Here is a 57,671-nt window from a genome sequence, read left to right as displayed (position 1 = left end):
TCATGGGCTATCCGGGTGAAGGCGGTAACTTTGATACTGAACAAACCATACTTCAAGCGCTGTACAAATTGCTGGCGTCTGACCTGAACGATGCCGTCATCGTGCCACGCGTGCCCAGCGTCGTCCCGCAACTGCTGAACAGTCTGCGCAACAAGACCATTTCTGCCGGTGAACTGTCACGTCAGATTGTGAAAGACGTGGTGCTGGTTGGTGAAGTTATCAATACCGTCAACAGTGCCCTGTACAACCCGGCAGACCGTATCAACAGCCTGGAAAAAGCCGTCATGATCCTGGGCGAAGAAGGCTTGCGACTGGTGATTGCCAAGGTCGCCTTCCGCCCCATCATCAACCTGAACGCCGGGCAATTTACCCGCCGTGCAGCACCGCATATCTGGAACCAGTCGGAAAAATGCGCGGTTGCCTGCCACACCCTGGCCCGCAATATTGACCCCTTCCATGCCTTCTTGACGGGGCTGATGAAAAACGTCGGCCTGATTATCGCCTTCCGTCTGCTGGACCAGACTTGCGAACAGGGTAAATTCAAATATTCAGCCAGCTTCCAGGCCATCTTCTCATCCGTGGCAGCCACGCTGTCTTACCGCATTGCCCAACGCTGGGAATTCCCCGACCATGTGATCCTGGCCCTGCAACAGCAAGCCGGCGGCAGCAAGCCCATAGACTGGAGCCCACTCGGCCATTTGCTGCACACCGCCGACCTCATCAGCAAAATGCGCCTGCTGGTCAACCATGCGCAATTGAACAGCAATGATAAAAAACTCCGGATAGGTCTGAACCCGGACCAGGCCAGCTGCTTTGATATGCTGAATGAAATCCAGCTGTATGACACTACCGGTGTCCAGCAGCAGCCGGCACAATAAAGGAAATTAGCATCAACTTCCAGAGCAATGCGCCTGCTGCCAGACTTGTATGGGACAATACAGCCCCTTGCCGTAACATGTGAGCCTCCGGCCACAATCGACCACAATTGGCCACAGACGGCGACACATCAACAAACGGCATCAGCAAACTGGAAGACAGACCATGCAAATTCCCGGCCTCGGAACACTGGAAAAAGATGAAGAAAATGGCTGGCATATCAGCCAGGCTGTTGTGGTGCCTGCACTGAATCAACAGGCCTATACCTTCCTGCTGGAAGGCTATGACGAGGCCGATGAAGCGAGCAAAACAGCATATCAAAGCGCCATCACGCACTTCATTGCGCTTGACCCATCCATCCTGCACAAGGCCGAAGCCGAGATTTTTGCTTATTACCAGGACACGGCCAATTACCGCAAATCCGAAAAACTGGATGTAGTACACATTGCCACCGCAGCCGATGTCTGGAAGCACATACAGTTTGGCGATGAAGCCCTGGTATGCCAGCGCCCGAATGGTGACAAGACTGTGTATGTGTCTATCGAATGCGATTGCGACTGGGAAGCAGAACAGGGCCTGCAAATCGTCTTCCTCCAGGGGCAGACTATCAGCAAGGTCGGGCCTTTCGATGACTACATGAGCAATGCAGATGCGTATGGCGAACCCGGCCTCGATAAAGTTATTTATCAAAGCCGTGGCTAGCACGTCAGGAACTGGGAGAATCAACGCATGGCAAAGCTTTTTCCACAAGCAATTGCCACCCGGTTCCAGGCATTCATGAGACCAATGGTAAAGGCCAGATCAACCAGTTCTTTTTCCGTGAAATGTTTCGGCAATTCTTGCTGAAGATCTTCATCAACATGCTTGCCGGCGATGCCGGTGAGCGCTTCACTCCAGGCCAGTGCGGCCCTTTCGCGTTCGCTGAAGCAGGGTGCTTCGCGCCAGCACACCAGGCTGTTCAGGCGCTGGAAATTATCGCCATGTTCGAGCAGGTCATGCGCATGTTTATCGACGCAAAATGCGCAGCCATTGATTTGTGAAACACGTAAAAAAACCAGGTCGATAAGGGACTTGCCAAGGCTGCTGTTCTCGAGGACAGTATTGACGCCAGCCAGGGCTTGATAGGCTGCCGGTGCAAGGCCAGGGAAATTCAGTTTGAGTGTCATGATAATTCTCCAGTTTTAAGATGAGTCAGCGAAATTGCTTTCTTCATCCATAAGACGCTGGGGAGAATCGGTTTGTGACAGATTACTTGAATAATTTCTTAAATAGTTTCTTAAATAGTTGTGGCAGGCAAAGTCATCCCCTGATACGCCTGCAATTTATCCGGATTACGGATGGTATACAGGTCAAGGATTTTTTCGCCATCGCTGACAATGGAAATGGTGGCATCGAGCTTGCCGTCAATAAAACGCAGCAAGCCAGGTTCACCATTGATGCTGACTTCGACAAACTGCATGCGCTGGGGATAAGTTCTGGAAATGACATGGAATAAACGGGATATGCGTGCAGCCCCATGCAGGATGCGGTTGACCGAAGCCACCTTGCCGCCACCGTCACCGATCATTTGTGCGTCATCAGCAAACAGGGTATTCAAAGCCTTTAAGTCACCGCTCTGGGCGGCCAGGGTAAAGCGTTGCAGCAATTGCCGGTGGTGATCGCGGCTGATCTGGAAGCGCGGCTTCTCCTGCAATACCCTCTCCTTTGCCCTGTGTACCAGTTGACGACAGGCGGCTGCTGTCTTGTTGAGCATACCGGCCACTTCCGGGTAATCGACATCAAAGACCTGATGCAAAAGAAATGCAGCCCGCTCTTCTGCCGATAAACGTTCCAGCATGGTCAAAAAGGCCAGTGATACATCGCTGCTGAACTCAGCCAGCAATTCTGGCGTCTGGCTATCGACTTCTATCATGGGTTCTGGCAACCAGGGGCCGGTATAGTTTTCACGCTCGCGCTTGAGCACGCGCAGTCTATCCACGCAAAGACGGCTGATGACGGTCACCAGCCAGGCTTGCGGTTCACGAATTTGCAGTACCTCATCCTCACTGAGTGCATGCCAGCGCAGATAGGTATTCTGCACCAGGTCTTCGGCCTCGGCGCGTGAAGCCAGCATGCGATAGGCAATGCCGAACAGGCGGGGTTTATGATCAGTAAAGCTTTGCAGGCGGTTCGTCATGGTTGTATTCCACTATATACATGATGATAAGACGAAACAGCCCAGCCGTTTGTGACAGGTAAAAAAAAAAACCGTCATTTTTTACGATGACGGCTTTTTCTTTCATGCTGAAAACAATCAGAACCTGTGGCGTATGCCCGCAATCACGCTGGTGGCGCGGTCTGCCGTACTGATCTTGTCACTCATCAGTACACCATAGATATCGGTGCGCTTGGACAGGTTATAGTCATAGCCGGCAGACATGGTATCGCGCTTAAGCTCGGTATTGGCAGTCAGCGACCCGTTGCGCCTGGTATTAGCATAGGCCAGCAAGATGTCACCACCACCCGCCGGTATCTTGGCACCAAGACTGTAAATCTTGTCATCCATTTGTTTGCCTGCTGCCGTGTCATTCTTGCTGGATATATAAGTTGCATACAGCTTGGCCGCCGTCAGGTCATAACTGGCACCCACAAAATACGCGGTCTGGTTATTGATGGAAGCAAAGTTCACCGGTGCAGCGGTTGCATCGACAATCGCAGACCCGCCCGTGGGATTGGATACCTGCACTTTTTGATAGAAAGCACCAAGGGCAAACGGGCCATTGAAGTACAGGGCATTCAAACCGATATTGCGGGTACCGGTATCACCGGCTTTCTCACCAAACTGGTAATGCATATTCGAACTGAAACCATCGAAATTAGGCGTGCTGTAAATGACTTCATTGCTCCAGCCCGAATCGCCCGCTGCCGAATTGGCCCAGGTACGTGCCGCAAAGCCGCCCGACGGCACATACCAGTGCAGGACCAGGGGTGAGACATCAAAAGAATCGCCATAGGGATTAAAAATCACTACCGGTAAAAAACTGGGTGCCAGATCACGGCCCAGCGAAACACGGCCAAAACTGCCAGCCAAAGCGATATTCGCGTCACGCGAAAACATCGTATCACCGCCAAAGCGGCCAGATTCACCGGTATCCGGACGCAGGAAGGCGGTCAGCGCAAATTCTGCTTTCAGGCCGCCACCCAGGTCTTCCACACCCTTGAAGCCCACCCATGATGTGGTCATGCCACCAGGTGTGATGGCAGCCGTGCTGGCCTTGTCGCCACTCATTTTGACCGAACCTACGGACAGATCGACCAAACCCTGCACAGTGACACTGGATTGTGCCAGCGCGCTACCGGTCAGCAGGCAAGATGCAACAGCCAGAGCCATGTGTTTCATTTGCATTTTCATCTTTCTTCCTTTCCATCAGGTTAAATAAATAATCCCATCCATATCGAAGCTTGATTGCAGATTCAACTGAACTCCCACTCTTCCCATCGCTCAGGGTCTTGTAGCGTTGAACGGGTGTACCTGCATCCAGTGTTGGGCAATGTCGATGCGACGGCAGATCCAGACCTTGTCATGGGCCTGCAGGTAATCCAGGAAACGCTGCAAGGCACGGAAGCGCCCGGGCCGCCCCAACAAGCGACAATGCATGCCTATGGACAGCATCTTTGGTGCATTGTCGCCATCCGGGTCACCTTCGGCATACAGCACATCAAAACTGTCTTTCAGGTAATCATAGAAATGATCGCCGGTATTAAAGCCTTGCGGGGTGGCAAAACGCATGTCGTTGCTGTCGAGCGTATACGGCACCACCAGGTGCGGCTTGCTTTCACCGCTGCTGGTGGTCACCTCGGTCCAGAATGGCAGGTCATCGCCATAATAATCAGCGTCATAGGCAAAGCCGCCATGTTCAACCACCAGGCGGCGGGTATTCGGTGAATCGCGCCCGGTATACCAACCCAGCGGTGCCTGGCCAGTCAGTTCGCGCAGAATCTGCACTGCCTGTTGCATATGCTCACGCTCGGTCGCTTCATCCATGCCCTGGTAATGTATCCAGCGCAGGCCATGACAGGCAATTTCGTGACCAAGCTCGCCAAAGGCTGTGGTCAGTTCCGGATGACGTTGCAAAGCCATCGCCACACCAAAGACGGTCAGAGGCAATTGACGCTTTTCAAATTCACGCAAAATGCGCCAGACCCCGGCGCGGGACCCATATTCGTAAATGGATTCCATCGACATGTGGCGCGCTTCATAAGCGGCTGCACCAACGATTTCGGACAAGAACTGTTCGGATGCACGATCACCGTGCAAAACACAGTTCTCACCACCTTCTTCATAATTCAGTACAAACTGCACCGCTATCCTGGCCTGTTGCGGCCATTGCGCATGGGGCAGATGACGGCCATAGCCTATCAGGTCGCGTGGATAATCATTGGGTGTGGACATGCTGGTGTTCTCCGGGAAATACCGGGCCGGCCTTGGCTGGCCCGTGTTTATTCATGTTTACATGATTAGTGAATGCAAGTGACGTGCCATCTTGCCAAGCTGCTACGATAGCCTGCCAAAACTGATCAAAAAGCTTGTCACTCTTTTGCATTCATGTGGCCAGATTGTCAGCAATTTTATGACAATGTTTATACTGTTTTTAGTATAAGTTCTATTCGCAACTTATTAGCCTCGAATACAGTTTTTATCATTAAAGCCACAATACGCTGTGGCTCTTGTTAAAATATTGGCTATGCGCCTGCAATCCATAGACCAGTTCCTGATTCAACCTCCACAACCAGAAAATCTGCGGGGCTTTCTCCGTTTTTTAATGGAATTCTGGTATTTCGGCATCAAGGAAGTGCGTGCCTGCCTGTTCGTTGGCTTGTTTTTCGCTTCCATACTCATCGTGCCCAGGGCTGGTCTGTTTGGCTTGCCGCGCTATGACGTGCTGTTCCTGATTGCCGTCCTGATACAGGGTGGCATGGTCTGGAGCAAGCTGGAAACCATGGACGAGCTCAAGGCCGTGACTTTGTTCCATCTGGTCGGTTTTGCGCTGGAAGTGTTCAAGGTGTCGGGCCAGATACAAAGCTGGGCCTATCCGGAATCTGGCTACACCAAACTGTGGGGCGTGCCATTATTCAGCGGTTTCATGTATGCCAGCGTGGGCAGTTATATCATCCAGGCCTGGCGCCTGTTTGACTTGCGCATACGACACCACCCGCCATACTGGATGGCAGCCCTGATAGGCATACTGATCTACCTGAACTTCTTCACTCACCACTACATCGGTGACTATCGCTGGTATCTGGCGGCTTGTGCGCTGGGGCTATATGCACGCTCATCGGTGGTATTTCGGCCGCTGGACCGCGACCGCAGCATGCCGCTGCTGCTGTCTTTCGTACTGATAGGATTTTTTATCTGGCTGGCAGAAAACATGGGAACGTTCTTTGGTATCTGGCGTTATCCGAATCAACTGGGTGCCTGGTCTACCGTCCACCTGGGGAAATGGAGTTCATGGTCTTTGTTGGTGATCATGACCTTTACCATCGTTGCCCATCTCAAGCATATCAAGCGACATATTCATGTCGCTGAATGAGCCGCAAAAGCGTGAGTTGCAAAAGCGACGGGCAAAAAAATAGCCCGCAAAGTTTGCGGGCTTAAATCCAAACCTTAGGAGGTGTTGGAGGAGACAGGTACTACTTTAATGCGCCGCAACATATTTGTATGCTTTATTCTTAATATATCCGGTATACGCAAAACGAATATCTCTATCAAGATACATACCACTAGCCCAATCTCTTCTCAAAGAAATTCTGAAATTTTGCAATACCACTTAATTTACAACAGGCAATAAATTCTTTGCCGCAAACACTGTTTTCTCGTAAATCTGCTTTGCGCTGCATCAAATAAAAGCTTAATACAGGAATTTTGCCATGATGAAATCATCAATATAGTCAGCATCATCACTGCGTTTGTAGAATTGACGCAGCCTGCCTTCAGTCTCAAACCCCAGACCTTGATAAAAAGCCAGCCCGCGCAGATTATCGGATTCGACGATCAGTTCCAGCCGGCGTACGCCTTCATTTTTCATGGCTGACATGGCCTCTGCCAGCATGGACTGGGCAATCCCCTTGCCCTGAAACGAAGGCGCAACGGCTAGCGTACCCAATTGCGCGACATGCGCTGCACGTCCGGCAAAGCGGCTGACTTTATAAAAACCTGCGATTACTCCATCCACCGGATAAACATAAAAACTGCCGCTGGCAAGCAGACCAGCAAACATGGCCGCAAATTCTTCCATGGGCATGGGGTCATAACCCAGGTAAGGGATGACATCTGCATGCATATAAATGGCATGCACAGCAGCCAGGTCTTGTGGTTCAGCCAGTCTTCGCATAAGGATTCCGGATTGATTGCCAATCATGCGCGTTTTGTCGCACGCATGCTGTGATGTTGTGGTGTTTTGCTGGTACAGACAAATATCATTACAGATCGCCGCAGGCCAGATGATAGCGCAGCCTCTGAAAAGACGAAAAAAGAAAAAGGCAAAAAAAAACCTGCAAGTGATTGCAGGTTTAAATCCAAACCTTAGGAGGTGTTGGAGGAGACAGGAGCAACTATATCGCAGCGCAACAAATTCACCAACATCTATTTTTGCATATCAATCATTCATAAATCGCATATGAAGATATATCGCATACCAAACAAGGGGTTTTGTATATCGCTCAAGTATTTGAGCGTACGCCTGCCATTTTGTTAAATTTCTTACTCAAATGTGAAAAGGCAAAAAAAAACCCGCGACCTTGCGGTTGCGGGTTAAATCCAAACCTTAGGAGGTGTTGGAGGAGACAGGTACTACTTTATCGCAGTGCAGCAAATAAATCTCCTTTATTTTTTGTATACCCATCATCACTGATGCAAATATCAGACAAAATCCATCAGCTAACGCTTCTTAGCCATGCAGAATATGCTGCCGCCCCATGGACATGCCTGGGGTTCATCCCCATTCTTCAGACAAAACAGGCAATTCAGGTATTCAGATGGCAGGCGGAGAAATGCAGCGGTGCAATCTCTTTCAGTTGCGGTTTTTCAACGCCACACCTGGGCATGGCATGCGGACAACGCGGATGAAAATGGCAACCGGCTGGTGGATGCAGGGGTGACGGGATTTCGCCCTTGATGGCGACAAAATCTATCTTGCGCACTTCCAGTTTCGGGGCGGACGCCAGTAAAGCCTGGGTATAAGGGTGATTGGCATGCCCAAATATTTCTGATGTCGGTGCCGATTCCACGATACGCCCCAGATACATGATGGCGACCCGGTCAGACACATGCCTGACCACACCCAGATCATGACTGATGAACAGATAAGTCAGCCTGAGCTCATCACGCAGACGTATGAACAGATTCAGCACTTGTGCCTGTATTGATACATCAAGTGCGGCCACGGCTTCATCGCAGACCAGTAGCTCCGGCTTCACGGCCAATGCACGGGCAATGCCGACACGGGCACGCTGACCACCCGAAAACTGATGCGGGAAACGTCGTAGCACCGCCGGGTCCAGCCCCACTCCTTGCAATAGCTGTTCTACATAGTCCGTTTGCTCAGCCGACTTGATCAGGCCATGTACCACCGGTGCCTCACCAACGATGTCGAGCACACGCATGCGCGGATTCAGCGAGGCATAGGGGTCTTGAAATATCATCTGCATGGCCAGTTTCATTTGCTGTTGAGTAGCCTTGCCTGCCAGGGCCAGGTTCTGTCCACGCCACCAGCGCGTGCCATCAGACAGGCCATGCAGGCCCACAGCCATACGTCCCAGCGTCGATTTACCACAGCCAGATTCACCAACCAGGCCCAGTACTTCGCCGGCATGCAGGGACAGATCAACATCGTCCACGGCATGCACGATGTCGGGCGCTGCTGTGGCCCCCAGCCATTGCGCCAGCCTGGCGCTCAGATCCACGGGTTTGGTAAAACGCTTGCTGACGCCGCGCATTTCAAGCAAGGGCGTGTCGTCGCCTGGCATGGATAGCTTCATTTCAGACATGTACGACTCCAACTGTCACGCTGTCCGTAGTGTTCATAGGGTTCATGGGATGAAAGCACAGCAGGCTGCGCCCATCAATATGCTGCGCAGGTGGTACCTGCTCGCAGGCGGTGGTGGCGCGCTCGCAGCGATTGCGAAAAGCGCAGCCAGACGGCAGATTCAACAGGGAGGGTGTTGCACCCGGTATCTGGCGCAGAGTCTGTCCATGCTGGTTACGCGAGGGTGAAGAAGCAATCAGGCCATGCGTGTAAGGATGCAGCGGTTGTTCCAGCACCTGGCTGACGCTGCCGCTTTCGACGATCTTGCCAGCATACATGACGCTGACAGTATCCGCCAACCCGGCAACCACTGACAAATCATGGGTAATCCAGATCAGGGCGGTACCAGATTCTTTGCACAGTTTCTGCATTTCATACAGTATCTGTCCCTGTATGGTGACATCCAGTGCAGTAGTCGGTTCATCGCAAATAATCAGTTCTGGTGCGTTCAGGAGCGCAATGGCAATTGCCACCCTTTGCCGCATGCCACCAGAAAACTGGTGCGGATACGCCAGCAACCTTTCATCTGGTGATGGGATACCGACCTTGACCAGGGCGGCACGTGCCATTTCGCGCGCTTTTTCACGGCTGACCTGCTGATGGGCAGAGATGGTTTCCATCATCTGGGTATCAACGCGCAAGACCGGGTTCAGAGTCATCATCGGGTCCTGGAAAATCATGGCAATGCGGTTGCCCCGGATTTGCCGCATGGCTTCTGCCGATAGCCCACGCAAATCCTGTCCCTTGAACAAAACCTTGCCTGCCGTGACTTTGCCGGGCGGGTCGATCAGGCCCATGATGGAATACGCAGTCATGGATTTACCAGAACCGGATTCACCGACCAGACCCATGATTTGCCCTGGCTGCACGCTGAAGCTGACATTATTCACCGCCGTGACCGTACCGGCGCGGCTGACGAATTCAGTCTGTAGATGTTGTACTTCAAGTGTCGCAATTGTCATCGTGTGTCCCATCTATTGCGTCTGCAAGCGCGGGTTAAGTACATCGCGCAAATGATCCGCCACCAGATTGATGGACACCACCGTCAACAACAAGGCCAGGCCGGGGAAAAAACTGATCCAGTATTTACCCGACAGCAGGTATTGAAAGCCATTGGCAATCAACAAACCCAGCGAAGGTTCGGTCACCGGCAAACCCAACCCCAAAAATGAGAGCGTGGCTTCGAGCGAAATGGCCGAAGCCACCTGCAAGGCCGCAATCACGATCAATGGAGGCAGGCAGTTCGGCAATAAATGACGCCAGATGATGCGGGCTGGCGACAGGCCCAGACCAACTGCGGCCTCTATATATTCCTTGCGTCGCTCTACCAGTGCTGCACTGCGTGCCGTGCGGGCATAATAAGCCCACTGCACCAGTACCAGCGCCAGAATGATCTTGCTCACACCCTGCCCGGTCAGGGCCAGCAAGATCAGTGCGATCAGGATAGAAGGAAAGGATAACTGTATATCCGCGACACGCATGATCAGCGCTTCCACCCGACCCCCTTTATAACCGGCCAGCAAACCCAGGCCAAGACCAATAAAGAGCGCAATCACGGTGCTGGAAAAACCAACGATGAGGGAAATCCGCAGGCCATAAAAAATCGCCGACAGCATGTCACGTCCCTGTTCATCGGTACCGAGTAAAAAAATATGTTTGCCGTCGGAAGATGGTTTGCCCGGTTCCAGTCGTGAATCCATGACATCGAGTGCCATCAGGTCATACGGATTTTGTGGCGATATCAGCGGCGCAAACAGGGCCACCAATACCAGCAGCAAGAGCACCAGGCTGCCCAGGGCAGCGATGCGACTGGCAAAAAAATCGCGCAGAAAACGTCGCAATGGTGTGTCGGCAGTGGGGGCAGATGGCTGGCTGTTGGATGTCATGGGAAGCTTCAGGCCTGGTTATCGGACAGGCGCACACGCGGGTCCAGCAAGGAATACAGTACGTCCACCACCAGATTAATAAGGATGAACAGGCTGACGATCAGCAACAGATAAGCGACGATGACAGGCCGGTCCAGTACCCGTATGGAATCAATAATCAGCTTGCCCATGCCGGGCCAGGCAAACACCGATTCAGTCACAATCGCAAAGGCAATGATGGAGCCGAACTGCAGGGCAATCACCGTCACTATCGGTATCAGGATGTTTTTAAGCACATGCACGCCGATAATGCGGCTGTTGCGCAAGCCCTTGGCGCGGGCAAAGCGTACATAGTCCTGCAGCAAGGCTTCTTGCGCGCCAGATCGTGTCAGGCGTATCACCATGGCAATATTGAACAGGGCCAGGTTCAGGGCGGGCAAGAGCAGATGTTTAAGGCCATCAACGCTCAGGAAACTGACCGGCACCCCCAACAACAGCACAGTTTCACCGCGCCCGCTGGAAGGCAGCCAGCCCAGTTGCACGGCAAATACCATGATCATCATCAGCCCCACCCAGAAGGTAGGCAGCGAAAACCCGAGTATGGAAATAGCCATGATGCTTTTGCCAGCCAGGCTGTCAGGTCGCAAACCCGCCAGCAATCCCAATGGTATACCCAGCAGGATGGAAATCAGGATCGCAAGCACGGCAAGTTCCAGCGTCGCCGGCATACGTTCCAGTATCAGCCCCAGCGCCGGTGTGGCATGGGCAAAAGACTGTCCCATGTCACCGGCCAGGGCATTGCGCAAGAACAGCCAGTATTGTTGCGGCAAACTCTGGTCCAGGCCAAAGGCGGCGATAATGCGCGCGCGTTCGATCTGATCCGCGTCCGGGCTGATCAGCACGTCAATCGGATTGCCTATCGCATATACACCGGCAAACACCAGCAGCGACATTACCAGCAAGACAGCCAGGCTTTGCAGCAGGCGGCGCAGGATAAACACCAGCATCGGTCAGACCTGCTCTGAATGCAAATGCAACTGCAACTGCGGGCACATAGCGATTGCCGCATGCACTGTCCGGGTCGGACTCTGATAGCTGGATATCTTCTTCATTGCTGGTTTGTATTCTTTCCTGGCCTTCGATAATTCATGTCTATAAAGAGAAGATGGCTTGCATGTTTTGCAGGATTTTACAGGCTTTGCCATGACATCGTGTCGCCCGGCCTTCTTGCCTGCAACCGTGAATGCTACTACCACTGTGATCAGGCAGGCAAACCCATTTTGGTAGTATGGATATGCGGTCTGTGCCTGCCAGCCTGCATGGAATCTGGTATCTTTCTCTGTACGGAGAAAGACATGCAAACAGACCCCTGAAAGTCCCCTGAATCGGGTCCTGGCTAGCCTTTTTCATCAACAGGATGATATCCTGACAAGAATAGTTTGTGTATTCCCGACCATACGCCTGTCCATGGCGACAATACGCAATACGGAGACAATTATGAAACTGATCGATCCCATAGTGCAATTCCATGCTGAAATTCAGCAAATCCGACGTGATATTCATGCGCATCCCGAGCTGTGCTATGAAGAACACCGGACTTCCGAAGTGGTGGCGCAAAAACTGCAAGCCTGGGGCATCCCGGTGGTGCGCGGTCTGGGCGGCACCGGCGTGCTGGGCATATTAAAGAATGGCAACAGCGAACGTGCCATAGGCTTGCGGGCCGACATGGATGCCCTGCCCATGCAGGAAATCAATACCTTTGCCCATACCTCGCAACATGAAGGAAAAATGCATGCCTGCGGGCATGATGGCCATACCGCCATGCTGCTGGGTGCAGCGCATTATCTGTCGCAATACAAGGACTTTGACGGCACCGTCTACCTGATTTTCCAGCCTGCCGAAGAAGGCGGTGGCGGTGCCCGTCGCATGATAGAAGATGGCCTGTTCGACAAATACCCTATGGATGCCGTGTTTGGCATGCATAACTGGCCTGGCGTCGCAGTCGGCACCTTTGGTGTCACCGCTGGCCCCATGATGGCGTCATCGAATGAATTTGAAGTGGTTGTCAGGGGCAAGGGTGCCCATGCGGCCCAGCCACACAAGGGAATAGACCCGATTATCGTGGCGATACAGATCGCCCAGAGCTGGCAAACCATCGTCAGCCGCAATGCCAGCCCGCTGGAATCGGCAGTATTGTCGGTGACACAGATCCATTCGGGCAGTGCCACCAACGTCATCCCTGACGATGCAACGCTGATAGGCACGGTGCGTGCGTTCAGCACCGCCATGATCGATCTGATAGAAAAACGCATGAAGGCCATTGCCGAACACACGGCAGCGGCGTTTGATGCCCAGGTAGATTTTCAGTTCAAACGCAATTACCCACCCCTGATCAATCATGCCAAAGAAACCGCTTTCGCTGCCGAAGTCATGCGCAGCGTGGTAGGCAATGATAATGTTGACGCCCAGGTAGAACCCACCATGGGCGCTGAAGATTTTGCCTTCATGCTGCAAGCCAAACCGGGCTGCTATGCCTTTATTGGCAATGGCGATGGCGATCACCGCGACATGGGTCACGGCCTGGGACCTTGCAATCTGCACAACCCCAGCTATGACTTCAATGACGATTTGCTACCCATAGGTGCAACTTATTGGGTCAGACTGGCCGAAGCCCACTTGAAAAAAGCGACTCAGGCAGCCATTTAGTCTACCAGAATCATTATTATTAACGAATCATTCAAGCCCAACACAACTTAAGACTTCCATGGCCGACGACAAAGACAACAACGATGTGCAACGTAGCCCTTTTCTTGAAGAAAAGGCCTTTAAATCCCGTACCGTGCTGGTATTTGGCACCATCAACGACAAACTGGCTGCAGAAGTCAGTAAACGCCTGATCGCCCTGGCTGCAGAATCAAAAGACCCGATCACCATCCTGGTCTCGTCCCCGGGCGGTCACGTTGAATCCGGTGATGTCATCCATGACATCGTCAAGTTCATCGATGCACCGGTCAACATGGTGGGTACCGGCTGGGTAGGCAGTGCTGCAGTGAATGTTTTCCTGTCCGTACCTAAAGAACGCCGCGTCTGCCTGCCAAACACACGCTTTCTGATTCATCAGCCTAGTGGTGGTTGCGGTGGCCAGGCAACTGATATTGCTATCCAGGCACGTGAAATCGTCAAGGTACGCGAACGCATCGCCGCCCTGATCGCCAAAGAATCTGGTCAGACTCTGGAAAAAGTCACCGCCGATATCGACCGCGATTACTGGATGAGTGCCACCGAAGCCAGCGAATACGGCCTAGTATCACGCATTATCGTCAAACAGACAGAATTGAGCTGAATTTAGCTGGTCACTAGCCAAACAAGGCAGACTGGTTCTGCCTGAACGACAAAGAACGATCCGCATGTCAGGCATGCGTGTCGTTTTTTTATGTCATCTAAAACTCTTCCCATTCGTGTTGCTTAGCGTGACCACTACCACTAAGCAGCGCCTCTTTCCGTCCAACACCAGCGGTATTCGCCACAATGGATGAGCGGGTGCGGACTGCGGGTTTCAGCGCTGACGACGCGACGCGGGCAATGGCAGCGGCTTGCCGGGGCTGATTGCCGGAATGATCCAGCTTGAAAATACTCACGACCTGACTCAGATTGGCAGCCTGTTCCTGTAAGGCAGCCGCCGCAGCGGCGGCCTCTTCCACCAACGCAGCATTTTGCTGGGTAACCTGATCCATCTGTATGATCGCGGTATTGATCTGGTCTATGCCCGAACTTTGTTCTGACCCGGCTGCGGTGATTTCGCTGATGATGTCGCTCACACGTTTGACGCTTTCCACCACTTCTTTCATGGTGGAACCGGCCTGATCGACCAGGCGTGTACCCTGATCGACTTTTTCTACCGAGTCATTAATCAGTTCCTTGATTTCCTTGGCCGCACTGGCCGAACGCTGGGCCAGGTTACGTACTTCTGTCGCCACGACGGCAAAACCGCGCCCCTGCTCGCCTGCCCGTGCCGCTTCCACTGCCGCATTCAATGCCAGGATATTGGTCTGGAAGGCAATGCCATCGATGACAGCGATGATATCGACAATCTTTTTCGACGAAGCATTGATGGACCCCATGGTATCCACCACCTGTGACACCACGTCCCCACCCTTTTGCGCTACCGCCGAGGCTGAATGCGATAACTGATTGGCCTGACGTGCATTGTCACTGTTTTGCTTGACTGTCGATGTCAGTTCTTCCATCGACGAGGCAGTTTCTTCCAAAGAACCAGCCTGGCTTTCGGTACGTGCCGACAAATCCATATTACCATTGGCGATTTCTGTTGATGCGGTTGCAATCAGGTCGGTGCCGGTACGCACTTCACTGACAACGGACAGCAAATTACCATTCATTTCCTTCAGCGCCTGCAATAACTCGCCGGTTTCATCCCTGGTTTTGACTTCGATGTCACTGGTCAGGTCACCGGATGCCACAGTCTTGGCAACCCTGACTGCTTCCTGTAGCGGACGCGAAACCACTCGCGCTATCCCATAGGCCAGTAGCAAACCCAGCGTGATGGTCACCAGGATCAAACCCAGTATCAAGGCCCTGGAATTGGAATAGATGGCTTCACCCAACTGATAGGCAGCAATACCGCCATCTGAATTCGTCTGCACCATTTTGTCTGCAATCTTGAGTATTTCGGCATTCAGTCTGGATGATTCACCACGTAAAGTCGTACGCGCTTCGTCCATATTGCCGGCTCTGGCCTGCGCCGTCAGTTTTTTGGCTTCAATGGCATACAGTTCCCACAGCTTGCCGTAATCTGCATACTCTTTTTTCTCTGTGTCAGAACTGATCAGTTTGGCATAGTCACTCTCGTACTTCTTCAACTCGGCTACATAATCTTGCCAGCGTTTTTCATATTTCTTGAGATTCTCCGCATCACCCGCCGACAACACGATCTGCATTTCCTGGGTACGCAGGCGCGAAATCCTTTCCTTGATACCCATGGCAGCATTCACGCTGGGCATCCAGTTGGTGCCCAGTTCCAGTGCAGTCTCATTGACACGAGATAACTGGAAGATCGAAAAACTGCCAAGAAAGGCGGTCAGTATCAACAACAAAATAAAACCAACGAACAGCTTGGCTGAAATTCTCAGGTCGTAAAACAATTTCATAGCGGGTCCTCAGGTAAAAGAACGACACGATGCATTAAGTGGAAAGTTGAGGCGGGACAGACGAACTGCTTACTTTGTTTTAGTTGATATTTTTACAAAAATCAAATATCTGATGCAAATTGGCACAATTGACACAATTGACACAATTGACACGTCAAGCCGGGGGAAGCCTGTAAAAAATGGGTAAGGCTGGCGACGCCACTGACATGCTGAAACTGGCACTGACGTGTCGCACAGATGAAATAGCATCAGGCAATCCGCGGGATCAGTTCAGGATTGCCGTTGTTTATAGTACCTGGGCAGGCCGTGCCTGGACCGGCCTTGCCTGACTGGCCGTGCCTGGAGCGGCCCTGCCTGACTGGCCGTCCTAAAACTCTTCCCAGTCGTCATTGGATCCAGCCGTCACCGGTTCTTTCCTGCCAGCAGTAGGCTTGGGGCTGGATGGACGGCTGGCCGCGCTGGCTCTCGCCGCTGGTTTTGTTACCGGCTTGGGCAGTGCACGCACCGTGCTGCTTGTCTTTGGTGTCTTTGATGCGAGAGACCGGCTAAGGGCTGACCGGGCGTGGTCACCAGATGGCTCCAGTTTGAACACACTGACCACACGACTGAGATTGGCTGCCTGATCCTGCAAGGCACCGGCAGCCGCTGCCGCCTGTTCCACCAGCGCTGCATTTTGCTGGGTCATCTGGTCCATCTGCGTCACCGCTTCATTGATTTGCTGTATGCCCGAGCTTTGTTCCGCACCTGCCGCCGTAATTTCGCTGATGATGTCACTCACACGCTTGACACTTTCCACCACTTCTTTCATGGTGGAACCAGCCTGGTCAACCAGGCGTGTACCCTGACCGACTTTTTCTACCGAGTCATTGATCAGTTCCTTAATTTCCTTGGCAGCACTGGCCGAACGTTGCGCCAGGTTACGCACTTCAGATGCCACGACGGCAAAACCACGTCCCTGCTCGCCTGCCCGCGCCGCTTCCACCGCAGCGTTCAATGCCAGGATATTGGTCTGGAAGGCAATGCCATCGATGACGGCGATGATATCGACGATTTTTTTCGATGAAGCATTGATGGAACCCATGGTATCCACCACCTGCGACACCACGTCCCCACCCTTTTGTGCCACTGCCGAGGCTGAATGAGATAACTGATTGGCCTGACGCGCATTATCACTATTGTGTTGGATGGTAGAGGTAATCTCTTCCATCGACGATGCGGTCTCTTCCAGTGAACTGGCCTGGTTTTCAGTACGGTTGGACAGGTCCATATTGCCATTGGCAATTTCGGTAGAAGCGGCAGCAATTTCATCCGTGCCCTGGCGTACTTCGGTAACCACCTGCAACAGGCTTTGATTCATTTCTTTCAGGGCCTGTAGCAACAGGCCGGTTTCATCCTTTGTATCCACCTGAATACGACTGGTCAGGTCACCGGAAGCCACGGTCTGTGCAACTTTGAGTGCATCCTGCAAAGGGCGCGACACAATGCGTGCAATCGCATAGGCCAGCACCATTCCCAGCAAGATGCTGACGACCAGTACAGAAATAATCAGTATGCGCGATGTCTGATATGACTCTATGCCTGACTTGTAGGCATTCACCCCGCCATCGACATTGATTTTGACCATCCTGTCGACCAACTCTCTTACCCTGGTATTGATTTTGGATGAATCGGTACGCATCAGTGCCAGCGCGTCCTTGCCATTGCCCTCGCGTGCCAGAGCAGCCATCTTGTCGCTGATCTGCAAATAGGCAGCCATGGATTTGCTGTATTCATCAAACTGCTTTTTTTCTTCCGGGTCAGAAATCAAACGGGCATAGTCGGCTTCATTTTCCCTCAGGCCGGCAATAGCTTCTTTGGTACGGGCCAGGTATTTGTCCACTTCCTCGGCATTTTCTGCCGAGACCATCTGCGCTTCCTGCGAGCGTATGCGCGATACCCTTTCCTTGATACCCATGGCTGCATTCACGCTCGGCATCCAGTTGGTTCCCAGTTCATACGCGTTCTGGTTCACTCTGGCCAACATGATGATGGAAAAGACACCAAGAAAAACTGTCAGCAGCAAAAGGAAGCCAAACCCGACGAACAGCTTGGCCGAAATTCTCAAGTTATAGAACATGCTCATCATCATTCCTTTGGAAAAATCCATCAATGCATGAAGAAACGAAAATTCAACAAACTCAACACATACAGAACCGGGAAAGAATCAGTGCCCATTTATGGTGCAGACTGATTAAAAAATGAAATTTGAGCAGCAGGTACGTGGCGCACATGTGGCGCATATCTAGCGTGTATCAACTACGACACAAGGTCAGGTCAACGAGAACAAAAGGGGATGATCTGACTATATACCTAGTTGTAGTTGGGATTGTTGCAGAATGCAAATTTCTGACTAGCCATTGTTACCTGAACGAGAGCCACTCTCTAGATCAAGCTTGCGTGGCACAGAGGACAGTGTTGTAAAAATCGACAAGGCAAAAAAAGAAAGCTGACTGGCAGCTTTCTTTTGTCAAAAACCCGTTTCTACAAATCAGGGCAAAGTGGTCACGACCTTGACAGTCGCGTCGACGGCTGACTTGTCGATATAACCAATACCGGTAGGATTGGCTGCCACGGCTTTTTTCACTTCTGCATTTGAATGCACTTCTTTTGGTGCGGTACCCTTGCCGGTAAACACCAGTTTTGACCAGATACTTTTTACTTCGGACAAATCCTTCTCGGCCGCCTTCTTGTAAAACTCTGCGCGGATAGGTGCATTTTCAGACTGGTCCACCGGTGTGAACATGGCTGATTTACCCAGGAAGAATTGTGAAGCCTGCGCGGCTGTCATGGCTGTCGCCGGATTCTGTGGGTTGACTACCACCACAATTTCACCTGCCATGGTGAATCCCATGCTGACCAGCATTGCCGCAGCGATCAATATTTGTTTTCCATACTTACTCATCGCGCTTCCTCCATCAAAATACGAAATCAACTGCTGCTGCAAACACGGTGACCGGTCCCTTGAAACCTGGCTTGGCGTTAATGAATACGCCTGGTCCATTGTCTGGTGACATACGGTCGAGTTGCAGTTTCAGTGCGGCCGATTTATAAAAATCCCAACGTACGCCTACGCTGTTGCTGGTCTGTATCGGTGATGCTGATGCCAGGCCATTTGCACCCAGGGTGTACGGCAGCAAGGGGCCGGAAGCAGGCAAGCCGGCGACGGTGCGCGAGCTATCCTGTGTGGCCGATGCATGTACGACGTAAGGCAGGAAACTGCCCATGCGGTAACCAAACATGGTGTACCAGGACGTAGTGTTGGCTATCGACAGACTGGCAGATTTACGCTTGCCGTATTCAGCCTGGACCACAAAGCTCTTCCAGTCCACACCCAGGCCCAAAGAGGTAAATGATGCCTTGGTATCGCTGACCGCAATGGCGTCTGCCGCAGACTTGAAACCGAACTTGGTCAAACCACTGACCAGAGTATTCAGGTTGCTTGAATTGTCCACGGTGACCTTGGTATCAACACGGCCAAAACGAAAAGTGAAAGGACCATTTTCAGCAACGATATTGATGCCTGATACGTTCTTGAATTTGGCAGTAAAGTTGCCGCGCTGTTCTGCATCAGTCACGCCATAGGCCAATTGTGCGGTGATCGCAGTTTCGCCCAGATTGGTCTGGTAGACGGCATCCACACCGTCCACGCTTTCCAGCGTGACTTGCGAATACATTTCTATCGGTGGGCGCAACATGGTGTTGGCATAGCCAACATTGCGATAATCCGAAATCATGTAGACCGGCAAACCGATACGACCGACACGCAGATTCAGATTGTCATTGACCTTGGCTTTGGCAAATGCCCAGGTCAGTTCTGCACCAAAATTGTCCGTGACATTTTTACGCACCAGACCCTGGCCAGTGAAGGACAGCCAGTCATTCATTTTTGCCGTGGCCTGTATGCCGAAGTTGGAGTCGACACCTGTCTTAGCGCTACTGGTAACACCAGCGAGCTGATTGGGGCGGGCAAATTCTGCGTCGGATGTATTGCTGCGTGTCAGTGCCGCAGTACCGAATCCGCTGATGGTGATCGGGGAAGTATCGTCTGCCCAGGCGGCGGACACTGCTGATGTCATCGCCAATAAAGTGATAAAAGGTTTCAATTTCATGCTATCTCCTTGAAAGTTTCCGCATTGTAACTTTTTATTTGGGAGGCAAATTTAGACTACTTCCTCGCTAAAATGCCAAAATATCTTTACTGAAAAATATGGAATCGCGTCTGTTGTGTGCGAGATTTTTGCGCGCTTGCTAGGAGATTCCTGCTGGAAATAGAAATTTTGATCAGCCATTTCAAATTAGGTGATCAGGCAACTTGCGATGCAGGATTTGACCATTTCTTGCAAATATCGTGGCGAAATGCTGACATTTATCATGGCAAAAAATTAAAAACGGCACGCTTTTGAGGCGTGCCGTTGTCAATTTGGTGCGTCTTTTGGTATGTCTTTTAGGTGCGTTTTTCGTGTACGTTTTTTAGAAGTCTGCACTCAAAGAAAAATTCCAGCTGCGCGCCGGTTGGAAGGTGTACTGATCGAAGGCAACACCCTTGCTATTGGCAGATACCGACGTCATATCCTGCTTGTCGAAAAGATTGTTGATGCCCATCTGCAGCTTGATGTTTTTAACCATCGCAGCCGGTGTCTTCCAGCGATAACCCAGTGTCAGATCTGCGGTTGTATACGATGGAATTTTATATGCGGCTGGCTCACCATCTTTCGCATACTGGGTGCCCGTCGTTTTAGCAATCAGCGAACCGTACAGGCCGTTGGCTTTATACAGCACGCCGAAAGCAGAAGTGCTGTCTGGTGCCTTGGCCACCTGTAGACCGGTATCCTTGGCTTTGGCACTATTCAGGGATGCATTTGCATGCACAGAGAAACCACTGCCGACGTAATACGTCACTGCCGCTTCCACGCCCTTGTAGACCACACCACCCTGGTTGTAATACACCAGGTCATTGCCGGTGCCGGTAGAAGCAATCTTGTTATCAAAGTCGATGTAATACACATCGGCATCCAATGTCAGGTTGCGTGACTGGTGGACAGCACCCAACTGGTAGTTGGTGGAAGTCTGTGGCTTGGGTGTGCTCAGGCCAGGGTTATTCACATAAAACATGGACAGATCCGGTACCAGAAAACCCCTGGCAACCTGGGCATAGGCAGACCATTCCTTATTGATGCTGTAATTCGCCGTCAGGAAAGGCAGGGTTGAGGTATAGGTCTGTTCTGCCGTCGTCGGAATGCGGGTGGTCTGATTCACTGTCGCGTCCAACGCACGCTTGAAGTGCATGTATTTCAGGCCAGGAGTAATGGTCAAGTCAGCCATGGCTGCCCATTCAAATTCCACGAAAGGCTGATACTGCTTCCAGGAAGAACGCTGGTCATACGATACATTCTTTGGCGCGGTGGATTCTTTGGGATTAGGCAGGCCCAGTGTCCAGTCCAGGTCATAGGTATGACGATTGGTATTCGCGCTTTCCAGCCATACGCCGGCACGCAGCAACCCTGCTTCAAACTGACTGGTCGCCTTGAAGATGTCGCCATTGACGCGATAGGCATTCAGCTTGTTATAACCCGGTACATTCTTGTTGCCGGTGATGCCAGCCTTGGTACCGTTAGCCGTTGCGCCACTGGCATCCTGACCAGAGTAGGTGTCATTGGTATAGGAGTAGGTGTAGACCGTATTGTCGATGTTCCAGCCAGCCAGTTTGGATTGCAGGCGTATGTAGTCGAAATCGGTGCTCTTGTTATTGAAGTTGTAGCCAAAATAATTCTGACTGGTCGGGTCATTGTTCAGCGCATAGTTTTTTCCGAACTGGGCAACCTGGCTCAAGGTTACACCGCCTTTGTCCGGTGTATAACTGGTGATTTTGTTATAGGTGGAAAATACGGTAATCACCGTGTCCTTGCCCAGGCTGCGCTGCAACTTGAACTGGTAATTATCTTCTGTGACACCGCTATACGTCAGGTAACCGTCGGTCGTCAGACGCGAGCCATTGAACATGAAACGGGTATCACCAAAATGGGAAGAGATGCCACTATCGATTTGCACGCCCAGCATTTTGGTATTCCACGAACCGAAGGTCGAATACGGTGTGAAATTGAAATCCTGCGACAACTCTTTGGAAAACAGATTGATGGAACCACCAAATGTTGCTTGCCCCAGATTGCTGGCATTGCCCGGGCCGCGTTCTATCACCATGCCGCCGATAATGCGTGCCGGGAAATAAGAGGTCGAATGATGGGTGGGATTATTGGTATCGCCAAACGGGATACCGTCATACGTCATATTGTATTCACCATCCTGAAAACCGCGCAGCGTGACCTTGCTTTCTGCCAGGCCAGGACCATTCGCAGAAACGCCGGAACCTATGCTGGGTGCAATACGCGCCACGGCATTGAAGTCAGCCAGTGGCGTCACGGATTGTTCTATGAAGGTGGCAGTGATGACAGACTGAGGCTGGGTGGCTTTCAACGAAGTCTGTACCGGTGCGCGGTTACCGACTGCTGATCCGGTAATCACAACCCTGGATTTGATCGCATCCGCATCCAGTGCAGACGCAGATTCCGATGCAGATTCCTGCGTTGCATTGGTGGTCTGCGCCTGTGCGCTGTGTTGCGCCATGCAACTGAGTGCCAGTAAAACCTGAGCTGTCATGACCTGCATGGAGAACTGTTGTTGCTTGCGATTCATCATTTGCCTTCCAGTGAACTTGGTGGGTAGAAAGCCCGCAAGTGTAGAAAGACCGTGTGACAGGAGCGTGTAACGACGATGACGGTTTTGTGACACTACAACAAAAAAACGGAGCATCTCGCTCCGTTTTTTCTCTATGGAAATAATTAATCCGGCAATTATCCCAAATCATGCATATGATTTATTTCGGCATGGCCTTGCATTCGGTTTTCTTGCCCTGCATGCGACATTCAGTGATCAGCTTGCCCTGCTTGTTCCAGGCCTGAACTTTCCAGCTTTGCTGTTCACGCTCCATCGTCATGAAACCAACATCATTGGAATTGCTGAAATGATCAAGCCTGGCTTCGGTATAAGGTGTGGCATTGGCTTCCAGCGGAGTTGACAAGGCTGTATCAAGCGACGAACCACCATTACCTGATACAAACTGCACCGGATGATCGCTGCTGAAGGTCAATGCCTCAAACAAATGCACGTGGCCAGCCAGTGTAGCCTGCACCCTGGATGGAAACAGGCGGGTACTGTTCAATGTTTGCATGATGTCTTGCATGGCAAGATTGCCTGGATAAATTTTCATTTCACCTCCTTTTTTGGATTCAGCAGCAAAACCCAGTACTGGATGGTGATCGATAAAGAGATTGAAGTCGGCGTTGTCTGCCAGCTTGTTGACTGCCTTGAATTGTTCCATATACAACTGATAAGCGGCATCGGTTTTTGCCAGTGGCTTGTTGGGTACTTTGGCAGAATCAAAGACGATGAATTGTGCCTGCTCGCTACCGACACGTCCCAAAGGCACGGCATAGGGCGCGCTGTAATCGCCACCCACGTCATTTTGCTCGGCGATGCAGTCACGACCGGTCTGTAAAGGGCGCGGGTCCATCAGACGCCACCAGCCCTGGCCAGCACGTGCACAGGATTCATGGTTGCCTCGCACGACTATCCAAGGGGCGGTTTTCAGCAATGCCGTTGCGGGGGAAAAGAAATCTGCCTGCCAGGCATCCCAGCCATAACCCCACGGACTGCCGGCACATTCCTTATTGCCTTCCGGGCAAGGATTTTCGCGATAATGGTAGTCACCGACATGCACCACCAGGTCAGGCTTGAAGCGTGCAGCGGTTTCCACCATCTGGCGGAAAGCCCATTTTTCACTGTCATTGCAGGACTGGAAGTAATTGTCATTCGATTTCAAACGGCAACCCGTATCACCAATCACCACAATTTTTTGTGTCACCGGTTTAGGCAAAGGCAAATCACGACCAGCGATACTGGCGGTTTTGCTGCTGGCTGACAAAGCCGCATCACAGGTCAACACGGGGAAAGCAGATGCCTTGCTCTCTTCGGGCTTACTGGCAGTCTTGCGTACCGGCAGGGTTGCGGCAGCGGCACGTATCTGCATCGGCTGTGCCATGCCATCCTGTATCAGGGTCGGGCAAGTAGTATCGGTCGTGATGGCACGGGCAATCGCCTGGCCATTTTCACCCAGTACCACCCAGGCAGCCTGCAATTTTCCAGCCTGTTCGTTTTGCGTGGGCACGGTGCTACACGCAGCCAGCAGGCTAGCCGCTGCCAGACTGGCAATCAAGTGCAGTCTTTGCGTCATATTGAAGTTCATTATTTTCTCTCTCATGATTCATGTCGTTCTTACCGCCCAGCTTAGCGCAACATCATGTCGGCATGATGAATGCCCGCCCCGCGTTTTTTAGCCGTGTTTTACACCTTGCCCAGCGCCTCATACGTCAGACGTTTGAAATCAAATGAAAATGGGTGCCAGAAACTCATCAACCTTTGCGTCATGAGCACACCGGCAATATTGTGGCGTGGCGATATCCACCAGTGTGTACCGGCAATGCCGCCCCATTCAAACTCACCGGTTGCAGCTGGCGGGTCGATTGAAGAAGGCTGTAGCGTCACTGCTCCCCCCAGACCAAATCCCTTGCCCGGCACGGCACCAACACCGGGAAAAGCAATCCCTGTACCTGCTGGCAACTGATTCTGCATCATCAGCCTGATGGTCGAGGCTTGCAGTAAAGTATCGCCATCCGGCATGAAACTGCGCATCAGGGCCAGCATGTCCTGGATGCTGGATACCAGTCCCCCGCCACCAGACAGGCGCGCCACAGGCGTGACAAAGGCACCCGGATAAGGTGACTTGTCGAGCTTGCGCAGACCACGTTGCAGGATATTTTGCGGATCAGTACCGGCATAGTAAGACGCCAGACGATCGTGTTTGTGTTCGGGCACGACAAAACTGGTGTCATGCATGGCGAGAGGGTTGAGTATGCGCAATTGCAGGAAGCGGTCAAAACTCATGCCACTGACCACTTCCACCAATCGTGCCAGCACATCGGTGGCGATCGAATATTCCCAGGCAGTACCCGGATGAAAACTCAACGGCAGCCCGGCCAGCACATCCATCATGTCTGCCAGGCTGGTGAAGGCATTCAGTACCCGTTTTTCATTGTAGGTCTTGTACATCAGCGTGCCGTGATCCAGCAGACCATAACTGAGCCCGGAAGTATGGTTCAGCAATTGCCTGACGGTGATCTTGCTGTGGGCCGGTTCGGTGTCATCCAGACTGGTAGCACCGGGTTTCAATACCTGGCGCTGTGCCAGTTGCGGCAAAAATTCTTCGGCGGGCTGATCCAGCTCCAGTTTGCCCTCTTCCATCAAGAGCAATACTGCCATCGAAGTAATCAGCTTGGTATTGGAAAACACGCGAAACAAATGGTCATCGCGCACAGCCGTCTGGCTTTCGCGGTCTGCCCAGCCAGTGCAATGCTGGTGCACCAGTTCACGTCCGACCAGAACGGCAGTCGACACACCGGCCAGGATTTCCCTGTCCACATACTTTTGCATTGCTGCATTTACCTTGCTGAAATCGTAAGTCATAGCCTGAACTGTGCGGACATCAAAAAACAGCTATCTTACTACGCAGCACGTACGTATCAAACCTGGTATCAAACCTCGTATCAAACCTTGCCAGCCAGTGAACAGAGCCTTGAACGAAAAACTTTCATCAGCCAAGCATGTATTGCCAGCTAAAAAATACCAGCAAGCCAACGATGATGGTGGCCAGTTGATGCCGTGTTGCGGCGCAGACCATGGCTGCGATAGAAGCAGCCACCAGTTGCGGGTTGCGCCAGCTCAGTTCCAGCTCTTGCCCGTGCGGCGACAGTATCATGGGGACGATGATGGCAGTCAGCACGGTGACAGGCACAAAGTCCAGCGCCTTGCGCACATTGGCAGAAAACATCACGCGGTCACCCAGCATGAAGATCAGGGCCTTGACCAGGAAAGTGATAACGGCCATGCCCAATATGGTTAAAGTGACATTCACGCTGGCTCCACTTCTTTTTGCTTATTTGTACTGAATCTGGACAACACCATGCCAGTCCCCACACCTGCCACGACAGCAAGCAACAAACCCAGTTTGTAAGGCAAACTCTGGAATGCGTAGGCTGTGCTGCCTGCCACAATGGCCGCCAGCAAATGCGGTCGCCGGTATAACTGTGGTACCACAATGGCAATGAAAGTTGCCACCATGGCAAAATCCAGCCCCAGCGTCTGCAATTTTGGGAAGATGGCACCAAACAACAGGCCAATCAGGGTCCAGCACTGCCAGTTGGCATACATGGACAGGCCAGAACCAAAGAAATACCAGTGACCGTCTTTAGCATGGGGATGTTCACGGTAATAGCGATCCACCACGGCAAAGGTTTCATCCGTCAGCAAAAATCCCAGAGTCCAGCGCCAGCGGCGCGGCAAATGACGTACATAGGGCATCAGTGAAGCCGCATACAGCATATGGCGCAGGTTCACGATCAGGGTCGCCAGCCAGATAACCAGCATGCTGGCATGCCCGGCAATCAGGCCAACGGCAATGAACTGGCTGGAACCGGCAAAGACTGCAAGCGACATCAACTGCCCCTGCCAGACACTCAATTGCGCCGTGGCAACCAGGGCGCCGAATATCATGCCAAAAGGGGCTGCGCCCACCAGCATGGGTACGGTATCGCGGACGCCAGCTGTAAATTGGCTGAGTCGGGAAGAACGTGGCATGAAGTACATCCTTATCTAAGCTTATGACCATGGATGTGAAATCATGCACCTTTAGAAGATTTTGCGCTTGTACGATCTTGCGCTTTCAAAGCCGCCAGCGCCCCGGTGCCACGCCAAAAGCGCGTTTGAAATGCCGGTTGAAATGGCTTTGGTCGGCAAAGCCGGTCATGCTGGCAATATCGGTCACGGACAAGCCTTGCCGCAATAAGGCCTGGGCACGGTTCAACCTGAGCTGATTGCGCCAGGCGTGGGGCGGCATACCTATGCTGCGGGAAAACAGGCGTGCTGCATAAAAGGGTGAAAGACCGACTTCACGCGCCAGATCGCTCAGGCTCATGGGTTGGTCCAGGTTTTCACTGAGCCTGGCCTTCATCAATTCCACCCGACTCGCGTCTGGCAAGATGGATTGCACGACGGGCCGGGTACGGGCATAGCGCGACAGCAACAAGGCAAAACCGGCGGTCAGTGCATTTTCGGCAGCTAGCGGGTCGACCACCGTTTCCAGCAGGCGATGGGCGACTGCCAGATGACCAGCCACTTCGGCATCGTCAATCACACCGTCTGGCAACCACGGAATGCCCATGGGCGTACCGGCCATATCTGCCGATAACTGCTGCATCCAGGCAACCGAGGGGTAAAAGGCGCGATAAGCCCAGCCATGATCAGTCGCCCGTTCGCCGGTATGCACTTCACCAGGATTGATGGCGGCAATACAACCTACAGCCGCCAGACAGCGTGCACCACGGTAGCGATAGGTTTGTGCGCCGGACTGAATGACCGGAATCGCAAAGCCTTCATGCCAGTGTGGTGCAAATTCCTGAGCAAAATATTCTGCTGTCAGCAATTCGGCATCCGGCAGGAGCGGGCTGCGCCACATTCGTGCTTCATCATGGAAGGTCTGTTGCATGGGAAATCAGGCCTGGGCTTTAAACTGCTTCATTCTATACGCACCAGGCATTCATTGCTGGAACACACCAGGCTGGCATGGCTGATGCTTGGAAACAAACTGCGCAGTCGGCCAGCTGAAATTTTTCTCAAGTAGGCTGGTTGCATGAAATCATCACAAAACTGCGGTTCAGTAAATGACACAGAGATTTTGAATTTGTACGATTGACACACTTATAATGTCATGCAAATGTTAGCCATGCTGTTCATACGTTGTTCACGTGATGTTGAACGGCAGGCTTATTCTCTACTCTTGACTATCCCTCTTTGTTTCGAAAGGATAAAGTGAATTCTGCTGCTCTGCCAAGCTTGCCCCGGCTCGACCTGAAAGGCATTTCCAAACGCTATCCTGCGGTCATCGCCAATGACCAGGTTGACCTGCAGGTGGCACCGGGTGAAATCCATGCGGTGCTGGGTGAAAATGGCGCAGGCAAGTCAACGCTGATGAAAATTATCTTCGGTGCCGTCAAACCTGATGCCGGTACGCTGCGCTGGAATGGCGAAGAGACCAGGATTGCAACGCCGCAAGATGCGCGCAAGCTGGGCATTGCCATGGTGTTCCAGCATTTTTCGCTGTTCGATACCCTGACCGTTGCCGAAAATATTGCACTCGGCCTGGACAAGGGCATCAATATGCAGGAACTGGCAGAACAGATCGCCCAGACCGGCGACCGGTATGGGCTGGAACTGGAACCGCACCGCCACGTACACACTCTGTCAGTCGGCGAAAGGCAGCGGGTGGAAATCGTGCGTGCCCTGCTGACCAAACCACAATTATTGATACTTGACGAGCCAACTTCGGTGCTGACGCCGCAGGCCGTACAAAAGCTGTTTGTGACCCTGCGCCAGATTGCCGCCGAAGGATGCAGCATTCTGTACATCAGCCACAAGCTTGATGAAATCCGCGAGCTCTGTCATTCAGCCACCGTCATGCGCGCAGGCAAGGTGACCGGCCATTGCGACCCGGCACAGGAAACTGCTGCCAGCCTGTCGCGCATGATGATAGGTGAAGACTTGCCACCATCGGCAGAGACCGCCGAATGCATACTGGGTGAATCACGCTTGATACTCAGTGGCCTGAGCCTGCCCAAGGCGCATGCATTTGCGACCGCACTGTATGACATCGACATGGAAGTATTTGGTGGTGAAATCGTCGGCATCGCCGGGGTATCCGGCAATGGTCAGCAAGAATTGCTGGCCGCCCTGTCTGGTGAAGACCGTCGTGCCAACGCCAGGATGATACGGCTGAAAGGCAAGCTGGTCGGCAACCTGGGGCCGGAAGCACGGCGCAGCCTGGGCCAGAGCCTGGTGCCGGAAGAAAGACTGGGCCGCGGTGCCGTGCCGGAAATGAGCCTCACCAACAATATGCTGTTATCACATCAGCATGGACAATTCGTACGCCGTGGCATGATCAATTTTCGCCATACCATGCAGGCAGCGGCAGATATCATCAGCCGCTTTCGCGTCAAGGCATCTGGCCCGGCAGCGCTGGCCCGCAGCCTGTCGGGTGGCAACCTGCAAAAATTCATCGTTGGTCGCGAGATCACACGGCAGCCCGATGTCTTTATCGTCGCCCAGCCGACCTGGGGCGTGGATGTGGGTGCAGCAGCGCAGATCCACGCAGAAATCCGCCAGTTGAAACAGGCTGGCTGCGCCGTGCTGGTCATTTCTGAAGAACTGGATGAACTGTTTGAACTGTGTAACCGCATGCATGTGATTGCCAAGGGACGTTTGTCCCCCTCTATCGCCACACCCACTGCCACGCGTGAAAAAATAGGCTTATGGATGAGTGGTCTTTGGGAAGACGGTGAAACAGCCGAAACCGTGTCGCTGGGCAAGACCCGCCGCCGCAAAGGAGGGGAGCATGCTTAAGCTGGAATTACGCGCCGGCAACTCGCGCAGCATGGCTTATTTGTCGCCGGTACTGGCACTGTTGCTGACCATTTTCTTTGGTGCCCTGCTGTTCATGGCACTGGGTAAAAACCCTCTGACGGGCTTGCAGGTATTTTTGATCGAACCGATACGCAGCAAGGCGGCCATTGCCGAGCTGTTGCTGAAGACCACGCCGCTGGTACTGTGTGCGCTGGGTCTTTCAGTCTGTTACCGCGCCAATGTCTGGAACATCGGTGCCGAAGGCCAGTTGATTGCCGGTGGCCTGGCCGCTGGCAGCACTATATTGTTTTTTGATACGGGTACACCAGGTTTGTCGGGCGGCATGGTCTTGTTGCTGGCAACTTGTGCGGGGGTAGTCGGTGGGGCCCTGTGGGCATCCATCACCGCCTTGCTGCGCGACCGTTTCAATGCAAATGAAATCCTGGTGTCGCTGATGCTGACCTACATTGCACAACTGCTGCTGATGTATGCCGTGAATGGCCCGCTGAAAGATCCGGGAGGCATGAATTTTCCGCAATCCAAGGTGTTTTCCAGCGATTTTTTATTGCCGCACCTATTCCAGGGCAGCCGCCTGCATGTCGGCTTTATCGTCATGCTGATTGCCAGTGGCCTGATGGCAGTCTTTGTCTATCGCAGCTTTGCCGGCTACCGCCTGACCGTGGGCGGGCTGGCACCGCTGGCGGCACGCTATGCCGGTTTTTCCAGTCGCAAGGCTCTGTGGCTGTCGCTGCTGATTTCTGGCGGTTTCGCCGGCATGGCGGGCGCGTTTGAAGTGGCTGGCCCCATCGGCCAGGTCTTGCCTTCGATTTCACCGGGCTATGGCTTTGCTGCCATCATCGTCGCCTTCATCGGTCGCCTTAACCCCATAGGCACCATCTTTGGCGGTCTGGTGCTGTCGCTGTTTTATCTGGGCGGCGAGATGGCACAATCGCGGCTTGGTTTGCCGTCTGCCATCACCGGCCTGTTCCAGGGCATGCTGCTGTTTTTGCTGCTGGCCTGCGATACCCTGATCAATTACCGCCTTCGCTGGCAGAAATAAGCGACCATGGAAAACTTTGCTGCGCTGATCGCCGCCTCCATCAATTCCGGCACTCCCCTGCTGATTGCGGCACTGGGCCTGCTGATCAATGAACGTGCAGGCGTGCTCAATCTTGGTGCCGAAGGCATGATGCTGGTGGCCGCCATAGTCGGCTTTGCCGTTGCCCACCAGACCCATATGCCCTGGCTGGGCTTTGTCGCCGGTGCCGTCGCCGGCATGCTGATGGCGACTTTGTTTGCCTGGCTGACGCTGGTGCTGGCTACCAACCAGGTGGCCACCGGGCTGGCACTCTCCATCTTTGGTGGCGGCCTGTCGGCCTTCATCGGGCAATCTTTTGTCGGCCAGTCCCTGCCTGGTGGCGGGCATGGCATACCGTATCTGTCTGACATGCCGTTTCTGGGCAAGGCCCTGTTCGACCAGCACGGCATCGTGTATTTCAGCCTGCTACTGTGTATGGCGATTGCCTGGTTTTTATACCGCAGCCGGGCTGGCCTGATCTTGCGCGCCGTCGGCGAATCGCCAGAATCTGCACATGCCCTGGGTTACCCGGTACGCAAAATCCGTTATATAGCGCTGCTGTTCAGTGGGGCCTGCTGCGGCGTGGCGGGTGCGTATCTGTCCGTGGTCTACACACCGATGTGGGTGGAAGGCCTGGTCGCCGGACGTGGCTGGATTGCACTGGCCCTGACCACCTTTGCCACCTGGCGCCCGGCACGCGTCTTGCTCGGTGCCTTACTGTTTGGTAGTGTAACAATATTGCAGTTCCATTTTCAGGCGATAGGCATTGCTGTTCCTTCAGAAATCCTGTCCATGCTGCCTTATCTGGCAACTATCGTGGTGCTGGTGCTGATTTCGCGTAATCCGGACTGGATACGCCTGAACATGCCAGCCTCACTGGGAAAACCTTTCCGCCCCGGTTCTGCCTGAAGGCATATTTGAACAATCGGACAATGGGATAAATTGATTGCAGTATTTTTCGTTTCAAGTAACTTTGTTATTCACATAGTCATCCACGTTTCATCAATACTAGGAAGCTCACCATGAAAATTTCTCGCAGAAAAACCCTGACAGCCGCGCTGTCTCTGGCGGTAGTTGGGACACTTGGTCTTGCCGGTTGTGGTCAGAAAGAAGAAAGCAAACCTGCTTCCGCTGCATCGGCTGCGCCAGCCAGTGCCGCCGCCGTCCCTGCCGCACCTGAACCCCTGAAAGTCGGCTTCATCTATGTCGGCCCGGTTGGGGATGCAGGCTGGACATTTGCACATGATGTCGGCCGCAAGGCAGTCGAAGCCAAATATGGTGACAAGGTAAAAACCACCTTTGTTGAAAACGTACCAGAAAGCGCAGCCGATGCTGAACGCGTCATTCGCGACCTGGCCACCCAGGGCAACAAGGTCATCTTCGGCACCACCTTTGGCTACATGGAAGCCATGCTGAAAGTGGCGAAAGACTTCCCGGATGTCAAATTCGAACACGCCACCGGCTACAAAACTGCCGACAACATGGCGCAATATGATGTGCGCACCTATGAAGGTGCCTACCTTGCAGGTATCGCCGCCGGCAAAATGAGCAAATCCGGCAAGCTGGGTGTCGTCGCGTCCATCCCTATTCCAGAAGTGCTGCGCAATATCAATTCTTTCACGCTGGGCGCCCGTTCAGTCAACCCCAAAGCAACGACCAGGGTAGTCTGGGTCAACAAATGGTTTGACCCGGGCAAAGAACGTGAAGCCGCTACCACTCTCATCGGCCAGGGTGTGGATGTGCTGATGCAAAACACCGACTCTGCCGCCGTGGTACAGACAGCCGAAGAAAAAGGCGTGTATGCCTTTGGCTGGGACAGCGACATGAGCAAATTTGGCGCCAAGGCCCACCTGGCCGCATCCGTCATCGACTGGGGCGTGTATTACAACAAGCGCGTCGGTGAAGCACTGGAAGGAAAATGGAAATCAGACACCACCTGGTGGGGCCTGAAAGAAAACATGATAGACCTGAAAAGCTTCAACGCCAGCCTGTCAGATGAAGTGAAAAAACTCATCGCCGACAAACGGCAGGGCGTCATCGACGGCACCGCACCGATCTGGAAAGGTCCGATCAAGGACAACACTGGCAAAGAAGTACTGGGCAAAGATGCAGTAGCGGATGACAAGTTCCTGCATGATGTGAAGTTTTATGTCGAGGGTGTAGAAGGGAAAGTGCCGGGTTGATTTAGCTAAGTCTTCATAACACAGAGACACAGAGAGAGGAAAGGCATCTTGCAAGATGTCTTCGTTTCGCAAGCGCGCGGCATGCCGCTCGGCTTCCCTGCTACACCACAGAGGAAAACAGGAGTTTTTTCTGCGTCTTATAGGGAATTCATTGCGAATTTTTGTGGGTTGAGCTACTCGTAGGTTGGGCTATGGGGTATCAGCCCAACACTGTGCCCCAACAAACGTATACGTTATTCAAGCGCCGAGTGTTGGGCTGATACCCCGTAGCCCAACCTACGATCTAGAGAAAATAGTGCAAGAATCAATACCAGCAGGTATGGACTGATGACATGAACATCGTTCTTCTGGAAAGAAAATCTCTCGAAGAAGTTGTTGCTCTTGTTATTTCAATGGGAATGCAGAGCGCAGACTATGAACTGGTTCAGAAAGCACTTATCGAAGACCTTGGCCTTTCATCCGAGGACGCTGCCCTCGCATGGGATCGAGTTCACGGAGGCATAGTGCGCGCTTCAACAGGAAGAAACGACAACTGCCCGGATAAAACTAAAGATCCACTTGCCTGGTTGAGCTTTCAAAAAGCGAGCGACGATATCTCGATCATTTCGTCACTCTATCCTCAATACGCCAAACCGGTCGTTGAGAAACCCCGATATGCCAAACCAGTCATTAACAAACTGCAATACCCCAACCAGATCGATAGAAAACCTTGGTGGAAGTTTTGGTAGTACTGTCAGTGAAGACTCACAATGCAAAAAATTCTATCTCGCCATGAGAACTATCAAGGCAGGCGAAATTGCCCCCTATTGAATACGATCCTGCGCACATTCGTGCCAGAGCATGAAGAATTTCACCCGGGGTACAGTGATGGGCATGGGCAGGACTTCTATTGCTCGGTGCGGACCAGCACATAGGGCGTCATGTCAAAGTAAGGGATGAATGGTCATCTACATCTCGCGCTTCAAGCCTTGCTCTGCCAGAGCAGTGTCGATAATACTGCGATGTCCTCATCTTGCTGGCATTGCAACTGGCAAGATGAGAAAAACTGGCCGCATCGGTCTGTATCTTTATATTCATTTGCTTGTTGAACTTATTCCCAATCTGCGGGACTCCATTGCCGTCACGAAACCTGCCGCGCTGCTTATCGAATCAGAAAATCTACCTCATAGATTAATCACTTGACATCATCGATACGTGGTACATTGAAATGCGATCTATTTAATCTCAGCCAGTCTCACTATTCGTGCAGCGCTTTTTCGCGATGATGTTCCAAAGACAAAATCTCCCATAGTTACATACACAAGTATTGAGTAACATCAAATTGGGAGTGCTATTGAACACCTCAAACACGCAGTCATTGGCGAAATCGCTGACTGGTATACGCGGTCTTGATGAAATTACCGAAGGTGGATTACCCAAAGGGCGTCCCAGTCTGATATGTGGCAATGCCGGATGTGGCAAAACCATCCTGGGCATGGAATTCTTGCTGCACGGAGCGCTCGATTATGGCGAACCCGGTGTCTTTGTGTCATTTGAAGAAACCGACGAAGACTTGACCAGCAATTTCAATACACTAGGCTATGACCTCAGTGACCTGGATACCAGGAAGCTATTATCAATTGAGTATATCTACATTGAACGCAGTGAAATAGAAGAAGCCGGCGACTACAATCTGGATGGGCTTTTCATTCGACTCGGCCAGGCAATTGATGCAATTGGTGCGAAAAGGATAGTACTTGATACCATAGAAGTGCTATTTGGCGGCTTGTCCAATGCAGCAATCCTGCGCGCAGAATTACGGCGTCTGTTCAGGTGGCTTAAAGAAAAAGGCGTGACGGCCATCGTCACCGGTGAACGCGGAGAGCGTACCCTGACTCGGTATGGTCTGGAAGAATATGTGGCCGATTGCGTGATTCTGCTTGATCTCAGGGTCGTAGAACAAATCGCTACCCGACGTCTGCGCATAGTCAAATACCGTGGCAGTGAACACGGTGCCAATGAATACCCCTTCCTCATCGACAAGCAGGGCATCTCGATATTACCGATCACCTCCCTTGGCCTTGATCATACGGTGTCAGATGAAAGAATTTCCAGCGGGATTCCGCGCCTGGATACCATGCTCAGCGGGGCAGGCTATTTCCGTGGCAGTTCAATTCTGGTGTCCGGCACAGCAGGTTCAGGCAAAAGTAGTGTAGCGGCCAAATTCGTTGAGGCGGCCTGTGGTCGTGGCGAAAACTGTCTGTACTTTGCCTTTGAAGAATCCCCACAACAAATCATGCGTAATATGCTCTCCATCGGGATAGACCTTGCCCCCTGGGTTGAGCAAGGGCTGCTGCGCTTTCATGCATCGCGCCCTTCCGTGCATGGGCTGGAAATGCATTTGGTCACCATGCACAAGCTCATTCTTGAATGTAACCCCGCCCACGTCGTAGTGGACCCAATATCGGCGTTGACTGTGGTTGGTTCAGACACTGAAGCCAAATCAATGTTAATACGCCTGATCGGCTTTCTCAAGACACGCAAGGTCACAACTTTGCTGACCGGTTTAACCCATGTCGGTGACAAACTGGAAGCAAGCAACGAAGAGATTCCATCCCTGATCGATACCTGGTTGAGTCTGCGTGATATTGAGCATCAGGGCGAACGTAATCGTGGCATGTACATCTTGAAATCACGCGGCATGGCGCACTCTAACCAGATCCGCGAATTTATTTTGAGCAGCAAAGGCATAGACCTGTTCGATGTCTATCTGGGCCCGAAAGGTGTCCTGACAGGCGCTGCCCGTGTGGGACAGGAAGCGCTGGACCGATCCAATGTCGTGTCACGTCAACACGATATCCAGCGCAAGAAGCGCGAATATGAACATAAGCGGCAGGCGCTGGAAGCCAACATCGCGGCGCTACGCGAAGAATTTGATACCGCCACCGAAATTATAGAAAGTCTTTCAGAAGAAGAGAAACAAAGGGACGCAGTCATTATTCATGACCGCGCCGATATGGCAAAACTAAGACGGGCTGATTTGACTGCTCTTTAGAAAAAAGAGCTTGCACCATTCTTAAATTAATTACAGGAACTGGAAAAATGCCACTATCGATGACGAATACCGAGAGTAAAAAATGGATGCTACGTCTCTACGTAGCCGGTCAAACCCATAAATCTGCCGTCGCACGTGCGAATCTTCACAAAATTTGTGAACAACATATGCCAGATAAATATCATGTCGACGTCATCGATTTATTGGAAAACCCGCAGTTGGCAAAGGTAGATCAGATTCTGGCCATCCCGACCCTGGTGCGTGATTTGCCGACGCCTGTGAGAAAAATTATTGGTGATCTTTCCAATACCGAAAGAGTATTGATGGGACTGGATGTTCATGCCGCTGATACGTGACCGGCTGCATAACAATGTACCTTTGATTTCCCGTTGGCTCTGACCTTCCTGTACGTGCAGCAAGGTGGGCGGCGCGTTATGTTTGAATTGTATTTATCTTTATCACGCTTTTTTCAAAGAAAGAGGCGATATGATTGTAATGGCGGCTTGGTACAGGAATCTTCACTTCTATAAAAGGCTTAATTGGCGACATGCATGACACGCCGTGTCTGCTGCAGTAAGTTGATCAAATGGAGTACCTATGAGCAATGCTTTAAGCCTGCGTCATTTACTACCGGATTCATTCGTCGAAATGGACTGCTTGCGTGCGCGCCTGCGCGAAGCAGAGGAAACACTGGACGCTATACGCTATGGACGCGTTGACGCCCTGGTGATATCAAAAAATGACGAAGAAAAGATTTTCACCCTGCAAGGTGCGGAACATACCTATCGCTTGATGGTCGAAGCGATGAACGAAGGAGTAATAACGCTGGCAAGTGATGGAACCATACTGTATTGCAATTGCTGTTTCTCCGATATGCTGAAATTACCTCTGGACAAGATCGCCGGGAATTTACTACAGACATATGTAGCCCCATCCAATATTGCCATGGTGGAAAAAATGTTGCAGGGTGTGGAAACCGAAAAAGCAGAGATATGGTTGTCCGGTGCCGATGGCAAGAATTTACCGGTTTTTCTGTCTCCCCAGATATTGCAAATCAAGGATGAACCAACTGTCATCTACATGGTCGCCATGGATTTGACATCTCACAAACAATACGAAGCCAGACTGGAATATCTGGCTAACTATGATGCCTTGACTGGCCTGGCAAACAGGAACCGCCTGCATGATCGCCTCAAGCAGGCTATCGTATCTGCAGAACGTTATAAACACCAGGTCACGGTGGCTTTTATTGACGTCGACCTGTTCAAATTCATCAACGACAGTCTGGGCCATCATGTGGGTGATGAATTACTCAAGGCCGTGGCTGCACGATTGAAATCCTGTATGCGCGAAAATGACACGGTGGCCCGCCACGGTGGAGATGAATTCGTCGTGGTAATCGATCATTCAGATGAGGCTGTCATTTCCTTGTTGATGTCGAGAATATTGGCGTCGGTCGCAGAACCTATCATGATAGAAGAGCGTGAATTGCAGGTCACCTGCAGCATCGGTTTCAGCCTGTATCCTATCGATGGTCTGGACGCAGATACGCTACTAAAAAATGCCGATGCGGCGATGTATCGCGCCAAAGAGCAAGGGCGCAACAATGTCCAATTTTATACAGAAGAATTGAACCAAAAAATACGCAAAAGACTGTCCATGGAATCCATGCTACGGCATGCATTGGAGCGCGACGAATTTTTCCTGCAATACCAGCCGCAGGTTTCCCTGCAAACTGGAGCTATAGTCGGCGTGGAGGCATTGATACGATGGAATCATGTGTCGGAAGGGATAATTTCACCGGTAGACTTCATCCCTCTGGCAGAAGAGCTGGGCTTGATCGTCCCTATTGGTGAATGGGTACTTCGTACCGCCTGTGCACAAATGCAGACATGGCAAAAAGCCGGTTTTCCCAAGATCAGCGTTGCAGTCAATTTGTCCGCACGCCAGTTCAAGCAACAGGATTTAGCAGAAGTTATTGCCCATGTATTGCAAGAGACTGGCCTGAACCCAGCTTATCTAGATCTGGAACTCACCGAAAGCATGATGATGCACAATGTTGAGTCAGCGGTTGTCACGCTGGGCAAACTCAAACATATGGGCATCAAGTTGTCTATCGACGATTTTGGTACGGGATATTCAAGCCTGAATTATCTGAAGCGCTTTCCTATCGATTTTTTAAAAATCGATAAGTCCTTCGTCAAGGATATTACCAGTGATCCCGATGATGCCGCAATTGCCTGTTCCATCATTGCTCTGGCACATAGCCTCAGACTAAAAGTGATTGCCGAAGGTGTCGAGACTGAAGGCCAACTGGCCTATCTCAGATCTCATTCTTGCGACGCAATACAAGGGTATTATTTTAGTTGCCCCCTGTCGCCCGCTGCATGCGAACAATTTTTTTTGCAAGGCAAACCGTTATCATTGAGCTTCAGCAGACAACCCGCCGCCAGAAAAACCATGCTGATTGTAGATACTGAAACCAGCATAGTAACTGCTTTGCAGCGTCTGTTTCGTCCCGATCATTATCATATTCTTGCTGCTTCAACCGGCAGTGCAGCTTTCGAATTACTGGCTTTGCATGACGTGCAGGTAGTTATTTCTGATCACCGTACAAAAGATATGAGCGGTACCGAATTTTTGAGCACGGTCAAGGATCTGTATCCAGATACTATCCGCATCATGCTTTCGGGCTATACAAATCTCGATTCCATCATCACTGCCATCAATTGCGGTGCCATTTACCGATTTTTTACCAAACCCTGGGACGATGTAATACTGCGCAAGGACATACGCGAGGCATTCGAACACCACGCACTGCTACACGAAGCGAAATCATGCAAGTGAGATAATTATCCTACGCCATCACCTTGGCCGAAGCCTCCGCCACTATCCTTCTTAACCACTGTACTTCCGCTGCTGCGTGTGCACGTTCGTGCCAGAGCATGAAGAATTTCATCTTGGGTACGGTGATGGGCATGGGCAAGACTTCTATCGGCCAATCTTTGGCGCATTGCACGGCGAAGCTGCGGCTGGTGGTGAAGATCAGGTCGGTGCGGGCCAGGACATAGGGCACCATGCCAAAGTAAGGGATGGTCATCTGTATCCTGCGTTTCAGGCCTTGCTCTGCCAGCGCGCTGTCGATGATACTGCGATGCCCCATCATGTAGGGTGTCGGGGCCAGATGCGCCATTTCCAGATAATATTTGATCGACAGCCCCTTGCTGACGACCGGGTGTTTGCGATGCACCATGCACACCACTTCATCTTCAAACAATTGCGCCAGATGCAGGTGTTGCGGCAGATCGGGCCAGTTGCCGATGACGCAATCAAGCTCGCCGGTTTCCAGCGCATTGGCATAATCAAAACCGGCGTTCAGGGCATGCACGGTCAGGCCGGCATTGGGTGCCTGTTCACGCAGTTTTTCTATGATCAGCGGAATCAGCAAGGCGCTCAGGTAATCGGGTGCGCCCAGTTGGAATATGCGCTGGGTTGATGCCGGCATGAAGGCCGGGGCCGGGCTGGCGATGCTTTCCATCACATTCAAACCCTGGCGTGCCAGCAGTAATAGTTCTTCACCACGCTCGGTAGCGGTCATGCCATTCTTACCGCGTACCAGGATGGCGTCACCGGTGATTTCACGCAGACGTTTCAGCATATTGCTGATGGCCGGTTGCGACTGCCCCAGCTTCATTGCGGTACGGGTGACGCTGCGTTCGGTCAGCAGGGTATGCAGGACACGCAATAAATTGGTATCCAGTTGATCCATCAGGCGCTGGTTCATGCTGCCGCCTGCGGCGCAGGTAATACCGGAGACAATGCAGCAGGCAATGCCAGGGGCAATACATCGCCATCCACAAAGACCAACATCTGGCCCGACTCACACTGAGTCCATTGTTCATTGGTGGTCAGTGGTTCGGTGACGATGATGGCAACCTTGTCGGCAGGCGTGGTGACTTGAGAAAAATCCACGGCCACATCTTCATCCGTCAGGGCAGCAGTACTGAAGGGATGCTGGCGCACGATGTAGTAAAGCTTGGTCGAACAGTGGGTGAACAGGGCTTCGCCGTTCGACAGCATCATGTTGAAGGTGCCAAAGCTGGCAATTTCTGCCGTGATCTCGTGCATGAACAATGCAAGCTGCTCTACCGATGGCAATTGTTCGCCAAAATGACGGCGCATGCGTTGCAGCAGGTAGCAGAAGGCCCGTTCACTATCGGTATTGCCAACTGGCTGAAAACTGCCATCCAGCACAGGGTTAAATTCTTTAAGATCGCCATTGTGGGCGAATACCCAGTAACGCCCCCAGCATTCACGCACAAAAGGGTGACAGTTTTCCAGGCTGACCTGGCCCTGGGTAGCCTTGCGGATATGGGCGATAACGTTTTTGGATTTGATCGGATAACGCTTGATCAGTTCGGCCACGGGCGAATCAACCGCCGACTGGTGATCGACAAACAGGCGCACGGCGCTGCCTTCAAAGAAAGCGATACCCCAGCCGTCCTTGTGCTCGTCCGTCAAGCCGCCACGCGTAGCAAACCCTGTAAAACTGAAGACGATATCAGTCGGGGTATTGCAGTTCATTCCAAGTAATTGACACATGATGCAAATAGTGAAAACAATTTGCATCTACCTTACCATAGGCATACCCGCTTATTATTCCTAAAGCCATAAGATTTTTGCGATTGCTTATGCGATTGCTGCTTATCTTTATCCACAAAACAACGATGCCACTCATTCGTGCAACATATACGGACAACACATCCCGGGCAGAGACCAACGTGACCGGATATTCCATCCACCCGCTTCCGACACAATCTGTAGCAATCATGCGCGGTAAATGTCTTACAATTTGACCGTGGACCTGACGCATATTGAGGCAGATAATCTACTCATGGCCTGATTTCAGGCTGATAAAGGAATACCAATCATGCAAAAATTCAGCACCGACGTCTTATTGCTGGCCGTACCTGAGTTAAAAGATGTTGCGCCCAAGCACTATGCAGAACTCATTTACCAGGCAGAACTGGCGACATTAAAGACGCGCAAACCATTCTGGCGTGAATTTATGATAGCCATGACCATGTTCATGTCTGTGTATTTTGCTAACAGGATATTTGCACCTGAATCCATCTGGATCAGCGCCATGCTTACTGTTGCTATTTCACTGTGTTCCGTATTGATCATTGACCTGATCTACTTCCGCAAGCTGAAGCCAGCCATCATCGCGCGTCTAGCCAAGATCAAAGCCTGAACAAATTCAGGTTTTAAGGGCAAACACTTTTTGAAATTCGCGTTTGCCCTTGCTGGTCAGCGCCAGTGCCCGGCTGTCCTGATCACGTTCCAGCCAGGCATGGCCAAGCAATAAATTCAGCAAGGCTGCACCGAGTGCGCCGCCCAGATGTGGTGTGCGCTCACTCCAGTCAAGGCAGGAACAGGCAAATCTGCGCCTAGCCTTGCGTGTGGCAGTCACATCCAGCCCCAGTTTTTCCAGCGCAAGCGCACCTTCGGCAGTCAGTTCATAGGCGGTTTCTTCACCTTCCACGCTGATGATCCAGGCTTGCTGTAACAGATAATCATGTACACCCACCGCAACTTCACCCGCCATATGGTCATAGCAGGTGCGTGCCTTGCGCAGACGGTCTGGCGTGTTTGGCACAAAACGTGGTCGTGGCAAACCGGCAATCAATAACAGGGATTCCAGCGCATTGGCCACTTCAGGGCTGGCCAGTTGGTAATAACGATGCTTGCCCTGGGCCACCACATTCACCAGATGCTGTTCCAGCAACTTGCTTAAATGTACACTGGCAGTGGATGGGCTGACCTCGGCCACCGTTGCCAGTTCGGTACTGGTACGGGCGCGCCCATCCATCAGGTTGCACAGCATGCGGGCGCGGGCCGGCTCGGCTATTGCACCCGCCAGCCTGGCTAACTGGGTATCGGCATAATCAGCGTAATGGAGATTATCTGCATTCATACTTTGATGGTAGACGAATTGTTCAATGCAGACAAGCCCTATACTGCATCACCTACCCATGCAAGACAGAGCCTAGCCATGACCCAGTCAAACACCATCAACATCCTGAATGCCGCCAGCCATACTGACCCCTATCCGTATTACGCCAGCCTGCGCCAGGGCCCGGCCCTGGCTTTTGAAGCCGAATTCAAATGCTGGATAGCCAGCCGTGCAGACGTTGTACAACAAGTGCTGGAATCAGCCAGTTGCGCGGTCAGACCGACCGCCGAAGCGGTGCCGCGCACGATCGCCGGTGGCTCGGCTGGGGACATATTCGCTCATTTGATGCGCATGAACGAAGGCCAGGCACATACCCAGCCCAAACAAGTGATGCAAGGCGCATTGCGCCAGCTGGATTTGTCATTACTCACCCAGCATACCCAACAGCACGCCAATACATTAGCCAGCCAATATGCAATGAGCGATGGCGAAGGTTTAAGCCAGTACCTGTTCGACCTCCCCATCCATGTCATGGGCAGTATCCTGGGTTTCAGGCAAGATGGGCTGGCATTGCTGGCCACCTGGATGGCTGATTTTGTGCGCTGCCTGTCGCCGCTCAGCACACCACCGCAAGTCGAGGCAGCCCATGCGGCTGCAACAGCTTTGCAAGCCAGTTTTTGCCAGTTGCTGCAAGACAGTGCGACTGAGCCGGACAGTTTTCTGGCACGCCTGCAGACAGAGGCGCAACAAGCAGGATGGAACAATGCAGATGCCTTGCTGGCCAACCTCATCGGCTTGTTATCGCAGACCTACGAAGCAACAGCGGGCCTGATGGGCAATAGCATCATCGCCTTGCAGCAACGGCAAGGTCTGTTGCAGAGACTGTGTGAAGAGTCAGCCAGTCAGCCGCAGAGAATAAAAGACCTGGTTGCAGAAGTAGCCCGCTACGATGCCCCGGTACAAAACACGCGCCGCTTTGTCACACAGACATGCGAAATTGCAGGCCAGGCTTTGCAAGCTGGTGAGGTAATCGTGGTCTTGCTGGCAGCCGCCAATCGAGATGCGTCAGCCAACCATGATGCAGACAGCCTGCAACTCGACAGACCTGAGCGCAAGGTATTCACCTTTGGTCATGCGCGCCATGCCTGCCCCGGCCAGGCAATTGCAGAACAGATCAGCGTCAGTAGTCTTCATCATCTGTTAGCTACCTCCGTGCTTGAATGGCATAGATTGAGCTGGACTTATCGCCCTTCCCTGAATGGTCGCATTCCGGTATTCAATCATCATAGGGGTCTGTCATGACTGAGGTCGGCATGGCCGGAGACAAGAAAAACAATCCTGCTACAGAACTTGCGCTATTGCTCGCACTTTCAACCTTGTGGGGGGCGTCCTATACCTTTATCAAAATTGGTGTGGTGACTATCCCACCTATGAGCTTTATCGCGGCGCGCACCTTGATTGCCAGTGCCTTGTTGTTGATGATCATGCGCTGGCGCGGAATCCGTCTGTCACGCGACGCGGTCGTATGGCGCCGTTTCATGGTGCAGGCATTACTAAATAGCGTCGTGCCATTTACACTGATTGCATGGGCAGAACAGTCGGTCAATGCCGGTCTCGCCACGATCCTGAATTCTGGCGCGCCTATTCTGACGTTTCTGGGAACATGGATGATCACCCGCCATGAATCCGTCACTGCCCGCAAGCTGTTTGGTATCGTCGTGGGACTGGCCGGAACCTGTCTCATCATCGGCATGGAAGTCTTGCATGGCCTGGGCGACCAATTGTTGCCGCAACTTGCCATCATCCTTGCCACGATCTGTTATGCGGGTGCCTCCATCTACGGCAAGAATTTTAAAGGCCTGGACCCGATGCAGCCTGCTGCTGGATCGCTGATCTGTGGCGCAGCCGTCATGCTGCCTTTAAGCCTATTGGTTGATCACCCATGGACAATCACGCCTTCCAGCGCATCGATATTTGCCTTGCTTGGGCTTTCCGTATTTTCGACAGCATTGGCGTTTGTGATTTATTTTCGCCTGATGCGAACTCTGGGTTCCGTCGGCACGACTGCCCAGGCCTATCTGCGCGTGCCGATTGGCGTTCTTATCGGTGTGGTCATCCTACAAGAAAACATGACATCTACCATCTGGACAGGTTTGGCCTGCGTGGTAGCTGGCGTGGCAGCGATGACCATCCCGGCACGCGTTGCCATAGCTGTCAAAACAGAACCTCTCAATCAGATACGCCATAACAATCAGGAGACACCATGATCGCCGTTATATTTGAAGTCATCCCCCATGCAGACAACAAGCAGGAATACCTGGACATCGCCGCCGGGCTGGCACCCTTGCTAAAGGAGATGGATGGATTCATCTCGATAGAGCGTTTTCAGAGCCTGGTTGATCCAGCCAAGATTTTGTCGCTGTCTTTCTGGCGTGATGAAGCTGCGGTCGCCAACTGGCGCAATACCGAAGAACACAGGGCTGCGCAGACGCAAGGACGCGGCCATGTGTTTGCCGCTTACCGCCTGCGCATTGCCGCTGTGGTACGTGATTACGGCCTGCATGAAAGAGAACAGGCACCTGCGGACAGTCGCAGTGCCCATGGTTAACAATAGAAAGCACAACATGTCCGTACTCGATCTTTACCTGAAAAAACATTACCTGAACAAGGCGCAATTTGCCGCAGCTTGCAACTGTACCGAGGCAGCTCTAGACGCCTTGATACAGGCCCAGCTATTGCCCGCCCCATCGTATGTGGTGACAGAAAACGCCAGAATATTCTCTGCTGTTTTTGGTGAAATGGATGCTGTAGACACAGATGCAGGTGAGTATTTTCACCCAGCCAATACTGTGTGGTACAACAAAGCGCAAGCGGCGATTGCTACACATGGCGATCAGGCAGCGCAACTATTCAGACAAAATTTCATGCAAGAATTTATTGATGCCATCACTGAACTGAATGCCACGTTATGGCATGTGCAGGACAGCTTTACCAGCGATGGCACGGCCATCAGCGCTGGCTTGCAAACCCGTGCCGATTTTGCCTGGCAACATTTCTTAATGGGCACGTTCAGTCTGTGCGTCGCCAACCCGGTATCTGCGGCAGCGATAGCACGCAAAGAAATATTACAAGAAAAACTGGGAGCCCTGACCGACCATGGCAACAAACGTATCTACAGTATCGCTGAAGCCAAAGACTTGCTGCCGCTGGTCGATGCGTATGCACAGGCAGCCATGTGGTTTTCACCGGCGGAATACCCACGTTGCAGCCGCAAGCGACTGGTGGATGATTTGCGGCCACGTCTGTTGGCAGCAATCGCTGCACAATCAGCGGTATGATTTAGCAAGGTAATTTAGCAGGGTAGTTTTCTTCAATACGCAGCAAGCGTGGCCCGGTATAAATCTGTCTGCCGACTCACTTATACAGACTACGCTTATGCTCAACCTCTATCTCTCCATGGCTGCCTTTGCGCTGGCCGCTTCCATTTCACCCGGCCCTGTCAATATCGTGGCGCTGCGCTCAGGCACGCAATATGGTTTCCGTGCGAGCCTGGCGCATGTCAGTGGCGCGACCATAGGTTTTACGGTCTTGTTATTTCTGACCGGTCTGGGTCTGCATGAATTATTGAATATCATGCCTGCGCTGACGCAAATCATACAATGGGCAGGCGTCGCCTTTTTACTGTTTCTGGCTTATAAACTGGCAGTGGACGATGGGCAATTACAGATCGATGAGCAAGGCAAAGGCCCATCTGCATGGTATGGCGCGCTGATGCAATGGCTGAACCCAAAAGCCTGGCTGGCCTCCATCGCGGGCATGGGTGCGTATGCCGCAAACGGTGATACGACCATGATATGGCATTTCACCATCATCTATTTTTTCGTTTGCTATGCTTCGATTGCCGCCTGGGCGTATGCAGGCACTGCCTTGCGCCAGCTATTCAGGCGACCCGCCCTGATGCGTGCTTTTAATCGCAGCCTGGCGGCTATGTTGTTGATCAGTGCGGTTTATTTGATGCTGACTTAATGCTTACTTGATGCTGAATTGATAGCGGACATTTAAGCCAGATACTGTCCTGGTGTGGCCGCCAGCATACGCTTAAACACGCGCTGGAAATGCGCCTGATCAGCGAAGCCGGCATCCAGCGCGGCCTCGGCTATCGTGGCACCATTTTTCAAACGTTCTTGCGCAAATTGCACGCGACGATTGATCAGATAGGCGTGCGGCGTCATGCCGTATTGCTTTTTAAATGCGCGGAACAGGTAAGACGCAGACAATCCGGCCTGTGCAGAAATATCGTCCAGACTCAGGTCTTGCGTGCAATGCATATTAATGAAATCTGCCGCCAGTTTCAGCCTGCCATTTTCCACCGGCAATTCTGGCGTCGCTGCCTGCAGGCGCTTTTGCACTTCAGAAAAATACTGGATGACACTGCCCTGCTTGTGCAGGAGTTCTGCATCATCGGCTATCAGTATCTGATATAAGTCGAGTAAGCCTTCAAACAATACCTGGTCGTTACTGACCGCTGCCGCATACCCCTGAAAAGCGTGGCCCGACATGCCCTGCAAATCCGCCAGCCACTCAGCATCCACATACAGCATGCAATAAGCCCAGGGCAAATCTTCCAGCGGATTGCAGGCATGCACGCAACCCGGATTGATGATAACCACACTGCCCGCTGCGACACGGTAGTCATCATCACCATGAATAAAACTACTCTCTCCGGCAATGATTGCACCGATGGAAAACAACTTGTGCGCATGCCTGTCATAACTGACCCGACGACCATCTGCCAGATAACGCGCCTCAATAAAAGGCAGCCTGTCATCGCGCCAGAAGCGTGGGACAAATTCGGGCAGGGTCTTTTCAGTGGGTCTGGACATGTATTACGTCAGAGTGAGTAGCCGTTTTATTTCCCAATACAAAAGCGCGAAAAAATCACCCCCAGCAAATCATCTGACGTAAATTCACCGGTAATGCTGTTCAGGCGGTCCTGGGTCAGGCGCAGTTCTTCGGCGAACAAATCCAGTGACTGGTCGTTTTGTGCGGCGTATTCTGCGGCGTTTTGCAGATGTTCATGCGCATGCTTGAGGGCGATCAGGTGGCGTTCACGGGCCAGGTAGAGTGATTCGCCAGTCTGTTCCCAGCCGGCGATGCGCAGCAGTTCTTTGCGCAATAAATCGATGCCGGTGTGTTCGTGGGCTGACAGGTAAATGTGTGTCGCATCCGACATTTCATCGACGCTGGCATGGTGGCCGGACAGGTCTATCTTGTTCCAGATGCGTATGACTGGCACGCCTTCAGGGAAACGGGCAACGATGGCTTCATCGGCACGCGTCGGGCCGCGGCTGGCATCGAGCAGATGCAGAATGACGTCGGCCTTTTCAACTTCGGCCCAGGTGCGCTCTATGCCTATGCGTTCTACTGTGTCGATGGCATTGGCGATCTGACCTTCTTCGACTTCATCATGCTCATGCCGTATGCCGGCAGTGTCGATAATGTTGAGGGGTATGCCTTCGATATGGATGGTCTCGGTCACCTTGTCGCGGGTGGTACCGGCGATGGGGGTGACGATGGCGACATCATCACCGGCCAGTACGTTCAGCAAGGATGATTTGCCAACATTTGGCTGGCCTGCCAGCACCACGTTTAGCCCTGCGCGCAGCAAAGCACCCTGGGCTGCCTGTTCAAACACTTTTTGCAGCGCTGCCTGTATGGTTGTCAACTGGCCGCGTGCATTGGATTTTTCCAGGAAGTCGATTTCTTCTTCAGGAAAATCCAGCGTCGCTTCTACCAGCATGCGCAGGTGCACTACTTTTTCTACCAGCGCATGGATGACTTTGGAAAATGCACCAGACAGCGATTGTGACGCCGACTTGGCTGCCGCTTCGGTCGACGCTTCGATCAGATCAGACACGGCTTCTGCCTGCGCCAGATCCAGCTTGTCATTCAAAAAGGCACGCTGGGTAAATTCGCCCGGTTCTGCCAGACGCAAACCCGCGTCCCTGCCTGCTTCCAGACAGCGTGCCAGCAGCATTTGCATAACGACAGGGCCGCCATGTCCTTGCAGTTCCAGCACATCTTCGCCGGTATAAGAATGTGGCGCCTTGAAATAAATGGCGATGCCCTGATCAATGACGGTACCGTCAGCCTGGGTAAACGGCAAATAGCTGGCATGGCGCGGCTTGAATTGGGTATTACCAAACAGGGCAGTGACGACAGGGGCAAGGTCCTTGCCCGAAATACGCACGACACCGATGCCACCACGCCCGGGGGCGGTGGCGATTGCGGCGATGGGGATGGGGTCATAGATCATATTGAAATTCTATCTGTGCTTGCACTTTAAGAGTGCGAATTAGTTTGTGTCGCTGTGACGCAAATGCGACAGGGTTTGTGTCCTGTCGATATTATCCCCTCCCCTTCAAGGGGAGGGTTAGGGTGGGGATGGGTTTCGGTTGATCAATCCGCAATCAAATTACACAAGAGCCCCGGCCCAACCTACAAGCTAAGACACAAATACGCCAAGGGTTTGATCAACAAATTACGCCATAAAAAAAGCCCGCAAGCAAACTTGCGGGCTTTCTCATTTGCTCAATTTTTACGCTTAAGCCTTATGCTCAGGCGGGATCAATTTGTTATTGATGACCCACTGCTGTCCAATCGACAGGATGTTATTCACTACCCAGTACAGTACCAGACCAGACGGGAAGAAGAAGAACATGACCGAGAATGCCAGTGGCATGAACATCATCATCTTCGCCTGCATAGGATCAGCCGGAGCCGGGTTCAGCTTGGTGGTGATGTACATGGATATCGCATACACCACAGGCAGGATATACCATGGGTCAGGAGAAGTCAGATCGGTGATCCAGCCCACCCATGGCGCGCCGCGCATTTCCACGCTAGCTTGCAAGACCCAGTACAGTGCCAAAAAGACCGGCATCTGGATCAGGATAGGGAAGCAGCCGCCGAGAGGATTGATTTTCTCGGTTTTGTACAATTCCATCATGGCCTGATTCATTTTTTGCGGATCGTTTTTGAAACGCTCGCGCACGGCCTGCATCTTCGGCGTGACAACCTTCATCTTGGCCATGCTGCGATAACCGGCAGCAGACAACGGGAACAGTGCCAGTTTGATGGCGATGGTGAAGACCACAATCGTCCAGCCCCAGTTACCCAGCATCTTGTGAATTTGCTCCATGACCCAGAATAAAGGCTTGGCGATGATGGTTAAAACACCATAATCCTTGACCAACTCGAAGCCTGGTGCGATCGATTCCAGTTTCGCCGATTCTTGCGGGCCGGAATACAAACGCGCATTCATGGTCACCGTCGCACCTGGCGCTACTGTAACCATAGGCAGGACATTGCCAATTGCGTACAGATTGGTATCAACCTGCTTGGTGAAGATTTCACGCTTGGTTTTTTCTTGCGGGATAAAGGCGGACACAAAGAAATGCTGCAACATCGCTACCCAGCCATTGTCAGACTGCTTGGCATGGCTGTCAGTACCCTTACCAATTTTTTCAAAATCCAGCTTCTGGAACTTGTCGCTTTCGGTATACACGGCAGGGGCATAAAACTCGCCGCTACCAGAGAACATGCCGCCACTTTCAGGCTTGGTGCCGTCATGCAACAGTTGCAGGTACAGCGAAGGGCTGATGGCTGCGCCACTGTTATTGGTCACGTCATGGCGTACATCGATGGTGTAATCACCTTTTTTGAAGGTATAGGTCTTGGTCAGCTTGATGCCAGACTGTTCAGATTCCAGCACCAGTTGCACCTGGTTGCCATCACCCAGGGTACGGACACCAGGTTTGGCAACGAAGCCAGACCTGTGGTTAGGGAAAGCACCGCCCAGCAAACCTGTCTGTGCCAGGTAAGTGCGTTTGGCCGAGTTATCAAACAAGACCATGTTACGGGTGTGATCTTTACCATCTTTATGCTTGAGCAATTCCAGATGTTTCAGCTCGCCGCCGATGGTATCGATATCGGCCTTGACCACGTCAGTGGTGATAGTGATGATCTCGCTCTTGATGACAGGCGCAGCTTCACCAGTGGCTGTAGTGCCAGTAGCATTGGTAGCACCACTGGCAGCAGTTGCCGATGCAGAACTGGTCGGAACAGCCCCATTGCCGGATGCAGAAGCGCTGGCATTTTTTGTCTGCACTGTCGGTGTCGGGAAAAACAGGGATGGTTTGCCGTTATGGCGCATCCAGTTATCCCAGATAAGGAACAACGACATCGAGAAAATTATCCACAGGACGGTACGTTTGATATCCATTTGTGTATGTCAGGAAAGGGGGGAAGAATGACCAGTGTGGCCAGGTTCATGGCAGCACTTGGCGGATGTGGGGGCGGTTTGCGTTTTTTCACTAGCGGGCGGCACATGATCCACACCACCGGGGTGCCAGGGATGACATTTGCACAAGCGTTTGCCCGCCAGCAAGCTGCCTTTGGCGGCGCCGTGAATCTTGATCGCCTCTGCCGCATACTCAGAACAGCTGGGATAAAAACGGCAATTCTGCCCCAGCATAGGACTGATTGCCAGTTTATAGAACTTTAGCAACAGGAGCAGCAGGGTTTTCATCTCAGGCGGCCTTAAGTGGCTTTATGGGCTTTAAGTGGCTGGCAAGCCGGTGCGGCGAACAGACGCAGGATTTCCGCCCTGAGCTCACGTTTGAGCTGGGCAGTTGTAGCAGGGCCATCCTTGCTGTTAACAGGTCGGGACAAACGCACGATGCAATCCACATTCAATAATGCTGCCTGCCTGAAAATCTCGCGGGTAACACGCTTGATCGTATTGCGCGTCACGGCTCGTGGCGCAAAACGCTTGGCGGCCACCACGCCCAGGCGGGCATGCGGCAAATCATTGGTTCTGGTATACAACACAAAATGTGCCGTTTTTTGTACGGGGCGCAAACGAAAAACGGATGAAAACTCATCCGTTTTAACGATGCGCCTGACGCGTGCAAAATCTGCACCGCCGGCACCTGCCTGAACTGGCTCAGTTATAGTATTGATCATGCGAATTCAGCAAAGCTGCCGCAGATCAATGAACTGACAATCAAGCTGCCAGGCGTTTACGGCCTTTGGCGCGACGTGCGTTCAGAACAGCGCGGCCACCGCGGGTTGCCATGCGTGCGCGGAAACCGTGGGTGCGCTTGCGGCGAACGACGGAAGGTTGGTAAGTACGTTTCATGTTGGTCTCGCTATTTGAGCAATAAAAAAAATCGGAATTACGGATAAAGGCTGTCTCGGGTGCGACTTCGGCTTGCACATTTTCGTCAGGCCTTTCGCCTTTACTGCCCCAAAACCGCTGCTCATGGAGTGAAGCAAGATAGCCGGATAAACCGCTTATCAGAGCCACACCAATAAAAGAGGGGTAGGGAACCCTGAATTAGACACCACTTTTGACTTCGGTGTCAATCACTTAGCGCAAATTTTAATCAATGCAGGCACATCTATTGGTGCAATGCAAAGAATAAATTTAAAGGCAAACCTGTGGATAACTCGGTCAAGCGGGGTTAAAATAGCGGATTAGCGCGGCACCGTTTTATGTCTTTCAGACAACTCACCCAGCGACACAGACAGAATTACTGGCAGCATTTTAGCCTGCTGCACCTGGGTAGAATGTTAATTCGGCACCGCGCGTTTGCATTTAATAATTAAAGTCATACATGGAAAATTTCTGGCAGGCCTGTTCGTCCCAACTTGAGCAAGAGCTTCCACCACAGCAATATAGTGCCTGGATCAAACCGCTGGTTCCGCTCGACTTTGAAGACGGCAAGCTGCGCATCGCTGCGCCTAACCGTTTCAAGCTGGACTGGGTCAAGGCCCAGTTCGCCAATCGCATCTCGGAACTGGCTAACCAGTTCTGGGACGATGAAGTGGAAGTGCAGTTTGTACTGGACCCGCGCGGCAGTAAAAAACCTGCTGCACCCGCGCCGCGCCCGCAAGGTTTGAACGCCGACCTTGATGCCCAGGGCAGCATGCCAGAAATGATGTCCGAACCCGCTGCACCCGAAGTCGTATCGCCACGCCGTGAACAAAGCCGCATCAATTCCGAGCTGACCTTTGACAGTTTCGTCACCGGTAAGGCCAACCAGCTGGCACGCGCCGCCGCCATCCAGGTGGCGAATAACCCTGGTGTATCGTATAACCCGCTATTCTTGTATGGCGGCGTCGGCCTTGGTAAAACGCATTTGATCCACGCCATCGGCAACCAGATACTGGTTGATAACCCGAATGCTAAAATCCGCTACATCCACGCTGAACAGTATGTTCGCGACGTAGTGACCGCTTACCAGCGCAAGGGTTTTGATGAATTCAAGCGGTATTACCATTCGCTGGATTTGCTGCTGATCGATGATATTCAATTCTTTGGTGGCAAGAGCCGTACGCAAGAAGAATTCTTTTATGCGTTTGAAGCTTTGATCGCCGCCAAGAAACAGATCATCATTACCAGTGATACTTATCCAAAAGAAATCACCGGCATGGATGACCGCCTGATTTCACGCTTTGATTCTGGCCTGACAGTCGCAATTGAACCGCCTGAACTGGAAATGCGCGTCGCGATTCTGCTCAAGAAAGCCCATTCAGAAGGTGTGCATATCTCTGACGACGTGGCTTTCTTTGTGGCCAAGCATTTGCGTTCCAACGTACGTGAGCTGGAAGGCGCACTGCGCAAGATTCTGGCGTATTCACGCTTCCATGGTAAAGAAATTACCATTGACGTGGTCAAAGAAGCATTAAAAGACTTGCTGTCGGTACAAAACCGCCAGATTTCAGTAGAAAATATACAAAAGACCGTGGCCGACTTCTTCAACATCAAAGTCGCCGACATGTATTCGAAGAAACGTCCGGCCAATATCGCCAGACCACGCCAGATCGCGATGTACCTGGCCAAAGAACTGACACAAAAGAGCCTGCCGGAAATCGGCGAACTCTTCGGCGGCCGCGACCACACCACGGTCTTGCACGCCGTACGCAAGATCACCGCAGACCGCACCAAAAACCCCGAATGCAATCATGAATTGCATGTATTAGAGCAAACGCTCAAGGGTTAATGGCCGGGATGTTGTAGGATGGGCAAGTTGGAATGATAATTAGCAGGGCCAAGATTTGTAGGGTGCGCCATGCGCACCATCGTTGTAAAACCAATTCGAACGGTGCGCGTGGCGCACCCTACGGGTTGGCAAGGGTTTTACCCGTATAGTAAAAATATACGTATGTATCAAACGCCACGGGATTCCAGCCTGCGCTGGAATGACGACCTTGAGGGTACGGGTCGCATTGAGGTGTCGGAGGTTTAAAGCAACAAGAAAAAATATTAACGTCATCCCAGCGCAGGCTGGGATCCATCTGCGCAAGAGCCGTATGCGCAGAACGACGAACAAGTTTGTAGGGTGCGCCATGCGCACCATGGCAGTAAAGCCAGGTAAGTGCGGTGCGCGTGGCGCACCCTACGGGTTGGCAAAGATTTTAACTCCTCCCCCTTGAAAGGGATGGAATGAAAAATTTGTAAAGCAGAACAAGTACGACGCAGTAATTAGATGAAGTAGTAAAAAAGAAGCAAGGGGGCAAGCTAGCTTGCACCGGTCCTTTAAACAAAATAGTGAGGATATTCAAATGCAATTGGTTAAAACCCACCGGGACACCCTGCTCCGGCCTTTGCAAATTGTGAGTGGTATTGTCGAGCGTCGGCACACATTGCCGATTCTGGCCAATATCCTCATTCGCAAAGATGGCGAACAGGTGTCGTTCCTGTCGACCGACATCGAAGTGCAGATCACGACCAAGGCAGCCATTGGTTCTGGCGGCGATGTCGTTGCCACCACCGTGGCCGCCCGCAAATTACTGGATATTTTGCGCGCCCTGCCTGATGACAATGATGTCGTCCTCAAGCTTGAAAACAAAAAGATGACTGTGCAATCTGGCAAGTCACGCTTTTCTTTGCAGACTCTGGCAGCGGAAGAATTCCCTACCGTGGCCCAGGCCGAGCATTTCAATGCCAGCGTCAACCTGCCACAAAAAACCCTGAAGCACCTGTTCAACATGGTGCATTTCTCGATGGCGCAACAAGACATTCGTTATTACCTGAATGGCTTGCTGCTGGTCGTCGATGGCAAGAACGTGATTGCCGTGGCAACCGATGGCCACCGTCTGGCTTTCTGCCAGGTCGAAGTCGAGCAAGAATTCCCGCGCCACGAAGTCATCATCCCGCGCAAGACCATCATTGAGATGCAACGCCTGCTGGAAGACAAGGAAGACCCGGTCCAGATCGACATCGCCAACAACCAGGTCAAACTGACTTTTGCCGATATCGAACTGATTTCCAAACTGGTAGAAGGCAAGTTCCCAGACTTTAACCGCGTCATCCCCAAAGGCTATAAAAACAGCTTTACCCTGGGCCGCGAGCAATTGCTGCGTTCATTGCAGCGTGCCGCGATCATGACGTCAGACAAGTTCAAGGGTGTGCGTTGCGTCATCACGCCAGGCAGCATGCAGATCCTGTCCACCAATGCGGACCAGGAAGAAGCGATAGAAGAAATCGAAATCGATTACGGTGGCGACAGCGTGGATATCGGTTTCAACGTCAGCTATCTGCTGGATGTGCTCAACAACCTGAAGTGCGATCAAGTCAGCGTATCGCTGGGCGATTCCAATTCATCCGCCCTGATCACCATACCCGACAACACCGACTTTAAATATGTCGTCATGCCGATGCGGATATAGTTTTTTTATTTGCTGAATTGCCGTGAAAGCAGTTAGTTAATTTCACGGCAATCTCATTTCCGTCGTTCCAGCGCAGGCTGGAATCCAGTGTCGTTCGCCGTAGCGCATCAACAACCCAGACACTGAATCCCACCTGTACAGAAATGACAAAGCAGTTTTGAATATGTTTCACATTGGACGATTTACATATCGCCCAAAACAGTTCGTTTTTTTAGAAGGTAGCCATGTCCGATAACACCCAAGACAATACTCCAGCGCAGCCAAATCAATACGGCGCATCCTCGATCCAGATTCTGGAAGGCCTGGAAGCCGTGCGTAAACGCCCCGGCATGTACATCGGTGACACCTCGGACGGCACCGGTCTGCATCACCTGGTATTTGAAGTGCTGGATAACTCCATTGATGAATCCCTGGCAGGTCACTGTACCGAGATCAACGTCACCATCCATAGCGACAACTCCATCTCCATTACCGACAATGGCCGTGGTATCCCTACCGGCATTAAATGGGATGACAAGCACGATCCAAAACGCAGTGCGGCAGAAATCGTCATGACCGAACTGCATGCCGGCGGCAAGTTTGATCAAAACTCATACAAGGTATCCGGCGGTCTGCATGGCGTGGGCGTGTCCTGCGTGAATGGCCTGTCCAAGTTGCTGAAGCTGACCATACGCCGCGACGGCAAAATGCACACCATGGATTTTGTCCGAGGCGTACCGCAAAACCGCGAGCTGGAAACCGTTGATGGCATCGTCACATCGCCAATCAAAGTCGTAGGCGACACCGACAAACGCGGCACCGAAGTGCACTTCTGGGCCGACGAAGAAATCTTCACCCATGTTGAATTCCATTATGAAATTCTGGCCAAGCGCATACGCGAATTGTCCTTTCTGAATAATGGCGTACGCATCAAGCTCAACGACCACCGCACCGGCAAAGAAGAATTGTTTGCCTTTGAAGGCGGCACCCGCGGCTTTGTTGAATACATCAACAAAAACAAAAGCATACTCAACCCGACCATTTTCCAGGCCACTGGTGAGCGTCAGTCTGACCAGAACACCACCATCACCGTAGACGTATCCATGCAATGGAACGACGCCTACAATGAACAGGTATTGTGCTTCACCAATAACATCCCGCAGCGCGACGGTGGCACCCACCTGACCGGCCTGCGTGCCGCGATGACCCGCGTCATCAACAAGTATATTGAAGAACACGAATTCGCCAAAAAAGCCAAAGTCGAAGTCAGCGGCGACGACATGCGCGAAGGCCTGACCTGCGTCTTATCCGTTAAAGTGCCAGAACCAAAGTTCAGCTCCCAGACCAAAGACAAACTCGTCTCCAGCGAAGTGCGCGGCCCGGTAGAAGAAATTGTCGCCAAGACCCTGACCGACTTCCTCATGGAAAAACCCAACGATGCCAAAATCATTTGCGGCAAGATCGTTGAAGCAGCACGCGCCCGTGAAGCCGCCCGCAAAGCCCGTGAACTGACACGCCGTAAAGGCGTCATGGACGGCCTGGGCCTGTCTTCCAAACTGGCCGACTGCCAGGAAAAAGACCCCGCCCTGTGTGAACTGTACATCGTCGAAGGTGACTCTGCGGGTGGATCAGCCAAGCAAGGCCGCGACCGTAAGTTCCAGGCGATTTTGCCACTGCGCGGTAAAGTACTGAACGTAGAAAAAGCCCGCTTTGAAAAAATGCTGTCCAGCGAACAGATCACCACCCTGATCGCCACCCTGGGCACCAGCATAGGCCCGGACGAATTCAATGCCGACAAGCTGCGCTATCACCGCATCATCATCATGACCGATGCCGACGTTGACGGCGCCCACATCCGCACCCTGCTGCTGACCCTGTTCTATCGCCAGATGCCACAACTGGTAGAACGCGGCCACATCTACATCGCCCAGCCACCACTGTACAAAGTCAAGGCTGGCCGTGATGAACGCTACCTGAAGGATGACGCCGAAGAAGCCACCTACATGATGACCGTGGCACTGACCGGTGCATCCCTCACACCAGGCACAGGCGCAACCCCCATCATCGGCGAAGCCCTGGGTGAACTGGTACGCCAGTACAACCTGGCCAACGCCATCATGATGCGCCTGACCCGCGTCATCGACCGCGCCGCCCTCACCGCCATCATGACCGGCGTCACGCTTAAACTGGATACCCCAGAAAACGCCGAAGCATCCGCCGCCGCCCTGACCGCCGCCATTGGCGACAATGCAGTCAAGGCAGTGGTACGCAGCGACGAACTGTCAGGCGCATTCAGCCTGCGCATAGAACGCCTGTACCACGGCAACATCAAAGTCAGCAGCATCGACGCCGACTTTGTCGATGGCGCGGACTACAAAGTACTGGAAAACGCCGCCAGCACCTTCAAAGGCCTGCTGACCGAAGGCGCCTTCATGCGCCGTGGCGAAGGCGAAAAAGCCAAGGAAATCGCCGTACAAGACTTCCACCAGGCCATGCTGTGGCTGCGCGACGAAGCCGAACGCGGCGTCAGCAAGCAACGCTATAAAGGACTGGGCGAAATGAACCCAAGCCAACTCTGGGAAACCACCATGGACCCCACAGTCCGCCGCTTGCTCAAAGTACAAATCGAAGACGCCATCGCCGCCGACCAGATCTTTACAACACTAATGGGCGACGACGTGGAACCACGCCGGGCGTTTATTGAATCGAATGCGTTGAGGGCGGGGAATATTGACGTTTGATTTTTGGTGGCGGAGGCGTTCAAAGTTAGTGCAATCAAAGCCTAATTTTTGCAATCAAAAAATCGGAGTTAGTGCAATCAGCCTCGTTTGTTTAATCAAATTAATGTAACGGATCTCAGATTCTCATACAGAAATTAGACTTCGCTATGAGTTGCCAAGAACTTCTCAGGCAAAACGCCAGCCACATAGGCTGGCGTTTTTTAACCTACCAAAATTTTGCTCTTAGGTTTATTTCCTATCTTCTCGCTTAGTTACACACCAGTACTAGGGGCTGTTAACATTCAATAAATCCAAAGGTAAGCAAATACAAGATTGATGAAGGAAAGGAAGTTTCTATCCAATTTTTCATACCGTGTTGCAAGCCTGCGGAATTGCTTTATGCGATTGAAAA

Annotated in this window: 50 protein-coding genes (1 of these 50 running past the window's edge); 22 read left to right on the top strand and 28 right to left on the bottom strand. The window is 52.3% G+C overall.

Features of this window, described 5'->3' with window-relative positions; all coding sequences use genetic code 11:
• Positions 1 to 878, top strand: the 3' portion of a protein-coding gene (locus ACO0LK_RS16785; RefSeq protein WP_422976973.1) for an HDOD domain-containing protein. Its footprint begins 355 nt before the window's first position; the window shows 878 of its 1,233 coding nt (coding positions 356-1,233); its start codon lies off the left edge, out of view; the stop codon is at positions 876 to 878.
• 163 nt (positions 879 to 1,041) lie between these two features.
• Entirely contained in the window at positions 1,042 to 1,578 is a 537-nt protein-coding gene (locus ACO0LK_RS16780) for a DUF6985 domain-containing protein (protein WP_422976971.1), read from the top strand.
• A gap of 20 nt (positions 1,579 to 1,598) precedes the next feature.
• Here the strand turns inward: ACO0LK_RS16780 and ACO0LK_RS16775 are convergent, their stop codons facing one another.
• From ACO0LK_RS16775 to puuE, 4 genes are all read right to left on the bottom strand, one after another.
• Positions 1,599 to 2,042 (bottom strand): carboxymuconolactone decarboxylase family protein, encoded by a 444-nt coding sequence (locus ACO0LK_RS16775; RefSeq protein WP_422976969.1) that lies wholly within the window; start codon positions 2,040 to 2,042, stop codon positions 1,599 to 1,601.
• Positions 2,043 to 2,152: 110 nt separating this feature from the next.
• Positions 2,153 to 3,052 carry an RNA polymerase sigma factor SigJ gene (sigJ, locus tag ACO0LK_RS16770; protein ID WP_422976967.1) on the bottom strand — a complete coding sequence of 300 codons (900 nt, stop codon included), beginning with the start codon at positions 3,050 to 3,052 and terminating at the stop codon, positions 2,153 to 2,155.
• A 117-nt stretch (positions 3,053 to 3,169) separates the two neighbouring features.
• Entirely contained in the window at positions 3,170 to 4,261 is a 1,092-nt protein-coding gene (locus ACO0LK_RS16765; RefSeq protein ID WP_422976965.1) for a porin, read from the bottom strand.
• Positions 4,262 to 4,357: 96 nt separating this feature from the next.
• Positions 4,358 to 5,308, bottom strand: coding sequence for an allantoinase PuuE (gene puuE / locus ACO0LK_RS16760; RefSeq protein ID WP_422976963.1), 951 nt, complete (start codon positions 5,306 to 5,308; stop codon positions 4,358 to 4,360).
• Positions 5,309 to 5,600: 292 nt separating this feature from the next.
• Between puuE and ACO0LK_RS16755 the strand changes: the two genes are divergently transcribed.
• Positions 5,601 to 6,446: a DUF817 domain-containing protein gene (locus ACO0LK_RS16755; RefSeq protein ID WP_422976961.1), complete on the top strand. Its 846-nt coding sequence runs from the start codon at positions 5,601 to 5,603 to the stop codon at positions 6,444 to 6,446.
• A gap of 318 nt (positions 6,447 to 6,764) precedes the next feature.
• Here ACO0LK_RS16755 and ACO0LK_RS16750 read toward each other — a convergent pair whose 3' ends face one another.
• The 5 genes from ACO0LK_RS16750 to ACO0LK_RS16730 form a co-directional block, all read right to left on the bottom strand.
• Complete coding sequence (locus tag ACO0LK_RS16750) at positions 6,765 to 7,247, bottom strand: GNAT family N-acetyltransferase (protein ID WP_422976959.1); 483 nt, start codon at positions 7,245 to 7,247, stop codon at positions 6,765 to 6,767.
• A 631-nt stretch (positions 7,248 to 7,878) separates the two neighbouring features.
• Positions 7,879 to 8,901: an ABC transporter ATP-binding protein gene (locus ACO0LK_RS16745; RefSeq protein ID WP_422976957.1), complete on the bottom strand. Its 1,023-nt coding sequence runs from the start codon at positions 8,899 to 8,901 to the stop codon at positions 7,879 to 7,881.
• Positions 8,894 to 9,901 carry an ABC transporter ATP-binding protein gene (locus ACO0LK_RS16740; RefSeq protein WP_422976955.1) on the bottom strand — a complete coding sequence of 336 codons (1,008 nt, stop codon included), beginning with the start codon at positions 9,899 to 9,901 and terminating at the stop codon, positions 8,894 to 8,896. Before ACO0LK_RS16740 ends, ACO0LK_RS16745 begins: the two co-directional genes overlap by 8 nt.
• Before the next feature lie 12 nt (positions 9,902 to 9,913).
• Positions 9,914 to 10,825: an ABC transporter permease gene (locus ACO0LK_RS16735; RefSeq protein WP_422976953.1), complete on the bottom strand. Its 912-nt coding sequence runs from the start codon at positions 10,823 to 10,825 to the stop codon at positions 9,914 to 9,916.
• 8 nt (positions 10,826 to 10,833) lie between these two features.
• Positions 10,834 to 11,811 carry an ABC transporter permease gene (locus ACO0LK_RS16730; protein ID WP_422976951.1) on the bottom strand — a complete coding sequence of 326 codons (978 nt, stop codon included), beginning with the start codon at positions 11,809 to 11,811 and terminating at the stop codon, positions 10,834 to 10,836.
• Positions 11,812 to 12,301: 490 nt separating this feature from the next.
• Here ACO0LK_RS16730 and ACO0LK_RS16725 point away from each other — a divergent pair, with 490 nt between their 5' ends.
• Positions 12,302 to 13,510, top strand: a complete 1,209-nt coding sequence (locus ACO0LK_RS16725) for a M20 aminoacylase family protein (RefSeq protein ID WP_422976949.1) — start codon at positions 12,302 to 12,304, stop codon at positions 13,508 to 13,510.
• 58 nt (positions 13,511 to 13,568) lie between these two features.
• Positions 13,569 to 14,147, top strand: a complete 579-nt coding sequence (locus ACO0LK_RS16720) for an ATP-dependent Clp protease proteolytic subunit (RefSeq protein ID WP_186946032.1) — start codon at positions 13,569 to 13,571, stop codon at positions 14,145 to 14,147.
• A gap of 97 nt (positions 14,148 to 14,244) precedes the next feature.
• Here ACO0LK_RS16720 and ACO0LK_RS16715 read toward each other — a convergent pair whose 3' ends face one another.
• From ACO0LK_RS16715 to ACO0LK_RS16670, 10 genes are all read right to left on the bottom strand, one after another.
• Positions 14,245 to 15,969, bottom strand: a complete 1,725-nt coding sequence (locus tag ACO0LK_RS16715) for a methyl-accepting chemotaxis protein (RefSeq protein ID WP_422976947.1) — start codon at positions 15,967 to 15,969, stop codon at positions 14,245 to 14,247.
• 367 nt (positions 15,970 to 16,336) lie between these two features.
• The gene (locus tag ACO0LK_RS16710) at positions 16,337 to 18,091 is read right to left on the bottom strand and encodes a methyl-accepting chemotaxis protein (RefSeq protein ID WP_422976945.1); all 1,755 of its coding nucleotides are present in this window, start codon (positions 18,089 to 18,091) and stop codon (positions 16,337 to 16,339) included.
• Between the two features lie 405 nt (positions 18,092 to 18,496).
• Positions 18,497 to 18,910: a hypothetical protein gene (locus ACO0LK_RS16705; RefSeq protein ID WP_422976943.1), complete on the bottom strand. Its 414-nt coding sequence runs from the start codon at positions 18,908 to 18,910 to the stop codon at positions 18,497 to 18,499.
• Between the two features lie 13 nt (positions 18,911 to 18,923).
• A complete protein-coding gene (locus tag ACO0LK_RS16700) occupies positions 18,924 to 20,117 on the bottom strand; it encodes a hypothetical protein (protein WP_422976941.1) in 1,194 nt (397 codons plus the stop codon).
• Positions 20,118 to 20,478: 361 nt separating this feature from the next.
• Positions 20,479 to 22,698, bottom strand: a complete 2,220-nt coding sequence (locus tag ACO0LK_RS16695) for a TonB-dependent receptor (protein WP_422976939.1) — start codon at positions 22,696 to 22,698, stop codon at positions 20,479 to 20,481.
• Positions 22,699 to 22,879: 181 nt separating this feature from the next.
• Positions 22,880 to 24,307 (bottom strand): metallophosphoesterase family protein, encoded by a 1,428-nt coding sequence (locus ACO0LK_RS16690; protein ID WP_422976937.1) that lies wholly within the window; start codon positions 24,305 to 24,307, stop codon positions 22,880 to 22,882.
• Positions 24,308 to 24,405: 98 nt separating this feature from the next.
• Complete coding sequence (locus ACO0LK_RS16685; protein WP_422976935.1) at positions 24,406 to 25,551, bottom strand: serine hydrolase domain-containing protein; 1,146 nt, start codon at positions 25,549 to 25,551, stop codon at positions 24,406 to 24,408.
• Positions 25,552 to 25,711: 160 nt separating this feature from the next.
• Positions 25,712 to 26,032 (bottom strand): AzlD domain-containing protein, encoded by a 321-nt coding sequence (locus ACO0LK_RS16680; protein WP_186946025.1) that lies wholly within the window; start codon positions 26,030 to 26,032, stop codon positions 25,712 to 25,714.
• On the bottom strand, positions 26,029 to 26,754 hold the full coding sequence (locus ACO0LK_RS16675) for an AzlC family ABC transporter permease (protein WP_422976933.1): 726 nt from the start codon (positions 26,752 to 26,754) through the stop codon (positions 26,029 to 26,031). Before ACO0LK_RS16675 ends, ACO0LK_RS16680 begins: the two co-directional genes overlap by 4 nt.
• An 85-nt stretch (positions 26,755 to 26,839) precedes the next feature.
• A complete protein-coding gene (locus ACO0LK_RS16670) occupies positions 26,840 to 27,661 on the bottom strand; it encodes an AraC family transcriptional regulator (RefSeq protein WP_422976931.1) in 822 nt (273 codons plus the stop codon).
• A 323-nt stretch (positions 27,662 to 27,984) separates the two neighbouring features.
• On the opposite strand from ACO0LK_RS16670, the gene ACO0LK_RS16665 reads away from it, so the two are divergent.
• The 8 genes from ACO0LK_RS16665 (at position 27,985) to ACO0LK_RS16630 (ending at position 38,713) form a co-directional block, all read left to right on the top strand.
• Positions 27,985 to 29,571 carry an ABC transporter ATP-binding protein gene (locus ACO0LK_RS16665; RefSeq protein ID WP_422976929.1) on the top strand — a complete coding sequence of 529 codons (1,587 nt, stop codon included), beginning with the start codon at positions 27,985 to 27,987 and terminating at the stop codon, positions 29,569 to 29,571.
• Positions 29,564 to 30,631 carry an ABC transporter permease gene (locus ACO0LK_RS16660; protein WP_422976927.1) on the top strand — a complete coding sequence of 356 codons (1,068 nt, stop codon included), beginning with the start codon at positions 29,564 to 29,566 and terminating at the stop codon, positions 30,629 to 30,631. The genes ACO0LK_RS16665 and ACO0LK_RS16660 overlap by 8 nt, the downstream gene beginning before the upstream one ends.
• A 6-nt stretch (positions 30,632 to 30,637) precedes the next feature.
• Complete coding sequence (locus ACO0LK_RS16655) at positions 30,638 to 31,558, top strand: ABC transporter permease (RefSeq protein WP_422976925.1); 921 nt, start codon at positions 30,638 to 30,640, stop codon at positions 31,556 to 31,558.
• A 113-nt stretch (positions 31,559 to 31,671) separates the two neighbouring features.
• Complete coding sequence (locus ACO0LK_RS16650; protein WP_186946020.1) at positions 31,672 to 32,832, top strand: BMP family ABC transporter substrate-binding protein; 1,161 nt, start codon at positions 31,672 to 31,674, stop codon at positions 32,830 to 32,832.
• 332 nt (positions 32,833 to 33,164) lie between these two features.
• On the top strand, positions 33,165 to 33,560 hold the full coding sequence (locus tag ACO0LK_RS16645; protein WP_422976923.1) for a hypothetical protein: 396 nt from the start codon (positions 33,165 to 33,167) through the stop codon (positions 33,558 to 33,560).
• 605 nt (positions 33,561 to 34,165) lie between these two features.
• The gene (kaiC, locus tag ACO0LK_RS16640) at positions 34,166 to 35,866 is read left to right on the top strand and encodes a circadian clock protein KaiC (RefSeq protein ID WP_422976921.1); all 1,701 of its coding nucleotides are present in this window, start codon (positions 34,166 to 34,168) and stop codon (positions 35,864 to 35,866) included.
• A 47-nt stretch (positions 35,867 to 35,913) separates the two neighbouring features.
• Positions 35,914 to 36,222, top strand: a complete 309-nt coding sequence (locus ACO0LK_RS16635) for a circadian clock KaiB family protein (protein WP_422976919.1) — start codon at positions 35,914 to 35,916, stop codon at positions 36,220 to 36,222.
• Positions 36,223 to 36,463: 241 nt separating this feature from the next.
• Positions 36,464 to 38,713 carry an EAL domain-containing protein gene (locus ACO0LK_RS16630; RefSeq protein ID WP_422976917.1) on the top strand — a complete coding sequence of 750 codons (2,250 nt, stop codon included), beginning with the start codon at positions 36,464 to 36,466 and terminating at the stop codon, positions 38,711 to 38,713.
• Positions 38,714 to 38,723: 10 nt separating this feature from the next.
• Here the strand turns inward: ACO0LK_RS16630 and ACO0LK_RS16625 are convergent, their stop codons facing one another.
• Together ACO0LK_RS16625 and ACO0LK_RS16620 are read right to left on the bottom strand one after the other, a co-directional pair.
• Complete coding sequence (locus ACO0LK_RS16625; protein ID WP_422976915.1) at positions 38,724 to 39,650, bottom strand: LysR family transcriptional regulator; 927 nt, start codon at positions 39,648 to 39,650, stop codon at positions 38,724 to 38,726.
• Positions 39,647 to 40,468 (bottom strand): class II glutamine amidotransferase, encoded by an 822-nt coding sequence (locus tag ACO0LK_RS16620; RefSeq protein ID WP_186946018.1) that lies wholly within the window; start codon positions 40,466 to 40,468, stop codon positions 39,647 to 39,649. The genes ACO0LK_RS16625 and ACO0LK_RS16620 overlap by 4 nt, the downstream gene beginning before the upstream one ends.
• A gap of 328 nt (positions 40,469 to 40,796) precedes the next feature.
• Here ACO0LK_RS16620 and ACO0LK_RS16615 point away from each other — a divergent pair, with 328 nt between their 5' ends.
• Positions 40,797 to 41,120, top strand: a complete 324-nt coding sequence (locus tag ACO0LK_RS16615; RefSeq protein ID WP_422976913.1) for a hypothetical protein — start codon at positions 40,797 to 40,799, stop codon at positions 41,118 to 41,120.
• A gap of 6 nt (positions 41,121 to 41,126) precedes the next feature.
• Here ACO0LK_RS16615 and ACO0LK_RS16610 read toward each other — a convergent pair whose 3' ends face one another.
• Positions 41,127 to 41,843: an ArsR/SmtB family transcription factor gene (locus tag ACO0LK_RS16610; RefSeq protein WP_422976911.1), complete on the bottom strand. Its 717-nt coding sequence runs from the start codon at positions 41,841 to 41,843 to the stop codon at positions 41,127 to 41,129.
• Between the two features lie 78 nt (positions 41,844 to 41,921).
• Between ACO0LK_RS16610 and ACO0LK_RS16605 the strand changes: the two genes are divergently transcribed.
• The 5 genes from ACO0LK_RS16605 to ACO0LK_RS16585 all read left to right on the top strand — a co-directional run bounded on the left by ACO0LK_RS16605 (position 41,922) and on the right by ACO0LK_RS16585 (position 45,848).
• Positions 41,922 to 43,124, top strand: a complete 1,203-nt coding sequence (locus tag ACO0LK_RS16605) for a cytochrome P450 (RefSeq protein WP_422976909.1) — start codon at positions 41,922 to 41,924, stop codon at positions 43,122 to 43,124.
• The gene (locus tag ACO0LK_RS16600) at positions 43,121 to 44,089 is read left to right on the top strand and encodes a DMT family transporter (protein ID WP_422976907.1); all 969 of its coding nucleotides are present in this window, start codon (positions 43,121 to 43,123) and stop codon (positions 44,087 to 44,089) included. Before ACO0LK_RS16605 ends, ACO0LK_RS16600 begins: the two co-directional genes overlap by 4 nt.
• Positions 44,086 to 44,430, top strand: coding sequence for an antibiotic biosynthesis monooxygenase family protein (locus ACO0LK_RS16595; protein ID WP_422976905.1), 345 nt, complete (start codon positions 44,086 to 44,088; stop codon positions 44,428 to 44,430). The genes ACO0LK_RS16600 and ACO0LK_RS16595 overlap by 4 nt, the downstream gene beginning before the upstream one ends.
• 16 nt (positions 44,431 to 44,446) lie before the next feature.
• A complete protein-coding gene (locus ACO0LK_RS16590) occupies positions 44,447 to 45,160 on the top strand; it encodes a DUF6058 family natural product biosynthesis protein (RefSeq protein ID WP_422976903.1) in 714 nt (237 codons plus the stop codon).
• 97 nt (positions 45,161 to 45,257) lie between these two features.
• On the top strand, positions 45,258 to 45,848 hold the full coding sequence (locus ACO0LK_RS16585) for a LysE family translocator (RefSeq protein WP_422976901.1): 591 nt from the start codon (positions 45,258 to 45,260) through the stop codon (positions 45,846 to 45,848).
• 32 nt (positions 45,849 to 45,880) lie between these two features.
• Here ACO0LK_RS16585 and ACO0LK_RS16580 read toward each other — a convergent pair whose 3' ends face one another.
• The 6 genes from ACO0LK_RS16580 to rpmH form a co-directional block, all read right to left on the bottom strand.
• A complete protein-coding gene (locus ACO0LK_RS16580) occupies positions 45,881 to 46,705 on the bottom strand; it encodes an AraC family transcriptional regulator (protein WP_422976899.1) in 825 nt (274 codons plus the stop codon).
• A gap of 26 nt (positions 46,706 to 46,731) precedes the next feature.
• Positions 46,732 to 48,138 carry a tRNA uridine-5-carboxymethylaminomethyl(34) synthesis GTPase MnmE gene (gene mnmE, locus ACO0LK_RS16575; protein WP_422976897.1) on the bottom strand — a complete coding sequence of 469 codons (1,407 nt, stop codon included), beginning with the start codon at positions 48,136 to 48,138 and terminating at the stop codon, positions 46,732 to 46,734.
• A 288-nt stretch (positions 48,139 to 48,426) separates the two neighbouring features.
• Entirely contained in the window at positions 48,427 to 50,106 is a 1,680-nt protein-coding gene (gene yidC, locus ACO0LK_RS16570) for a membrane protein insertase YidC (RefSeq protein WP_422976895.1), read from the bottom strand.
• 9 nt (positions 50,107 to 50,115) lie between these two features.
• A complete protein-coding gene (gene yidD / locus ACO0LK_RS16565; RefSeq protein WP_422976893.1) occupies positions 50,116 to 50,412 on the bottom strand; it encodes a membrane protein insertion efficiency factor YidD in 297 nt (98 codons plus the stop codon).
• Between the two features lie 11 nt (positions 50,413 to 50,423).
• Positions 50,424 to 50,849 carry a ribonuclease P protein component gene (gene rnpA / locus ACO0LK_RS16560; RefSeq protein ID WP_422976891.1) on the bottom strand — a complete coding sequence of 142 codons (426 nt, stop codon included), beginning with the start codon at positions 50,847 to 50,849 and terminating at the stop codon, positions 50,424 to 50,426.
• Between the two features lie 40 nt (positions 50,850 to 50,889).
• Positions 50,890 to 51,024, bottom strand: a complete 135-nt coding sequence (gene rpmH / locus ACO0LK_RS16555; RefSeq protein ID WP_061535510.1) for a 50S ribosomal protein L34 — start codon at positions 51,022 to 51,024, stop codon at positions 50,890 to 50,892.
• Positions 51,025 to 51,502: 478 nt separating this feature from the next.
• Here rpmH and dnaA point away from each other — a divergent pair, with 478 nt between their 5' ends.
• From dnaA to gyrB, 3 genes are all read left to right on the top strand, one after another.
• The gene (gene dnaA, locus ACO0LK_RS16550; RefSeq protein ID WP_422976889.1) at positions 51,503 to 52,891 is read left to right on the top strand and encodes a chromosomal replication initiator protein DnaA; all 1,389 of its coding nucleotides are present in this window, start codon (positions 51,503 to 51,505) and stop codon (positions 52,889 to 52,891) included.
• A gap of 562 nt (positions 52,892 to 53,453) precedes the next feature.
• Positions 53,454 to 54,560 (top strand): DNA polymerase III subunit beta, encoded by a 1,107-nt coding sequence (gene dnaN, locus ACO0LK_RS16545; RefSeq protein ID WP_186946002.1) that lies wholly within the window; start codon positions 53,454 to 53,456, stop codon positions 54,558 to 54,560.
• Positions 54,561 to 54,784: 224 nt separating this feature from the next.
• The gene (gene gyrB / locus ACO0LK_RS16540; RefSeq protein WP_422976886.1) at positions 54,785 to 57,280 is read left to right on the top strand and encodes a DNA topoisomerase (ATP-hydrolyzing) subunit B; all 2,496 of its coding nucleotides are present in this window, start codon (positions 54,785 to 54,787) and stop codon (positions 57,278 to 57,280) included.
• Positions 57,281 to 57,671: the final 391 nt, after the last annotated feature.

It is taken from the genome of Undibacterium sp. Ji49W (assembly GCF_049340205.1).
Classification (GTDB): domain Bacteria; phylum Pseudomonadota; class Gammaproteobacteria; order Burkholderiales; family Burkholderiaceae_D; genus Undibacterium.
The sequence above is the reverse complement of the archived record's forward strand: the minus strand, read 5'-3'. Positions and strand labels throughout refer to the sequence as shown.

Bases quoted from the DNA above. Each gene is read 5' to 3' on its own strand.
- ACO0LK_RS16775 (WP_422976969.1), bottom strand. From the start codon at position 2,042: ATGACACTCAAACTGAATTTCCCTGGCCTTGCACCGGCAGCCTATCAA.
- ACO0LK_RS16685 (WP_422976935.1), bottom strand. From the start codon at position 25,551: ATGCAAAAGTATGTGGACAGGGAAATCCTGGCCGGTGTGTCGACTGCC.
- ACO0LK_RS16625 (WP_422976915.1), bottom strand. From the start codon at position 39,650: ATGAACCAGCGCCTGATGGATCAACTGGATACCAATTTATTGCGTGTC.
- ACO0LK_RS16660 (WP_422976927.1), top strand. From the start codon at position 29,564: ATGCTTAAGCTGGAATTACGCGCCGGCAACTCGCGCAGCATGGCTTAT.
- rpmH (WP_061535510.1), bottom strand. From the start codon at position 51,024: ATGAAACGTACTTACCAACCTTCCGTCGTTCGCCGCAAGCGCACCCAC.
- ACO0LK_RS16725 (WP_422976949.1), top strand. From the start codon at position 12,302: ATGAAACTGATCGATCCCATAGTGCAATTCCATGCTGAAATTCAGCAA.
- ACO0LK_RS16590 (WP_422976903.1), top strand. From the start codon at position 44,447: ATGTCCGTACTCGATCTTTACCTGAAAAAACATTACCTGAACAAGGCG.
- ACO0LK_RS16645 (WP_422976923.1), top strand. From the start codon at position 33,165: ATGAACATCGTTCTTCTGGAAAGAAAATCTCTCGAAGAAGTTGTTGCT.
- ACO0LK_RS16710 (WP_422976945.1), bottom strand. From the start codon at position 18,091: ATGAGCATGTTCTATAACTTGAGAATTTCGGCCAAGCTGTTCGTCGGG.
- gyrB (WP_422976886.1), top strand. From the start codon at position 54,785: ATGTCCGATAACACCCAAGACAATACTCCAGCGCAGCCAAATCAATAC.
- ACO0LK_RS16620 (WP_186946018.1), bottom strand. From the start codon at position 40,468: ATGTGTCAATTACTTGGAATGAACTGCAATACCCCGACTGATATCGTC.
- ACO0LK_RS16605 (WP_422976909.1), top strand. From the start codon at position 41,922: ATGACCCAGTCAAACACCATCAACATCCTGAATGCCGCCAGCCATACT.
- ACO0LK_RS16730 (WP_422976951.1), bottom strand. From the start codon at position 11,811: ATGCTGGTGTTTATCCTGCGCCGCCTGCTGCAAAGCCTGGCTGTCTTG.
- ACO0LK_RS16630 (WP_422976917.1), top strand. From the start codon at position 36,464: ATGAGCAATGCTTTAAGCCTGCGTCATTTACTACCGGATTCATTCGTC.
- ACO0LK_RS16580 (WP_422976899.1), bottom strand. From the start codon at position 46,705: ATGTCCAGACCCACTGAAAAGACCCTGCCCGAATTTGTCCCACGCTTC.
- ACO0LK_RS16600 (WP_422976907.1), top strand. From the start codon at position 43,121: ATGACTGAGGTCGGCATGGCCGGAGACAAGAAAAACAATCCTGCTACA.
- yidD (WP_422976893.1), bottom strand. From the start codon at position 50,412: ATGAAAACCCTGCTGCTCCTGTTGCTAAAGTTCTATAAACTGGCAATC.
- ACO0LK_RS16595 (WP_422976905.1), top strand. From the start codon at position 44,086: ATGATCGCCGTTATATTTGAAGTCATCCCCCATGCAGACAACAAGCAG.
- ACO0LK_RS16670 (WP_422976931.1), bottom strand. From the start codon at position 27,661: ATGCAACAGACCTTCCATGATGAAGCACGAATGTGGCGCAGCCCGCTC.
- ACO0LK_RS16675 (WP_422976933.1), bottom strand. From the start codon at position 26,754: ATGCCACGTTCTTCCCGACTCAGCCAATTTACAGCTGGCGTCCGCGAT.
- ACO0LK_RS16755 (WP_422976961.1), top strand. From the start codon at position 5,601: ATGCGCCTGCAATCCATAGACCAGTTCCTGATTCAACCTCCACAACCA.
- yidC (WP_422976895.1), bottom strand. From the start codon at position 50,106: ATGGATATCAAACGTACCGTCCTGTGGATAATTTTCTCGATGTCGTTG.
- puuE (WP_422976963.1), bottom strand. From the start codon at position 5,308: ATGTCCACACCCAATGATTATCCACGCGACCTGATAGGCTATGGCCGT.
- dnaN (WP_186946002.1), top strand. From the start codon at position 53,454: ATGCAATTGGTTAAAACCCACCGGGACACCCTGCTCCGGCCTTTGCAA.
- ACO0LK_RS16750 (WP_422976959.1), bottom strand. From the start codon at position 7,247: ATGCGAAGACTGGCTGAACCACAAGACCTGGCTGCTGTGCATGCCATT.
- ACO0LK_RS16690 (WP_422976937.1), bottom strand. From the start codon at position 24,307: ATGAACTTCAATATGACGCAAAGACTGCACTTGATTGCCAGTCTGGCA.
- ACO0LK_RS16695 (WP_422976939.1), bottom strand. From the start codon at position 22,698: ATGAATCGCAAGCAACAACAGTTCTCCATGCAGGTCATGACAGCTCAG.
- ACO0LK_RS16740 (WP_422976955.1), bottom strand. From the start codon at position 9,901: ATGACAATTGCGACACTTGAAGTACAACATCTACAGACTGAATTCGTC.
- ACO0LK_RS16765 (WP_422976965.1), bottom strand. From the start codon at position 4,261: ATGCAAATGAAACACATGGCTCTGGCTGTTGCATCTTGCCTGCTGACC.
- ACO0LK_RS16655 (WP_422976925.1), top strand. From the start codon at position 30,638: ATGGAAAACTTTGCTGCGCTGATCGCCGCCTCCATCAATTCCGGCACT.
- mnmE (WP_422976897.1), bottom strand. From the start codon at position 48,138: ATGATCTATGACCCCATCCCCATCGCCGCAATCGCCACCGCCCCCGGG.
- dnaA (WP_422976889.1), top strand. From the start codon at position 51,503: ATGGAAAATTTCTGGCAGGCCTGTTCGTCCCAACTTGAGCAAGAGCTT.
- ACO0LK_RS16745 (WP_422976957.1), bottom strand. From the start codon at position 8,901: ATGTCTGAAATGAAGCTATCCATGCCAGGCGACGACACGCCCTTGCTT.
- ACO0LK_RS16585 (WP_422976901.1), top strand. From the start codon at position 45,258: ATGCTCAACCTCTATCTCTCCATGGCTGCCTTTGCGCTGGCCGCTTCC.
- ACO0LK_RS16705 (WP_422976943.1), bottom strand. From the start codon at position 18,910: ATGAGTAAGTATGGAAAACAAATATTGATCGCTGCGGCAATGCTGGTC.
- ACO0LK_RS16720 (WP_186946032.1), top strand. From the start codon at position 13,569: ATGGCCGACGACAAAGACAACAACGATGTGCAACGTAGCCCTTTTCTT.
- ACO0LK_RS16780 (WP_422976971.1), top strand. From the start codon at position 1,042: ATGCAAATTCCCGGCCTCGGAACACTGGAAAAAGATGAAGAAAATGGC.
- ACO0LK_RS16635 (WP_422976919.1), top strand. From the start codon at position 35,914: ATGCCACTATCGATGACGAATACCGAGAGTAAAAAATGGATGCTACGT.
- ACO0LK_RS16715 (WP_422976947.1), bottom strand. From the start codon at position 15,969: ATGAAATTGTTTTACGACCTGAGAATTTCAGCCAAGCTGTTCGTTGGT.
- ACO0LK_RS16650 (WP_186946020.1), top strand. From the start codon at position 31,672: ATGAAAATTTCTCGCAGAAAAACCCTGACAGCCGCGCTGTCTCTGGCG.
- ACO0LK_RS16735 (WP_422976953.1), bottom strand. From the start codon at position 10,825: ATGACATCCAACAGCCAGCCATCTGCCCCCACTGCCGACACACCATTG.
- ACO0LK_RS16610 (WP_422976911.1), bottom strand. From the start codon at position 41,843: ATGAATGCAGATAATCTCCATTACGCTGATTATGCCGATACCCAGTTA.
- sigJ (WP_422976967.1), bottom strand. From the start codon at position 3,052: ATGACGAACCGCCTGCAAAGCTTTACTGATCATAAACCCCGCCTGTTC.
- ACO0LK_RS16615 (WP_422976913.1), top strand. From the start codon at position 40,797: ATGCAAAAATTCAGCACCGACGTCTTATTGCTGGCCGTACCTGAGTTA.
- rnpA (WP_422976891.1), bottom strand. From the start codon at position 50,849: ATGATCAATACTATAACTGAGCCAGTTCAGGCAGGTGCCGGCGGTGCA.
- ACO0LK_RS16700 (WP_422976941.1), bottom strand. From the start codon at position 20,117: ATGAAATTGAAACCTTTTATCACTTTATTGGCGATGACATCAGCAGTG.